Source organism: Streptomyces sp. NPDC048257, assembly GCF_043201855.1.
Lineage (GTDB): Bacteria > Actinomycetota > Actinomycetes > Streptomycetales > Streptomycetaceae > Streptomyces.
The window spans coordinates 1-55,748 of record NZ_JBICZI010000002.1 but is presented as its reverse complement, the minus strand read 5'-3'; the positions used below and the strand labels follow the sequence as shown (position 1 = coordinate 55,748).

General features: G+C 74.4%; 49 protein-coding genes, 1 tRNA gene and 1 pseudogene (1 of these 51 running past the window's edge). 26 read left to right on the top strand and 25 right to left on the bottom strand.

All coding sequences use genetic code 11. The annotated features are described in order from the left end of the window. The 3 genes and pseudogenes from ACGFZK_RS04335 to ACGFZK_RS04325 form a co-directional block, all read right to left on the bottom strand. Nucleotides 1–403, bottom strand: partial view of a 3'-5' exonuclease gene (locus tag ACGFZK_RS04335; protein ID WP_393847320.1) — the 5' portion only. The gene continues 311 nt to the left of window position 1, outside the view; only the first 403 of its 714 coding nucleotides appear in the window; it begins with the start codon at nucleotides 401–403; its stop codon lies beyond the left edge, outside the window. 47 nt (nucleotides 404–450) lie between these two features. Beyond that, nucleotides 451–798, bottom strand: a pseudogene (locus ACGFZK_RS04330) (exonuclease domain-containing protein); the annotation flags it as partial. A 132-nt stretch (nucleotides 799–930) separates the two neighbouring features. Beyond that, entirely contained in the window at nucleotides 931–2,217 is a 1,287-nt protein-coding gene (locus ACGFZK_RS04325; RefSeq protein ID WP_393847319.1) for an SAV2148 family HEPN domain-containing protein, read from the bottom strand. A gap of 285 nt (nucleotides 2,218–2,502) precedes the next feature. On the opposite strand from ACGFZK_RS04325, the gene glgX reads away from it, so the two are divergent. Further along, on the top strand, nucleotides 2,503–4,617 hold the full coding sequence (gene glgX, locus ACGFZK_RS04320; protein ID WP_393847318.1) for a glycogen debranching protein GlgX: 2,115 nt from the start codon (nucleotides 2,503–2,505) through the stop codon (nucleotides 4,615–4,617). Here the strand turns inward: glgX and ACGFZK_RS04315 are convergent. Then, nucleotides 4,602–5,936, bottom strand: coding sequence for an MFS transporter (locus ACGFZK_RS04315; RefSeq protein WP_393847317.1), 1,335 nt, complete (start codon nucleotides 5,934–5,936; stop codon nucleotides 4,602–4,604). The two genes, glgX and ACGFZK_RS04315, sit on opposite strands and share 16 nt — an antisense overlap. A gap of 82 nt (nucleotides 5,937–6,018) precedes the next feature. On the opposite strand from ACGFZK_RS04315, the gene treY reads away from it, so the two are divergent. Continuing rightward, nucleotides 6,019–8,268 (top strand): malto-oligosyltrehalose synthase, encoded by a 2,250-nt coding sequence (treY, locus tag ACGFZK_RS04310; RefSeq protein ID WP_393847316.1) that lies wholly within the window; start codon nucleotides 6,019–6,021, stop codon nucleotides 8,266–8,268. 508 nt (nucleotides 8,269–8,776) lie between these two features. On the opposite strand, the gene ACGFZK_RS04305 is transcribed toward treY, so the two are convergent. Next, on the bottom strand, nucleotides 8,777–9,685 hold the full coding sequence (locus ACGFZK_RS04305; protein ID WP_393847315.1) for a LysR family transcriptional regulator: 909 nt from the start codon (nucleotides 9,683–9,685) through the stop codon (nucleotides 8,777–8,779). An 83-nt stretch (nucleotides 9,686–9,768) separates the two neighbouring features. On the opposite strand from ACGFZK_RS04305, the gene lpdA reads away from it, so the two are divergent. Further along, complete coding sequence (lpdA, locus tag ACGFZK_RS04300; protein ID WP_393847314.1) at nucleotides 9,769–11,181, top strand: dihydrolipoyl dehydrogenase; 1,413 nt, start codon at nucleotides 9,769–9,771, stop codon at nucleotides 11,179–11,181. Between the two features lie 137 nt (nucleotides 11,182–11,318). Continuing rightward, entirely contained in the window at nucleotides 11,319–12,629 is a 1,311-nt protein-coding gene (locus ACGFZK_RS04295; protein WP_393847313.1) for a M14 family zinc carboxypeptidase, read from the top strand. Here ACGFZK_RS04295 and ACGFZK_RS04290 read toward each other — a convergent pair. Next, nucleotides 12,626–13,111 (bottom strand): GNAT family N-acetyltransferase, encoded by a 486-nt coding sequence (locus tag ACGFZK_RS04290; protein WP_393847312.1) that lies wholly within the window; start codon nucleotides 13,109–13,111, stop codon nucleotides 12,626–12,628. The genes ACGFZK_RS04295 and ACGFZK_RS04290 overlap by 4 nt on opposite strands. A 62-nt stretch (nucleotides 13,112–13,173) precedes the next feature. After that, entirely contained in the window at nucleotides 13,174–13,737 is a 564-nt protein-coding gene (locus ACGFZK_RS04285; protein ID WP_393847311.1) for an FHA domain-containing protein, read from the bottom strand. A 110-nt stretch (nucleotides 13,738–13,847) separates the two neighbouring features. On the opposite strand from ACGFZK_RS04285, the gene treZ reads away from it, so the two are divergent. After that, complete coding sequence (gene treZ, locus ACGFZK_RS04280; RefSeq protein ID WP_393847310.1) at nucleotides 13,848–15,593, top strand: malto-oligosyltrehalose trehalohydrolase; 1,746 nt, start codon at nucleotides 13,848–13,850, stop codon at nucleotides 15,591–15,593. 3 nt (nucleotides 15,594–15,596) lie between these two features. Here treZ and ACGFZK_RS04275 read toward each other — a convergent pair whose 3' ends face one another. Next, nucleotides 15,597–16,721 carry a M24 family metallopeptidase gene (locus ACGFZK_RS04275; RefSeq protein WP_393847309.1) on the bottom strand — a complete coding sequence of 375 codons (1,125 nt, stop codon included), beginning with the start codon at nucleotides 16,719–16,721 and terminating at the stop codon, nucleotides 15,597–15,599. Nucleotides 16,722–16,971: 250 nt separating this feature from the next. Between ACGFZK_RS04275 and ACGFZK_RS04270 the strand changes: the two genes are divergently transcribed. After that, a tRNA-His gene (locus tag ACGFZK_RS04270) sits at nucleotides 16,972–17,044 on the top strand. A gap of 70 nt (nucleotides 17,045–17,114) precedes the next feature. On the opposite strand, the gene ACGFZK_RS04265 is transcribed toward ACGFZK_RS04270, so the two are convergent. Both ACGFZK_RS04265 and ACGFZK_RS04260 read right to left on the bottom strand, forming a co-directional pair. Then, a complete protein-coding gene (locus tag ACGFZK_RS04265) occupies nucleotides 17,115–17,870 on the bottom strand; it encodes an alpha/beta fold hydrolase (RefSeq protein WP_393847308.1) in 756 nt (251 codons plus the stop codon). A 127-nt stretch (nucleotides 17,871–17,997) separates the two neighbouring features. Continuing rightward, nucleotides 17,998–20,058, bottom strand: coding sequence for a phosphocholine-specific phospholipase C (locus ACGFZK_RS04260; protein ID WP_393847307.1), 2,061 nt, complete (start codon nucleotides 20,056–20,058; stop codon nucleotides 17,998–18,000). Between the two features lie 148 nt (nucleotides 20,059–20,206). Between ACGFZK_RS04260 and ACGFZK_RS04255 the strand changes: the two genes are divergently transcribed. The 8 genes from ACGFZK_RS04255 to ACGFZK_RS04220 are packed head-to-tail and all read left to right on the top strand — an operon-like array spanning nucleotide 20,207 to nucleotide 31,079. Then, a complete protein-coding gene (locus tag ACGFZK_RS04255) occupies nucleotides 20,207–22,528 on the top strand; it encodes a hypothetical protein (RefSeq protein ID WP_393847306.1) in 2,322 nt (773 codons plus the stop codon). A gap of 1 nt (nucleotide 22,529) precedes the next feature. Then, the gene (locus ACGFZK_RS04250; RefSeq protein ID WP_393847305.1) at nucleotides 22,530–23,804 is read left to right on the top strand and encodes a hypothetical protein; all 1,275 of its coding nucleotides are present in this window, start codon (nucleotides 22,530–22,532) and stop codon (nucleotides 23,802–23,804) included. Beyond that, on the top strand, nucleotides 23,801–26,266 hold the full coding sequence (locus ACGFZK_RS04245) for a GTPase-associated protein 1-related protein (protein WP_393847304.1): 2,466 nt from the start codon (nucleotides 23,801–23,803) through the stop codon (nucleotides 26,264–26,266). The genes ACGFZK_RS04250 and ACGFZK_RS04245 overlap by 4 nt, the downstream gene beginning before the upstream one ends. Beyond that, nucleotides 26,256–27,905, top strand: a complete 1,650-nt coding sequence (locus ACGFZK_RS04240; protein ID WP_393847303.1) for a hypothetical protein — start codon at nucleotides 26,256–26,258, stop codon at nucleotides 27,903–27,905. The genes ACGFZK_RS04245 and ACGFZK_RS04240 overlap by 11 nt, the downstream gene beginning before the upstream one ends. Then, entirely contained in the window at nucleotides 27,902–28,030 is a 129-nt protein-coding gene (locus ACGFZK_RS04235; protein WP_393847302.1) for a hypothetical protein, read from the top strand. Before ACGFZK_RS04240 ends, ACGFZK_RS04235 begins: the two co-directional genes overlap by 4 nt. A gap of 36 nt (nucleotides 28,031–28,066) precedes the next feature. Next, nucleotides 28,067–28,726 (top strand): tellurium resistance protein, encoded by a 660-nt coding sequence (locus ACGFZK_RS04230; RefSeq protein ID WP_393847850.1) that lies wholly within the window; start codon nucleotides 28,067–28,069, stop codon nucleotides 28,724–28,726. Beyond that, nucleotides 28,723–29,751 carry a PP2C family serine/threonine-protein phosphatase gene (locus ACGFZK_RS04225; RefSeq protein ID WP_393847301.1) on the top strand — a complete coding sequence of 343 codons (1,029 nt, stop codon included), beginning with the start codon at nucleotides 28,723–28,725 and terminating at the stop codon, nucleotides 29,749–29,751. The genes ACGFZK_RS04230 and ACGFZK_RS04225 overlap by 4 nt, the downstream gene beginning before the upstream one ends. Beyond that, entirely contained in the window at nucleotides 29,748–31,079 is a 1,332-nt protein-coding gene (locus ACGFZK_RS04220) for a protein kinase (RefSeq protein WP_393847300.1), read from the top strand. The genes ACGFZK_RS04225 and ACGFZK_RS04220 overlap by 4 nt, the downstream gene beginning before the upstream one ends. A gap of 54 nt (nucleotides 31,080–31,133) precedes the next feature. Here the strand turns inward: ACGFZK_RS04220 and ACGFZK_RS04215 are convergent, their stop codons facing one another. Then, nucleotides 31,134–31,460, bottom strand: a complete 327-nt coding sequence (locus tag ACGFZK_RS04215; protein WP_393847299.1) for a hypothetical protein — start codon at nucleotides 31,458–31,460, stop codon at nucleotides 31,134–31,136. 19 nt (nucleotides 31,461–31,479) lie between these two features. Further along, a complete protein-coding gene (locus ACGFZK_RS04210; RefSeq protein ID WP_393847298.1) occupies nucleotides 31,480–32,964 on the bottom strand; it encodes a hypothetical protein in 1,485 nt (494 codons plus the stop codon). Nucleotides 32,965–33,172: 208 nt separating this feature from the next. On the opposite strand from ACGFZK_RS04210, the gene ACGFZK_RS04205 reads away from it, so the two are divergent. The 5 genes from ACGFZK_RS04205 to ACGFZK_RS04185 are packed head-to-tail and all read left to right on the top strand — an operon-like array spanning nucleotide 33,173 to nucleotide 38,460. Then, nucleotides 33,173–34,195 (top strand): 3-oxoacyl-ACP synthase III family protein, encoded by a 1,023-nt coding sequence (locus tag ACGFZK_RS04205; RefSeq protein ID WP_393847297.1) that lies wholly within the window; start codon nucleotides 33,173–33,175, stop codon nucleotides 34,193–34,195. After that, nucleotides 34,192–34,944 (top strand): glycosyltransferase family A protein, encoded by a 753-nt coding sequence (locus tag ACGFZK_RS04200; protein ID WP_393847296.1) that lies wholly within the window; start codon nucleotides 34,192–34,194, stop codon nucleotides 34,942–34,944. The genes ACGFZK_RS04205 and ACGFZK_RS04200 overlap by 4 nt, the downstream gene beginning before the upstream one ends. Further along, a complete protein-coding gene (locus tag ACGFZK_RS04195; RefSeq protein WP_393847295.1) occupies nucleotides 34,944–36,431 on the top strand; it encodes a class I adenylate-forming enzyme family protein in 1,488 nt (495 codons plus the stop codon). The genes ACGFZK_RS04200 and ACGFZK_RS04195 overlap by 1 nt, the downstream gene beginning before the upstream one ends. After that, nucleotides 36,428–37,543 carry a cytochrome P450 gene (locus tag ACGFZK_RS04190; RefSeq protein WP_393847294.1) on the top strand — a complete coding sequence of 372 codons (1,116 nt, stop codon included), beginning with the start codon at nucleotides 36,428–36,430 and terminating at the stop codon, nucleotides 37,541–37,543. Before ACGFZK_RS04195 ends, ACGFZK_RS04190 begins: the two co-directional genes overlap by 4 nt. Further along, nucleotides 37,540–38,460: an NAD-dependent epimerase/dehydratase family protein gene (locus ACGFZK_RS04185; RefSeq protein ID WP_393847293.1), complete on the top strand. Its 921-nt coding sequence runs from the start codon at nucleotides 37,540–37,542 to the stop codon at nucleotides 38,458–38,460. Before ACGFZK_RS04190 ends, ACGFZK_RS04185 begins: the two co-directional genes overlap by 4 nt. Here ACGFZK_RS04185 and ACGFZK_RS04180 read toward each other — a convergent pair. The 4 genes from ACGFZK_RS04180 to ACGFZK_RS04165 are packed head-to-tail and all read right to left on the bottom strand — an operon-like array spanning nucleotide 38,450 to nucleotide 42,213. Beyond that, nucleotides 38,450–39,055 (bottom strand): ATP/GTP-binding protein, encoded by a 606-nt coding sequence (locus ACGFZK_RS04180; protein ID WP_393847292.1) that lies wholly within the window; start codon nucleotides 39,053–39,055, stop codon nucleotides 38,450–38,452. The genes ACGFZK_RS04185 and ACGFZK_RS04180 overlap by 11 nt on opposite strands. Continuing rightward, nucleotides 39,042–39,428, bottom strand: coding sequence for a DUF742 domain-containing protein (locus ACGFZK_RS04175; protein ID WP_393847291.1), 387 nt, complete (start codon nucleotides 39,426–39,428; stop codon nucleotides 39,042–39,044). Before ACGFZK_RS04175 ends, ACGFZK_RS04180 begins: the two co-directional genes overlap by 14 nt. Further along, nucleotides 39,428–39,844 carry a roadblock/LC7 domain-containing protein gene (locus ACGFZK_RS04170; RefSeq protein WP_052872024.1) on the bottom strand — a complete coding sequence of 139 codons (417 nt, stop codon included), beginning with the start codon at nucleotides 39,842–39,844 and terminating at the stop codon, nucleotides 39,428–39,430. The genes ACGFZK_RS04175 and ACGFZK_RS04170 overlap by 1 nt, the downstream gene beginning before the upstream one ends. Next, entirely contained in the window at nucleotides 39,841–42,213 is a 2,373-nt protein-coding gene (locus ACGFZK_RS04165; protein WP_393847290.1) for a nitrate- and nitrite sensing domain-containing protein, read from the bottom strand. Before ACGFZK_RS04165 ends, ACGFZK_RS04170 begins: the two co-directional genes overlap by 4 nt. Before the next feature lie 222 nt (nucleotides 42,214–42,435). On the opposite strand from ACGFZK_RS04165, the gene ACGFZK_RS04160 reads away from it, so the two are divergent. After that, nucleotides 42,436–42,741 (top strand): hypothetical protein, encoded by a 306-nt coding sequence (locus tag ACGFZK_RS04160; RefSeq protein WP_393847289.1) that lies wholly within the window; start codon nucleotides 42,436–42,438, stop codon nucleotides 42,739–42,741. A 90-nt stretch (nucleotides 42,742–42,831) separates the two neighbouring features. On the opposite strand, the gene msrB is transcribed toward ACGFZK_RS04160, so the two are convergent. The 4 genes from msrB to ACGFZK_RS04140 form a co-directional block, all read right to left on the bottom strand. After that, nucleotides 42,832–43,239, bottom strand: a complete 408-nt coding sequence (gene msrB / locus ACGFZK_RS04155) for a peptide-methionine (R)-S-oxide reductase MsrB (protein WP_393847288.1) — start codon at nucleotides 43,237–43,239, stop codon at nucleotides 42,832–42,834. 23 nt (nucleotides 43,240–43,262) lie between these two features. Continuing rightward, nucleotides 43,263–44,660, bottom strand: coding sequence for a UDP-N-acetylmuramate--L-alanine ligase (gene murC / locus ACGFZK_RS04150; RefSeq protein WP_393847287.1), 1,398 nt, complete (start codon nucleotides 44,658–44,660; stop codon nucleotides 43,263–43,265). A 60-nt stretch (nucleotides 44,661–44,720) separates the two neighbouring features. Next, the gene (locus tag ACGFZK_RS04145; protein WP_393847286.1) at nucleotides 44,721–45,188 is read right to left on the bottom strand and encodes an indole-3-glycerol phosphate synthase; all 468 of its coding nucleotides are present in this window, start codon (nucleotides 45,186–45,188) and stop codon (nucleotides 44,721–44,723) included. A gap of 148 nt (nucleotides 45,189–45,336) precedes the next feature. Further along, entirely contained in the window at nucleotides 45,337–46,119 is a 783-nt protein-coding gene (locus ACGFZK_RS04140; RefSeq protein WP_393847285.1) for a pyrimidine reductase family protein, read from the bottom strand. An 84-nt stretch (nucleotides 46,120–46,203) separates the two neighbouring features. Between ACGFZK_RS04140 and zapE the strand changes: the two genes are divergently transcribed. Then, entirely contained in the window at nucleotides 46,204–47,259 is a 1,056-nt protein-coding gene (zapE, locus tag ACGFZK_RS04135) for a cell division protein ZapE (RefSeq protein WP_393847849.1), read from the top strand. A 62-nt stretch (nucleotides 47,260–47,321) separates the two neighbouring features. Beyond that, nucleotides 47,322–47,747 (top strand): OsmC family protein, encoded by a 426-nt coding sequence (locus ACGFZK_RS04130; RefSeq protein ID WP_393847284.1) that lies wholly within the window; start codon nucleotides 47,322–47,324, stop codon nucleotides 47,745–47,747. A gap of 66 nt (nucleotides 47,748–47,813) precedes the next feature. Here ACGFZK_RS04130 and ACGFZK_RS04125 read toward each other — a convergent pair whose 3' ends face one another. Together ACGFZK_RS04125 and ACGFZK_RS04120 are read right to left on the bottom strand one after the other, a co-directional pair. Continuing rightward, nucleotides 47,814–48,926 carry an amidohydrolase family protein gene (locus ACGFZK_RS04125; RefSeq protein WP_393847283.1) on the bottom strand — a complete coding sequence of 371 codons (1,113 nt, stop codon included), beginning with the start codon at nucleotides 48,924–48,926 and terminating at the stop codon, nucleotides 47,814–47,816. Between the two features lie 27 nt (nucleotides 48,927–48,953). After that, on the bottom strand, nucleotides 48,954–50,267 hold the full coding sequence (locus ACGFZK_RS04120) for a cytochrome P450 (protein ID WP_393847282.1): 1,314 nt from the start codon (nucleotides 50,265–50,267) through the stop codon (nucleotides 48,954–48,956). Between the two features lie 237 nt (nucleotides 50,268–50,504). On the opposite strand from ACGFZK_RS04120, the gene ACGFZK_RS04115 reads away from it, so the two are divergent. The 4 genes from ACGFZK_RS04115 (at nucleotide 50,505) to ACGFZK_RS04100 (ending at nucleotide 54,632) form a co-directional block, all read left to right on the top strand. Next, nucleotides 50,505–51,086 (top strand): hypothetical protein, encoded by a 582-nt coding sequence (locus tag ACGFZK_RS04115; RefSeq protein WP_393847281.1) that lies wholly within the window; start codon nucleotides 50,505–50,507, stop codon nucleotides 51,084–51,086. Next, a complete protein-coding gene (locus ACGFZK_RS04110) occupies nucleotides 51,086–52,534 on the top strand; it encodes an alkaline phosphatase PhoX (protein WP_393847280.1) in 1,449 nt (482 codons plus the stop codon). Before ACGFZK_RS04115 ends, ACGFZK_RS04110 begins: the two co-directional genes overlap by 1 nt. 64 nt (nucleotides 52,535–52,598) lie before the next feature. Next, nucleotides 52,599–53,651 (top strand): PPK2 family polyphosphate kinase, encoded by a 1,053-nt coding sequence (locus tag ACGFZK_RS04105; RefSeq protein ID WP_393847279.1) that lies wholly within the window; start codon nucleotides 52,599–52,601, stop codon nucleotides 53,649–53,651. Between the two features lie 60 nt (nucleotides 53,652–53,711). Next, complete coding sequence (locus ACGFZK_RS04100) at nucleotides 53,712–54,632, top strand: polysaccharide deacetylase family protein (protein ID WP_393847278.1); 921 nt, start codon at nucleotides 53,712–53,714, stop codon at nucleotides 54,630–54,632. A gap of 9 nt (nucleotides 54,633–54,641) precedes the next feature. On the opposite strand, the gene ACGFZK_RS04095 is transcribed toward ACGFZK_RS04100, so the two are convergent. Genes ACGFZK_RS04095 through ACGFZK_RS04085 form a run of 3 tightly spaced genes read right to left on the bottom strand, consistent with a single transcriptional unit; the run spans nucleotide 54,642 to nucleotide 55,634 of the window. Next, entirely contained in the window at nucleotides 54,642–54,833 is a 192-nt protein-coding gene (locus tag ACGFZK_RS04095; RefSeq protein ID WP_393847277.1) for a hypothetical protein, read from the bottom strand. Nucleotides 54,834–54,843: 10 nt separating this feature from the next. After that, complete coding sequence (locus ACGFZK_RS04090) at nucleotides 54,844–55,515, bottom strand: ABC transporter (protein WP_393847276.1); 672 nt, start codon at nucleotides 55,513–55,515, stop codon at nucleotides 54,844–54,846. After that, nucleotides 55,512–55,634: a hypothetical protein gene (locus ACGFZK_RS04085; RefSeq protein ID WP_393847275.1), complete on the bottom strand. Its 123-nt coding sequence runs from the start codon at nucleotides 55,632–55,634 to the stop codon at nucleotides 55,512–55,514. Before ACGFZK_RS04085 ends, ACGFZK_RS04090 begins: the two co-directional genes overlap by 4 nt. Between the last annotated feature and the right edge of the window lie 114 nt (nucleotides 55,635–55,748).

Below are 55,748 nucleotides of genomic sequence, written 5' to 3'. Positions count from 1 at the left end.
GCGGATCGATGACGGGCGAAGGCACACTGCCCAGCCGCTCGCTGATCGACTCGATCTCGTAGCGCCGACACTCGCGGTCCAGCAGCGACAGGTCGTAGCGTGCGTTCATCACCACCAAAGGCGTCCCCGAGCGCAGCCCCTCGGCGACGACCTGCGCGATCTCCTCGATGGCTGAAGCAGCCGGTACCCCGTGCTCGCGAGCGTGTTCCGTCGAGATGCCATGGATCGCCGATGCCTGCTCGGGTATGGCCACGCCGGGATTCAGCAGCCAGGTCCGTTCAGCCGAGACGGATCCGTCCGGATCCAGCTGCACGACCGCCGCCGTCACAATGCGGTCGGTCTCGACGTCGGTGCCCGTGGTCTCCAGGTCGAAGGCCACCAATGGCCCACTGATCCAGCTCATCACGCCGCCACCATTCCGGCGTGGGCTGCCGGCCGGCGCCGCGTTTCGCCATGAGACACCTGAGACGCGCCTGGCGTGCGGGGATAAAAGGCCGCGTTGTACGCGACGACCACCGCGCCGGCGCGCCAGTGGCCGACCAGGGCCTGCGCGACCTCGTCCGCGACCTCCCGCACCGGGCGGCCCTCGGCGACCGCGCGCTCCGTACTGATCCCGTGGATCGCCGAGGCCCCCTCCGGGATCGGTATCCCCGGATCCGCGAGCCAGCCGCGCCGCTCGCGCACCGCACCGCCCCGCACCTCGACGAGGGCCGCCGTGACGATCCGCGACTCCCCCGGTTCCGTGCCGGTCGTCTCCAGGTCGAATCCGATCAGCACACCGCCGTGCCAGTCCCCCATGCCGCGCCAGTCCTCCACCCCGTGCCCCTCCCCCGTACACCTTCGGTCAACGGGTTTCAGCCTGCCACGGGGCACTGACAAGCCGGACGACGCCCCCCTCGGGGGGCCGGGCCCCGTCCTGTGGGCCACGTCTCAGGACACCGGCCGGGAGTCCTCCCACATCGACTCGAACTCCTCCCGGTACGTCGTGAACAGCCCGTGCTCCGCGTCCTTCGGCACTCCGCGCCCGCCGCCCCGCAGCACCAGGACGGGGGATTCCATGCCGCGCGCCCGTCGCAGGTACGACTGGACCACCGCGATGCCGGAGGACTGGCCCTCCACCAGGTAGGCGGTGAAGCGCGGGGTCTCGTCGAAGACGTGGATCTCGAAGCGGGAGGGGTCCCGCAGGCCCGCCCGGACCCGGCGCACGTGCAGGATGTTCATCTCCACCGAGCGGCTCAGTTCGCCCTTGCGCAGCCCCAGTTCCCGCTCGCGCCGCTTCACCGCGCTGCTCGCCGGGTTCAGGAACAGCAGCCGCACCCGGCAGCCGGCCTCCGTGAGCCGGACGAGTCTTCGGCCCGAGAAGTTCTGGACCAGCAGGTTGAGCCCTATGCCGATGGCGTCGAGCCGCCGCGCGCCCCCGAAGAGGTCCTCGGCCGGGAGCTGCCGCTGCAGCCGTACCCGGTCCGGGTGGACCGAGATGACGTCCGCGTACCGGTCGCCCACCAGGTCCTCGACGGCGTCGATCGGCAGCCGCTCCGCCGAGGGGCTGCCGGAGACCCCGCCCAGCACCTCCAGCAGCCGCGCCGAGGCCCGTTCCGCCTGCTCCAGCACAGGCCGGGACAGGGCCCGGTTGCGGGAGACGACGTTGCGGGTGACCTCCAGCTCGTCCAGGGCGAGCTCGATCTCGCGCCGGTCGTCGAAGTACGGCTCGAAGCACGGCCAGTGCTGGACCATCAGCTCCCGCAGCTGGGGCAGCGTCAGGAAGCTGAGCACGTTGTCGTCGGCCGAGTCGAGCAGGTAACCCTTGCGCCGGCTGACCTCGCGCACGGCGACGGCCCGCTGGACCCATTCCTGCCCGGCGGGTCCGGCGGCGGCGACGACCCAGTCGTCCGTGCCGTGCACCGGTTCGTAGATCGGCCGGAGCACCGCGCCGACCACGGAACGCAGCCGCTGTTCGATGAGATTCAGCCAGATGTACGCACGGCCGGCCCGCTGCGCCCGGGTGCGGACCTCGGTCCAGGCCTCCGCGCCCCAGTCCAGCTCTACGCCGGCGCTCCCGGCCCCCGCACTCCCGGCCGCCGCCGGACCGCCCTCCAGGGAGACCGCTCCGGCCGGGAGCCCCACCGGTGCCCCGCCGGGGACACCACCTGGGGCGCCCGCCGGGCCACCCTCGTGACTGCTGTCACCAGGGGGCAGCTCCAGACCTCCCGAGCTCACCCGTGCACCGCCTTCTGCGTCTGGACGCCCGTCTCCAGTGATCACGGAAGGGTACTCCGCGCGCGCGGCCCGCTGCAGCCCGACGGTCCTACGCCGGCTGCCCGTTGACCCATTATCCGATGCACACACAGTCCGCTGACCCGCCTATCAGGTCTGCGGGTCACCCAATAGGACCCCTCCCAAGTCCGCGCGTGGGACCCCTCTTTCGGGGAAGATCTGGCAGGGACGTGGTCCATGCCGGGTCGGCCGGGACATCTTCGGACAACAAGGGAAGAGTCGTTATCTATGCAGGTCTGGCCGGGACAGGCGTATCCGCTGGGTGCCACGTACGACGGCGCCGGCACCAACTTCGCGGTCTATTCGGAGGCCGCCCGACGCATCGAGCTGTGTCTCCTCCACGACGACGGGTCGGAGTCCGCGGTCGAGCTGCGGGAGACCGACGCCTTCGTGCGTCACGCGTACCTGCCCGGCATCATGCCGGGCCAGCGCTACGGATTCCGTGTCCACGGGCCGTACGAACCCGAGCGCGGCCGCCGCTGCAATCCGGCGAAGCTGCTGCTGGACCCGTACGCACGGGCCATCAGCGGCCAGGTCAGCTGGAACGAGGCGGTGTACGGCTACCACTTCGGCCGGCCCGATTCGCGCAACGACCTGGACTCCGCCCCGCACACCATGAGCTCGGTGGTGGTGAACCCGTACTTCGACTGGGCCAACGACCGGCCGCCGCGCCACGAGTACCACCACACCGTGCTGTACGAGGCCCACGTCAAGGGTCTGACCATGCATCATCCGGACCTTCCCGAGGAGCTGCGCGGCACCTACGGGGCACTCGCGCACCCGGCGGTCATCGGCCACCTCGCCAAGCTGGGGGTGACGGCGCTGGAGCTGATGCCGGTGCACCAGTTCGTCAACGACCACCGGCTGGTCAACGACGGGCTGAGCAACTACTGGGGCTACAACACCATCGGGTTCTTCGCCCCGCACAACGGCTACGCCTCGGGTGACCGCGGCCAGCAGGTGCTGGAGTTCAAGTCCGCGGTCCGGGCGCTGCACGAGGCGGGCATCGAGGTGATCCTCGACGTGGTCTACAACCACACGGCCGAGGGGAACCACCTGGGTCCGACGCTGTCCTTCCGCGGGCTGGACAACGCCTCGTACTACCGGCTGACGGACGATCAGCGCCACTACATGGACACCACCGGCACCGGAAACTCGCTGCTGATGCGCTCCCCGCACGTGCTCCAGCTGATCATGGACTCGCTGCGCTACTGGGTCACCGAGATGCACGTGGACGGCTTCCGCTTCGACCTGGCGGCGACGCTGGCCCGCCAGTTCCACGAAGTGGACCGGCTGTCCTCGTTCTTCGACCTGGTCCAGCAGGATCCGGTGGTCAGCCAGGTGAAGCTGATCGCGGAGCCCTGGGACCTGGGCGAGGGCGGCTACCAGGTGGGCAACTTCCCCCCGCTGTGGACCGAGTGGAACGGCAAGTACCGGGACACCGTACGGGACCTGTGGCGCGGGCAGCCGCGCACGCTCGCGGAGTTCGCGGGGCGGCTGACCGGATCCTCGGACCTCTACCAGGACGACGGGCGGCGCCCGCTGGCCTCGATCAACTTCACCACCTGCCACGACGGCTTCACCCTGAACGACCTGGTCTCGTACGACGAGAAGCACAACGAGGCCAACCGGGAGGGCAATCGGGACGGAGAGACCCACAACCGCTCCTGGAACTGCGGTGTGGAGGGCCCCACCGAGGATCCGGAGATCCTGGAGCTGCGCGAACGCCAGATGCGCAACTTCACGGCCACCCTGATGCTGTCGCAGGGGGTGCCGATGCTCAGCCACGGCGACGAGTTCGGCCGCACGCAGCAGGGCAACAACAACGCCTACTGCCAGGACAACGAGTTGTCGTGGGTGCGCTGGCCGGAGCCGGGCAAACCGTCCCCGTCCCTGCTGGAGTTCACCCGGCGGATGGTGTGGCTGCGCCGCGATCACCCGGTCTTCCGGCGGCGCCGGTTCTTCCACGGGCGGCCGGTGGAGGGCACGCACGACGAGCTCTCCGACATCGCCTGGTTCACCCCGCACGGGGAGGAGATGCGGGCGCGCGACTGGCAGGCGCAGCACGCTCGGGCACTGACCGTCTTCCTCAACGGGGAGGCGATCTCCGAGCCGGGCACCCGGGGCGAGCGGATCACCGACGACTCGTTCCTGCTGATGTTCAACGCGGGTGCGGAGCCACAGGACTTCACCATTCCGGTGGGGCACGGGGCGGCGTGGCGGCTGGTCGTGGACACGGCGCGGGCGGACGTGCTGCCACCCGGCACCGGGCCGCAGTATGCGGCCGGGGACCGGGTGGCGCTGACGGGGCGGTGCCTGGTGGTGCTTCAGCGTCCGGCGTAGGCGGCGCCGGCCTCCCCGGTCACCGGGGTGGCGCTCTCGCCGGCCACCGGGCAAGCGGGCTCCCCGGCCACCGGCGAGTCCGTCCGCGGGCCCGGAACGCTCACCCCCGCGGTGTGCGTACGGGCCGCGGGCACCCGGGTGACGAGGGCGAGGGCCAGGCAGAGCGCGGCCGCCCCGACGGCCACGGCGAAGGCCCCGGCGGGCCCGTACCCCTCGGCGAGCCGCCCGCAGACGACGAGGGCCGTGGCCTGCCCGGCCACCAGGCAGCTGGCGGCGAAGGCCATCGCGGCGGAGAGCCGGGCCGGTTCCGCGGACCGTTCGGTGAGTGCGAACGCGGTGATCAGGTGGGGTGCGTAGGCGGCGCCGAGCACGGTGACGACGACGTACAACGGCCACAGGCTGTCGGTGACCAGCAGGGGCGCCGAGAGCACCAGGGCCGCGCCGGTCGCCACCCGCCAGCGCAGTCGCAGCCCGAATCGGGCGGGCAGCGCGCCGAGCGAGATGCCGACGACCGCGCTGACGACGCCCATGGCGGAGTAGACGACGGCGGCCTGGTCCGGGACGCCGAGCCGGATGGTGAGCGCGGTGATGCCCGCCTGGCAGGCGCCGAACATCACGCCCTGGAGGGCGAGCGAGCCGCGTACGGCGTAGACGACGCCGGGCGGCCGGACCCGGCTTCCCGTACCCCGGGCCCGCGCCGGGGACCCGGACGTGACGGCGGCGGTCGGGTGCAGGGCGTAGACGGTGCCGAAGACGGCGACGAGGCCGGCCGCGCCGGCGAGGGCGAAGGCCGGGTGCGCGAGGAGCGCGGCGATGCCGACGAGGGCGGGGCCGAAGACGAAGGAGACCTCGTCCAGGGTGCCTTCGAGCGCGTGGACGGCGCCGACGACGCTCTCGTCGGACTTGGCCCGGTGGGCCAGGGCCACCGACCGGGTGCGGGCGAGCGGTCCGATCAGCGGTACGGAGGCCCCGGTGAGGGCCCCGATCGCGGCGAGCGGGACGGTGGCCAGGTGCGTGAGCGCCCCGGCGACCAGGGCGGCGGTGGCCACGGCGTTGACGGCGGCCGCGGCCAGGACGACGGGGCGCTGCCCGTACCGGTCGGCGAGCCGGCCGAGGACGGGTCCGAAGAGGACCTGTCCGACGGAGAGGGCTCCGCCGACCGTACCCGCGGTGGCGAGGGAGCCGCTGGTCTGGGCGACCAGCAGGAAGCTGCCGAACTGGGACATCGCGACGGGCAGTCGGGCGAGGAAAGAGACGAGCGGAAGTAGGGGCCCGGTCAGGGCGATGACTCTTCGATAGGTGTTGACGGTTCCAACCACTTGATCGACACTAACCCGGCGCAGTCACTCGGATGCATTGGGTAATGGCACGGAATCCGGCAGGCTGGGTACGTACGTTCTCATGAGCCAGCCGCACGCGACCCCCGAATCGGAATCTGACGTTCCGACACCTGTCACCCCGACGTCGACCTACCGTCTCCAGCTGCGCCAGGAGTTCCCCTTCGCGGCGGCCGAGGCGGCCGTACCGCACATCGCCTCGCTCGGCGTGTCACACCTGCACCTCTCCCCCGTGCTGGAGGCGGTGCCCGGCTCGACGCACGGCTACGACGTCACCGACCACTCCCGTGTGCGGGCCGAGCTCGGCGGCGAGCCGGGCCTGCGGGCCCTGGCCCGGACCGCCCGGGCGCACGGGCTCGGCCTGGTCCTCGACATCGTGCCCAACCACATGGCGGTGCCGACCCCGCTACGGCTGAACCGGCCGCTGTGGGAGGTCCTGCGGGAGGGCCCCGCCTCGCCGTACGCCCGCTGGTTCGACATCGACTGGGAGGCGGGCGGCGGGCAGGTGCTGCTGCCGGTGCTCGCCGGGCCGGCGGAATCCTGCGAGCTGTACGCCGACGGCGGGGTGCTGCGCTACGGGGACCAGGAGTTCCCGCTGCGGGAAGGGACCGCGGGGCTGGCGCTGCCCGAGCTGCTCGCCGCGCAGTGGTACCGGCCGGCCTGGTGGCGCGAGGCCCGGACCTCACTCAACTACCGGCGGTTCTTCACCATTTCGGATCTGATCGGGGTCCGGGTGGAGGATCCGGAGGTGTTCACGGCCACCCATGCGAAGGTGCTGGAGCTGGTCCGGGACGGGATCGCGGACGGGCTGCGGATCGACCACGTGGACGGCCTGGCGGACCCGGAGGAGTACCTGCGGCGGCTGCGGGCGGCGGCGGGCGACGACTGCTGGGTGGTGGTCGAGAAGATCCTGGCCCGCGAGGAGCGGCTGCCGGCCTCCTGGCCGGTGGCGGGGACCACCGGCTACGACGCCCTGCACCGGGTGGACGGGGTGTTCACCGACCCGGAGGGCGCCGCGGAGCTGGCGCACCGGTACGGGAAGACCACCGGACTGCCGCGCTGGCCGGAGGCGGCCCGGGCGTCCGCACGGGAGGTGCTGACCGGCGACCTGGCCTCGGAGCTGGGCGCGCTGGAACGCCTGGCCGGGCCGGACCTGGCCGCAGCCGTAAGGGAGTTGCTGATCGCCTTTCCGGTCTACCGGCCGTATCCCGGCGAGCCGGACCTGCCGCCACGGGCCCTGGAGCAGGCCGCCGCGGCGGCCGGTCCGGGCCCGGTGGCGGCCGTACGGGAGCTGCTGCTGCGGGATCCGGCCTTCGCCGCCCGCTTCGCCCAGACCTCGGCGGCCCTGCGCGCCAAATCCCTGGAAGACCGGGCCTTCTACCGGTACGCACCGCTGCTGTCGGCCACCGAGGTCGGCGGGGAGCCGGGGCGGCCGGCGGTCTCGGCCGCGGAGTTCCACGCGTACTGCGCCGCCCTGGCCCGGGAGTGGCCCGCAGCCGGGACCGTCCTGTCCACGCACGACACCAAGCGCAGCGCGGACGTCCGGGCCCGGATCTCGGCGCTGTCCCAGGCGCCGGAGCTGATGGGCAGCCCGGCCGGGCCCGACCCCCAGCTGGCCTGGGTGGCCCGGCAGACCGCGCTCGGGCTCGGCCCGGTCCCCGAGGCGGGGCCGCGCCTGACCGGCGCCCTGCTCAAGGCCGTCCGCGAGGCGGCCCTGCACACCAGCTGGACCGAGCAGGACGAGCAGTACGAGGCGAGCGTGGCCGGGTACGTCCGGGACCCCCTCGACCTCCCGGCGGAACTGGCCGGGGCGGCCCGTGCCAACCTCCTCGGCATGACCCTGCTGCACCTGGCGATGCCGGGGGTTCCGGAGGTCTACCAGGGCGCCGAGACGGAGTACCGGGCCCTGGTGGACCCCGACAACCGGCGTCCGGCCCACTTCCCCCGCCGGACCCTGGCCCGGCTGGACGCGGGGGCCGCCCCGCAGGACCCGGCCGAGGAGAAGCTGGGCCTGACGGCGACCCTGCTGCGGCTGCGCCGGAGCCGGCCCGAGCTCTTCCGGGGCTACGCGCCGCTCACGCCGCAGGGCCCGGCCGCCGACCATCTGGTGGCCTTCACCCGGGCGCCCGGACTGCTGGTGGCGGCGACCCGGCTGTCCCACCGGCTGGCCGCGTCGGGAGGCTGGCGGGACACCCGCCTGCACCTGCCGGCCGGCAGCTGGATTCGTCTGAACTCCCGTATTCCGCACAGTGGTTCGGTCGAGGTGGCCACCCTGCTGGACGGCCACCCGGTGGGTGTCTGGCTGCGCCGGTGATCCCCAGCGCGGGGGCTCCCCGGCCGCTGGGCTGCCCCGCCACCCGGGCCGCAGGGCCTGCGCGCGGCCGGAGCACCTCCACCCGTCCGTCGCGCCCCTTCACGGTGGACTCGCTGGCCGTCTTCCAGATGGCCGCGCCCACGGCCGCCTTCGACTCCCCCTTCCGACGGCTGCGCCCGGGTCCGCTCGGGCACACCTCACCGGTCGGCGGGCCGCTGGTGTCCACGCACTCGCGCCACGACCGGGCGACGGGCTTCTGGCACCTGCTGGGCGAGGGCAGGTCCGGCATCGGGCACTCGGGCATGCGCCCGTCCCGGGCCGGCGACGCCCCCCGCGCCCAACGACGCGTGGTCCACCCGGCTGCTGCCCGCCGACACGCCCTATCCGCACCGGTCGCTGGACCACGCCTTCGTCGACATCGACGCGAGCTGGCGATTCCGGAACACCAGGCCCAACCCGGTCGGCGCGCACTCCGGCGTCTACCATCCGGGCTCCGCCCACCTGCTGCTCAGTCTGGCGGAGCACTCTCGTCCGGACACGGTGCAGCCCGGGCGCCGATCAGCTCGGCGAAGGCGGCCGCGGCGCCGGTCAGCGGGACCCGGGAGAAGACCGCCAGGGGCCGGTGCCACGGCGGGTCGAGGGGGAGCAGTACGCAGTCCTCGCCGACGGCCCCGCGGACCATGTGGGCCGGGGCCATGACGATGCCCACCCCGGCGGCCGCCATCCGTACGGCCGTCGAGGTGTGCTCGGTGCGCAGCACCGTGCGCGGGGTGAAACCGAGCGCTCCGCAGGCCCGGTCGAGGACGAGGACGCCGTCGGCCAGCGGCTCCATCGCACAGCGGATCCAGTCGCGGTGGGCGAGTTCGCCGAGGCGGACGGCTCCGCGGCCGGTCAGCGGATCGTCGAAGGGGACGACGATGACCAGTTCCTCCCGGCCGATCGGGAGCAGCGGGCCCTGCCACTGCGCGGGCTCCGGGCCCACCGCGAGGTCGGCGACACCCCGCTCCAGCTGTTCCTCCAGCGCCTCGGTGGAGCCGTACTCCCGCAGCACCAGCGAGACCCCCGGGTGCAGGGCGCGCCAGCGGGCCGCGACGCCCGGGAGCAGGCCGACGGCCAGCGCGTGCACGGTGGCGATGTGCAGTTCGCCCCCGGCCACCCCGGCGGCGGCGCGGGCGGCCCGCTCGGCCTGGTGGGCGCTGCGGACGGCGAGCTGCGCGTGCGGGAGGAAGGCGCGGCCCATGGGGGTGAGCCGGACCCCGCGCGGCATGCGCTCCAGCAACGCGCCGCCCACGGACCGCTCCAGGGCCTTGACCTGGTGGGACAGGGCGGGCTGGGTGACGTGCAGGCTGTCCGCGGCGCGGGTGAAGGAGGACTCCTCCACGACGGCCAGGAAGTACTCCATCTGGCGCAGGCTCATGACCTCGAAGCATAAGGAGCCTGCATGGCAGCCAGAAGATCATTTCCTTGGACGGGGCGGAACGGGCCGTAGAGGCTGGGCACATGACCAACGACAGCACAGTGGATGTGATCGTGATCGGCGGCGGCACGGGCGGCTACAGCACCGCCCTGCGCGCCTCGGCCCTGGGCCTGAGCGTCCTCCTCGTGGAACGCGACAAGGTCGGCGGGACCTGCCTGCACCGTGGCTGCATCCCCAGCAAAGCCATGCTGCACGCGGCGGAACTCGTCGACGGCATAGCCGAGGCGCGGGAGCGCTGGGGCGTCCGGGCGAGCGTGGAGTCGGTCGACTGGTCGGCCCTGACCGCCACCCGGGACGACATCGTCTCCCGCAACCACAAGGGCGTGGAAGGGCACTTGGAGCACGCTGGAGTACGGGTGGTGCGCAGCGGCGCCCGGTTGACCGGGCCCCGGTCCGTCCGGACCGGGGACGGGCGGGAGTTCACTGCCGTCCGGGGCGTCGTGCTGGCCACGGGGTCCCGGCCGCGCACCCTGCCGGGCCTGGAGCCCGACGGCCACACGGTGGTGACCAGCGACGACGCGCTGTTCGCGCCCGGGCTGCCGGCTTCGGTGCTGGTACTGGGCGGCGGGGCGATCGGGGTGGAGTACGCGTCCTTCCACCGCTCGATGGGCGCGGAGGTGACCCTGGTCGAGGCCGCGGACCGGCTGGTCCCGCTGGAGGACGTGGACGTGTCGAGGCATCTGGCACGGGGCCTGAAGAAGCGCGGGATCGACGTGCAGACCGGGGCCCGGCTGGAGGGCGCCGAGCGGCTCGCCTCCGGGGGCGTCCGGGCCACCGTGCGCACCGCGCGCGGGGAGCTGCGGGAGATCGCGGCGGAGCGGCTGCTGGTGGCGGTCGGCCGGGTCCCGGTCACCGACGGGCTGGACCTCGCGGCGGCCGGCCTGGCCACGGACGGGCGGGGGTTCGTGGCGCCGGCCGACTGGTCCCGGCTGGAGACCGCCGTCCCGGGCATCCATGTGGTGGGCGACCTGCTGCCGCCGCCCTCCCTCGGGCTGGCGCACGCCTCCTTCGCGGAGGGTCTGCTGGTCGCCGAGACCCTGGCCGGGGTGGCGAGCCCGCCGGTGGACTACGCGGCGGTGCCGCGGGTGACCTACTCGGCCCCGCAGACCGCGGCCGTCGGGCTGACGGAGGCGCAGGCGCGGGAGGCGGCGTACGACGTGGTGGTGAACACGATGCCGCTGACCGCCGTGGCCAAGGGCATGGTGCACGGGCAGGGCGGCACGGTGAAGGTGGTCGCGGAACGGGACGGGCGGGTGCTCGGCGTGCACCTGGTCGGGCCGCACGTGTCGGAGATGATCGCGGAGAGCCAGCTGATCGTGGGCTGGGACGCGGAGCCAGGCGATGTGGCGCGGCACGTCCACGCCCATCCGACGCTGTCGGAGGCGGTCGGAGAAGCCTTCCTCACCCTGTCGGGCCGCGGCCTGCACCAGCAGTGAACCCCCTGGGGGTGTTCTGCCGGCGTCTGAGGCCCGGGCCCCCGGGTAGGCCTTGGCCAGGGGTTTCCCGGGGATCCGGGGGAACTGCGGGGCCCGCGGAGCAGTAGGGGGCGGGCCCCGCGGGCATGGCACCCTTTGTGACTCTCCTTCGCGACATGCGCTACCCCACACCGCAGGAACTCGGGCTCGCCGCCCGCGCTCTGGCGGACGAACACCCCGGCGAGGTCCGGCTCCGCCAGGCCGGCACCTCCCGGGCCGGGCAGCCCCTCTGGGTGCTGTCCGTCGCCGCGACGGGCGGTGCCCCGAGCGGAGCCCCCGGCGGAGCCGGCCGCAACGTCCTCGTCGTCGCCGGGGCACACGCCAACGAGCCCGTCGGCGGCGCCACCGCCCTCTCGCTCGCCCGGCGCGTGCTGGACGACCCGGCGCCGCGCGCCGGCTGCGGCTGGCACTTCCTGCTCTGCGCGGACCCGGACGGCGCGAACCTCCACCGCACGCCCCGCCCGCACTCGCTCCTGGACTACCACCGCAGCTTCTTCCGGCCGCCCGGCCCCGAACAGCCCGAGTGGGCGCCGTCGTTACTGCCTCCGGACCGGCTGCCGCCCGAGACCCTGGCCCTGACCGCGCTCATCGACGAACTGCGGCCCGTCCTCCAGGTCTCCCTGCACGCCACCGACCTCGGCGGTTCCTGGGTGCAGCTCACCCGGGACATACCCGGACTCGCCGAGCCGTTCGCCAAGTCGGCCGCCGAGCTGCGCATCCCGGTCGAGAACGGGGCCTCCGACGCGGCCGGCTGGCCCTCGCCCGGGCCCGGGATCTTCGTGATCCCGCAGCCGGGCAGCGAGGCCGCGGGAGCCTTCCACCCGGAGGACACCCGGCTCAGCACCTGGTACCACGCCCACCGCTACGCCGGTACGACCGCCATCGTCGAAGTCCCCATGTGGGCCTCCGACCTGGTGGACGATCCGGCCCCGCACCCGGACCCGCGCGGCGCCCTGCGGATGCTGGCCGGGCGGCTCACCGCGGACGCCGCGCTGGTGGCAGCGGTCCGGGACGGGGCCGGCGTACGGGCGGATCCGCCTGCGTACGAGGACCCGCCCGCGGCGCCCCTGCTGCGCGCGGTGGACTGGACGCTCGCGCTGATCCCCCGGATCGCCGCCGAGTGGACGGCCGGGGGTCCCGCCGAGGCCACGGGCGCGTACATCGCCAGCATCGACGCCTTCGGGCGCCGGCTGTCGCTGCGCGCCGCCGCGATGCTGCTCCGGGTGCTGCGCGCCCAGGGGCATCCGGCGGCGCCCGGGCTGGACCGGCTGGTCACCGGGTGGTGCGAGGACTTCGCGGCCCGGTTCGGGGCCCGCTGGGTCCCGGTGGCCACCCAGGTGGAACACCAGTCCCGGACGGTCCTGGCCGCGTACGAACGCCTCGTCGCGGCCGGCCGGTCACCGCACTAGCCCAGGTCGGGGGCGGGGGCGGGGTCCACGGTCAGGGCGTACCGGAGCTTCGGCCGTCCGGTGGCCCCGAGCCGGTCGTAGAAGCGGATCGCGCCCTCGTTCCAGTCGGGGGTCTGCCACTGGACCTGGTCGAGGCCGAGCTCGCGGGCCAGATCCGTCACGCCGTCCATCAGGGCGGCGCCGAGGCCGTGGCCGCGGGCCTCCTCCGCCAGGTAGAGGCAGTCCATGTGCAGGTAGTGCCGGGCGTCCCAGAAGGCGAACTCGGCGGAGCAGGCGGCATATCCGGCGACCGTGCCGTCGGGGGTCTCGGCGAGCAGCACCCACAGCCGGGCGTCCTCGGCGAACAGCTGCGGACCGAGCCGATCGGCGAGGCCGGGCGGGCGCGGCGCGGACTTCTCGTACGCGACGTGCTCGTGGACGAGCTCGGCCAGACGGGGCAGGTCCCCGACGCGGGCGCGGCGGATGACAGAGGTGCGTTCCATGACCGCCATCCTGCGCGGCGGCTCCGGGCGGCGGACCGGCGGGGCGCCCCCGGGAGACCGCCTCAGCTCGCCGAGAGGCGGAAGGTCATGTTCCCGAAGCTGACCTGGTCCCCGTCCCGGACCACCGCGGAGCCGGTCACCCGGCGTCCGTTGACCGTGGTGCCGTTGGTGGAGCCGAGGTCCCTGAGCACCCAGGTCCCGTTGCGCAGGCTGAGCTCCGCGTGCGCCCGGGATACGGTCTCGTGGCTGAGCCGCAGCCCGTTGCCGGGGTCGCGGCCGATCCGCAGGGCGGCCGCGCTCGGATGCGGCAGCAGCAGCTTGGGCAGTTGCTCGGCGGCCCAGGCGCGCCGGACGCCGACGGACACGGCCGAGACGCGGCCGACCCAGCCGAACAGCCGACGGGTCCACGGGCTTTCCGCCGCGTCCCGTGACTGGAGGTCGGCCGTGAGCACGGCGAGGTCCTCGGAGCGGCGGGCGACGAGGGCGAGTTCCATCCGGCGCAGGAAGGTGTCGTGGGACAGCTTGCCGAGGGCGGCACCCTCCCTGAGCTGGCCCAGCGCCCGGTCGCGCTCGGCGTCGGACAGCCGCGGCGCGGGGAAGGCGGGAACCTCAAAACTGGACGTCACAGGGTGATTGTCGGCCCGTCGGGGGCGGAGTGTCCAGAACTCCCCCGCCACGCCCGGAATGATGGGCACGATACGCATGCTGGACACCGCCGCCGACGAGGGGACCGTCCGTGCAGTTCGAGGTGTGGGCACCGCAGACAGGTCGTGTCGCCATGCGGCTCGACGGGGCGACGTACGACATGGCGCGCGATCCGGACCGGGACGGCTGGTGGGCCGTGGAGGCCCCGGCCGCGGACGGCAGCCGCTACGGATTCCTGCTCGACGGCGAGGGGCCCCGGCCCGACCCGCGCGGGCGCCGGCTGCCCGACGGGCCCGACGGGCTGTCGGCGGTCGTCGACTTCGAGGCCCTCACCCCGCGGCCGGCACCACCGCCGCACACCCGGCTCCAGGACGCCGTCCTGTACGAGCTGCACATCGGCACCTTCACCCCCGAGGGCACCTTCGACGCGGCCGCGGCCCGGCTCGGGCACCTGACCGCCCTCGGCGTCACGCACGTGGAGCTGATGCCCGTCTGCTCCTTCGCCGGCCGGCACGGCTGGGGGTACGACGGGGTCGCGCCCTGGGCGGTGCACGAGCCGTACGGCGGCCCGGCCGGCCTGGCCCGTTTCACGGCCGCCGCGCACGAGGCCGGGCTGGGCGTGGTGCTGGACGTGGTCCACAACCACCTCGGCCCGTCCGGCAACCACCTGCCCGCCTTCGGGCCGTACTTCACCGGCACCCACCACACCCCGTGGGGCTCGGCGGTGAACCTGGACGCGCCCGGCTCCGACGAAGTGCGCGCGTACCTGCTCGGCAGCGCGCTGGCCTGGCTGCGCGACTACGGGATCGACGGGCTGCGGCTGGACGCCGTGCACGCGCTGGCCGACGACCGGGCGCTGACCTTCCTGGAGGAACTGACCGCGGCGGTCGACGAACTGGCTGCGGACACCGGCCGCCCGCTGTTCCTGATCGCCGAGTCCGACCGGTGCGACCCGCGCACCACCACCCCGCGGGCCGCCGGGGGCCTGGGCCTGCACGCCCAGTGGAACGACGACTTCCACCACGCCTTGCACTGCGTGCTGACGGGCGAGTCCCAGGCGTACTACGCCGATTTCGCCGCGGCCCCGCTGGCCGCCCTCGCCAAGACCATGACCCGGGCCTTCTTCCACGACGGGACCTGGTCCTCCTTCCGGGGCCGCACCCACGGCCGACCGCTGGACCGCCGCCGGACCCCGGCCCACCGCTTCCTCGGCTACACCCAGACCCACGACCAGATCGGCAACCGGGCGCTGGGCGACCGGCTCTCCGCCTCGCTCTCCCCCGGCCTGCTGGCGTGCGCCGCGACCGTGGCCCTGACCGGGCCGTTCGTGCCGATGCTGTTCATGGGCGAGGAGTGGGGGGCCAGGACGCCCTGGCAGTACTTCACCGACCACCCGGACCCGGAGCTGGCGGAGGCGGTCCGGTCGGGCCGCCGCCGGGAGTTCGCGGCGCACGGCTGGAAGGCCGAGGAGATCCCGGACCCGCAGGACCCGGCCACCCGGGACCGCTCCCGCCTGGACTGGTCGGAGCCCGAACAGGCCGTCCACGCCCGCCTGCTGGACTGGTACCGCACCCTGATCGCGCTCCGGCGCACCCATCACGACCTGCGCGACCCGGACCTGGCGGCGGTCCGGGTCGCCCATGACGAGGAGCGTCGCTGGCTCACCTTCCGGCGGGGCGACGTCCGGGTGGCCGTGAACTTCTCCCCGGACCCGGTGACGATCGCGCTGGGCCGCAACGGGGTGCGGGTGCTGGCCGCCTGGGAGCCCCTCGAGCACCCGGGTCCGGACGGGCGGATCCACGTACCGGGCGAGACGGCGGTCGTCCTGGCCCCCTGAGGCTCACTCCACGACGGCCAGCTCGCGCGGGGCGTTGTTGAGGCGGCGCCCGCCGTCCTCGGTGACCGTCACGATGTCCTCGATACGGACGCCGAACCGGCCCGGCAGGTAGACGCCCGGCTCCACGGAGAAGCACATGCCGGGGACCAGCGGCTGCTCCTCGCCCTCGACCATGTACGGGGGCTCGTGGGTGGTGACGCCGATGCCGTGGCCGGTGCGGTGGATGAAGCGGTCCCCGTAGCCGAACTCGGTGATCACGGCGCGGGCGGCCCGGTCCACCTCCTGGCAGGAGACCCCCGGCCGGACCGCGGCCACGCCGGCCTGCTGGGCCTCGCGGACGATGTCGTGGACCCGCTGCTCCTCGGCGGTGGGCTCGCCGACGTGCACGGTGCGGGAGATGTCGGAGCCGTAGCCGAAGCGCAGTCCGCCGAAGTCGAGGACCACCATGTCGCCGTGGCGGATGACGCGGTCGCCGGCCTCGTGGTGCGGGTTGGCCCCGTTGGGGCCGGAGCCGACGACCGTGAAGTCGACCTGGGAGTGGCCGTGCGCGCGCAGCAGGGCGGCCAGGTCGGCGGCGACGTCGGTCTCCCGGCGGTCGGCGAAGGGGAGGTGGAGGATCTGCGCGTAGGCGGCGTCGGCGGCGGCCCCCGCGGCGGCGAGGCGCTCCAGCTCGCGCTCGTCCTTGACCGCGCGGAGCATGGGCAGGCAGTCGGTGAGCGGGGCGTAGGCGGTGTTCGGCAACTCCCGCTGGAGGCCGAGGAGGTGCAGGGCCCAGGTGTTGTCGCTCACGCCGAAGCGCCCGCGGAAGTCCATCAGCGGGGCGGTCACGGCGTACGGGTTCTTCCCGTCGGTCCAGTCCCGCAGGGTCAGCGCGGTGGCGCCCGGGGCCTTCTCCGCGTCGGGGGCCTCCAGGGCGGGCACGATGAGCACCGGGTCCTGCCCGGCGGCCAGCACCAGCAGGGTCAGCCGCTCGGTCTCGGCGGTGGGCCGGTATCCGGTGAGGTGCGTGAGGTCGGGCCCGGGGGCGATCAGCAGCCCCGCGAGCCCCGCGTCGGCGGCGGTCTGGGCGGCGGCGGCCATCCGGGCGGCGTAGTCGTCGGCCGTGAAGGGTGCGGGTTCACGTGTCATACGGGTGATCCTGCCGCCTGCCACCCGACGGGCGCAGCGCCCGCGCCGATCCGTCTCCCGACGGGAGGAGCCCGTCCGGCCGCGCAGTCCGCGGGGTGTCTCCCCCGCCGCGCGGCCTGGCAGCGGGACCAGCCCGCGCCCGGCCGGTGTGCCGGGGGCCGGTGTGCCGGGGGATATCGCGTCGCGGGAGTACCCCTCTGATCGGCTATGCTGTGCTTGCACATCGAACGGCGGTCCGCCGCCCTTCGTGGTGGGTGTAGCTCAGTTGGTAGAGCACCTGGTTGTGGTCCAGGTGGCCGCGGGTTCAAGTCCCGTCACTCACCCTGTCGATCCCGTGGGGCACGAGGTTTCCTCGTGCCCCACGGGATTTTTCGTGCGCCCCGGCTGGACCCGCTAGACCCGGAGGAAGGCCTCCACCTCGGTGACGAACGCCACGGGCGTCTCGTGCGGCGGGTAGTGCCCGGAGCCCGGGATCGTCACGATCCGGCAGTCCGGATACGAGGCCTGCCATGTGGCCCGCATCACGTCCGGGGTGATCGCGAGGTCGTACTCCCCGACGAGCACGAGCACCGGGACGGTGTTCCCCTTCACGGCGGCTGACAGGTCGAGCGGCTGCCAGCTGGCGAGATAGCCGGCGAAGGCCTCGGGGCGGGAGACGGCCAGGGAGTGGGCGACCATCCCGTCGAGCCAGTGGCGGCTCACCCGGTGGCCGGTGACCAGGTCGAGGATGGCCCGGCGCTTCTCGGGGTCGGTGGCGGCGCCGTGGAAGAGGGCGTGGGTCGCGTCGTCCATCGCGTAGGGCCCGGCCGGGACGGGGGCGAGCCCGATCAGTTTCTCCACCCGTTCGGGGGCCCGGACGAGGACCTGCTGGGCCGCCTTGCCGCCCATGGAGTGGCCGAGCAGGGAGAAGGTGTCCCAGCCGAGCTGGTCGGCGAGTTCCAGGACGTCGTCGGCGATCTCGGCCAGGTTGTGGCGGCCGGACACGTCCCGCCGGTCGCCGTAGCCGCGGTAGTCGAGGAAGACGTACGAGAAGCCCTCGGGGTCCAGGTGGTCCAGGACGGAACCCCAGTTCGCGGAGGTGCCGAACCAGTCGTGCAGCACGATGATGCGGACGGGTCCGGTGCCGATCCTGCGGTGGGCGATGGCCATGCGTTCTCCCTCGGTGAGGTGGCGAAGAAAACCGACGCCGGAGGTTCTTCCCGCGGGCCCCACCGTCACACCGCACGCCGCACGCGTCCTCCTGCTGCGGTCCGCCCGCAGCAGGAGGAGGTCCGGATCAGACGGTCCTGATCGCCGGGTCCGAGACGCCCGGGGCGCCGGTCTCCACGTGGCCGGCGAAGCGCCGCAGGAAGGTGGCGTCGGCGTCGGAGACGACCTTCACGTCGTACCAGCGGCCGGCGGCGGCGAGGTTCACCGTGTGGGAGACCGTGGCGCCCGCGGCGACCCGCAGGGTCTGGGCCGCGCCGCCGTAGGCGTCGGTCACCGTGAGGTTGACGGCCGCCGTCCCGGAGTTGGTCAGGGTCAGGGCCAGGTTCCCGGTGGCCGCCACGTGGCGGGCCGTGGCCTCGGGGCCGGCCTTCTTCGCCGGGCCCTTCCAGGTGCGCAGGAAGCCGTTGGGGCCCCACACCGTGAGGTTGATCTGGTTGCCGGTGGAGCTGCTCGTGGACCAGGTGTCCGAGAGGGTCTTGCCCGCCTCGACCGTGTAGGGCCACGGGCCGTCCGTACGGTTGCCCGAGGTGCTGTGGAAGTGGGCGCCCAGGGCCGGGCCGGAGGAGAAGGTGAGCGTGAACTTGCCGGTGGAGACGGTGCGGGCGCCGTCCACGTAGGGGCTGTAGCCGAGCGCGCGGGTCGGCTTGGAGCCGGCCTCCTGGCGGGGCAGGGTGCCGGTCGCCGGCGGGGTCGGGTGGTAGGACGGGTGGCGGTCCTTGTCCGGGGGGACGTACCCGGCCGTGGACGGGAGCGCGGCGGGCGCGGAGTCGGCCCGGGTGAAGTCGAAGGCCGAGGTCAGGTCGCCGCAGACGGCGCGGCGCCACGGGGAGATGTTGGGCTCCTGCACCCCGAAGCGCTTCTCCATGAAGCGGATCACCGAGGTGTGGTCGAAGGTCTCGGAGCAGACGTAGCCGCCCTTGCTCCAGGGGGAGACCACGATCATCGGGACGCGCGGGCCGAGCCCGTACGGTCCGGCCGCGTAGCCCCCGCCGCCCGCGTAGAGGTCCTTCGACACGTCCGCCGTGCTCAGGCCCCAGGCCGAGGAGGCCGGCGGGTACGGCGGGACCACGTGGTCGAAGAAGCCGTCGTTCTCGTCGTAGGTGATGAAGAGGGCCGTCTTGGCCCAGACCGCCGGGTTCGCGGTCAGCGCGTCCAGTACCTGCGAGATGTACCAGGCGCCGAAGTTCGTCGGCCAGTTCGAGTGCTCGCTGAACGCCTCGGGGGCGGCGATCCAGGAGACCTGGGGCAGGGTGGCGCCCACGACGTCCGCGCGCAGCCGGTCGAAGTAGCCGTCGCCCGCCTTGACGTTCGTGCCGGTGCGCGCCTTCTCGTACAGGGCGCTGCCGGGCTGGGCGTTGCGGTAGGTGTTGAAGTACAGCAGCGAGTTGTCGCCGTAGTTGCCGCGGAAGGCGTCGTTGATCCAGCCCCAGGAACCGGCCGCGTTCAGGCCGTCGCCGATGTCCTGGTAGACCTTCCAGGAGACCCCGGCGGACTCCAGCCGCTCCGGGTAGGTCTTCCAGCCGTAGCCGGCCTCCTGGTTGCCGAGGACCGGGCCGCCGCCCGTTCCGTCGTTGCCCGTGTGGCCCGTCCACATGTAGTAGCGGTTCGGGTCCGTGGCGCCGATGAAGGAGCAGTGGTAGGCGTCGCAGACCGTGAAGGCGTCGGCGAGGGCGTAGTGGAACGGGATGTCGTTCCGGGTCATGTAGGACATGGTCGTGGCCGTCTTCGCCGGGACCCACTTGTCGTACTTGCCGTTGTTGTACGCCTGGTGGCCGCCGGCCCAGTCGTGGTTGAGCCCCTCGAGGAACTGCATCCCGAGGTCCTGGATCTGCGGGTTGAAGGGCAGGATGTCCTTCGTCCCGTTCGACTGGTGGAAGACCGTCTTGCCGTTGTCCTGGAGCACCGGCCGGGGGTCACCGAAGCCCCGGACCCCCTTCATGGCGCCGAAGTAGTGGTCGAAGGACCGGTTCTCCTGCATCAGGACGACGATGTGCTCGATGTCCTGGATCGTTCCGGTGGTGCCCTGCGCCGGGATGGCGGCGGCCCGCGCGATGCTGTCGTTCAGCATCGTGAGGGCGGCGGTGCCACCGGCTATCTGCAGGAACCTGCGACGGTTGAGCTCTGCCATGGGGTGACGACCTCTGCGGGTGAGGGGGGAGTCGAGGGGCGCCCCAAGGACAGCGGTCCCGGGGTACCGGTCGGAGATCACTTCGTGACACTGCGCCGTACACCTGGAGAACGAAAAGAGCTCCCGAACGGCCTGCGGATCTGCTGAAATGACCTCCCACACACTGCACGGGGGGCGCAGAGCGATGGCCGGGACCGAGTTCGGGCATGCCATCGGGCTGTCCCGCGCGCTCTCCGGCCTGCCGCTGTCGCCGTTGGTGGGAGGGTACGGGGAACTCCTCGCCGCACAACAGGCCCTCGGCTTGCGCCACTTGGGTGAAATGCTGGTCCCGCCCGGCGTCCGTTTACGGGTCCTCGACGGGGTCTTCCGCGTCACCGCGCCCGGTCGGCGCCGGCACATCGGCGCCGGCGTGCTGCGGGAACTGCGCCGGGAGCAGCCCGAACCGGCCGCGGCCCGGTTACTGGAGCGGCTGGCCGGGATCCAGGAGGCGGACCCCGCCGCACTGCGCCGGATCCTGCTGTACCAGCTCACCCACCTGCTCCAGGACCATCCCCAGGGGCATCTGCCCGCCACCGCCACCGGCCTCGGGGTCGACCCGGCCGAGGCCGCCGCCCTGGTCCACGCGGCCGCCCGGCGGGCCCGGCTGGACGGCGGGCAGCGGGCCGCCGCCGAGGCCCTGCCGGACGACCTGCTGGAGCACCGGATCCGCTCCGCCACCCGCCGGGCCGCCCTGCTGCCGTCCCCGGCCGGGGACCGGCCGCTGGCGGACCTCCTCGCCGGGCTGGCCGCCCGGGCGGCGGCGGCCGACGCCGAGCTCGCGGTGGCCCGGCGGGCCGAGGAGCAGGGGGATCCGGAGCGGGCCTGCGTCCACTACGAGGAGGCGGCGGCGCTGGCGGGCGACTGCCCGCGCGCGGTGCGCGGGCTGGTGCGCACCTACCGGCCGGATCCCGGGGACCCCGGCCCGCTGGAGTCCCTGCTCGTCCCGGACGGTGTCGAACTGCGCTGGCCGCCCGGCGACTTCGGGGACACGCGCTGGCGGGTGGTCCGGCTCACCCGCGGGGAGCCGGCCGCCGGCCCGCTGCCCGAGGTGACCGGCCGGCCCGGCGGGGGCGTGCTCGTGGACCGCGGCGCCGGGCTCGGCGAGCAGGTCCGCCATGTGGCGCTGCCGCTCCGGGCCGACGGCGCCGTCGACGGGCCGCCGCTGATCGGCACCCCGGTCTCGGTCGCCCCGCCGGTCACGGAGCCGGCCGCCGTCGACGGCAACGGCTGGATCGAGGCCTCGTGGACACCGCCGTCGGGCGCGGCCGGCTGCGAGGTGACGCTGACCGGGCCCGCGGGACGCACCCCGGCGCCCCCGGCGGCACGGACGGGCCTGCGGGAGACCCTGCGCGCCGAGGGGCTGGCGCCCGGGCGGTACGAGCTGGTGGTGCGGGCCCGGTACGCCCCGACGCGCAGCGCCGGCCGCGGGGCGCTGTCCGCGCCCGTGACGGTACGGGTCTCCGTACGCACCTGGCCGGCGCCCGTGCTCGCGCTGACGGCGGCGGCCCGGGAGGCGGGCGGGGTGGAGTTCCGCCGGACCGGCGGGGACGGGGCCGAGGTACGGCTGGTGGAGTGGCCCGGCACGGCCCCCGCCGCGGGGACCGAACTGACCGCGGCGGAGCTGCCGCCCGCGCTGGACTGGGCCGGCCCCGGCTGGACCGGCCCGGTGTCCGTCGGGCGGCCGCCGCCGGGAGCGCTCACCACCGTCTCCGCCGTGTCCGTGCTGGACGGGCGGGCCCTGGCCGGGCCCTCCGTCCTGGTCGAGGCCCCGCTGCCGGTGACCGGGCTCGCGCTGCGGCGGGCCGCGCCCGGGCTGGTCCAGGTCTCCTTCGACTGGCCCGGAGCCGCGGGCACCGTCACCGCCACCGTCACCCAGGACGGACGGCGCACCGACTTCGCCGTGGCCCGCAGCGTGTTCCTGCGCGAGGGCCTCCAACTGCCGGTCAGCCCTGCTGCGTTGTCCGTCGAGGCGCATGCCGCGCCGCGCAGCGCCCGGTCCGTGCTCGCCGCCTGCGGGGGCGACGCGCGGGCCGAGCTGCCCGCCGACGTGGCCATCGCCTACGAGCTGGTGCCCGGTGCCCGGCGCGGACTGCGCCGCGGGCCCGCCGTCCTGCGGGTGACCGTACGGGCGCCGGGCGGCGCACCCGGCCCGGACCTTCCCGGATTCGTCCTCGTGGCCCGGGGCGACGGCGGCCGCAACCCGCAGCGCCCGGCCGGACCGGGCGGCGGAACGGCCGTGTGCCGGGTGACCGGAGCCGAACTCGCGGCCGCGGCCGCGGACACCGGGACGGGCACCGGCACCGTGGAGCGCCCGATCGACACCACGGCCGCGCCCGGCCGCCCGTACGCCCTGCGCGGTTTCCTCCTCGGCGGCGCCGCCGCCTCCGTCCGGCTCGAAGAGCCTCCTCTCCTCTCCCTGGTGGTCCGCTGACATGACCTCCGTCGTCTGCCCCTACTGCTTCGACCGGTCCCCGGCGGCCCGGCTGCCCTACCGCTGCCAGATGTCCGCCACGGGTGTGCGCGGCGCCAGACCCTGCGCGGCCGAACTCGACACCTTGTGGGCGGATTTCATGGGCCCGAGCGTGCCTCCGGCGCTGAAGATGCGCGGCCCGGTCTTCACCGCCCCGCGCGGCCTCGGCCGGCGCCTGGCGCCGAGCGGGGGCGGATCGCGGGCGGACTGCCCCGCCTGTGGGGGGTCCACGCCGGTCCGGGTGTGCCGGCGCTGCCACAGCGACTTCCCCAGCGACTACTGCGACCAGGACACCCGGATCATCGCCCTGCTCGGCCCCAAGGCCTCCGGCAAGAGCACGTACGTCTCGGTCCTGCTCAACGAACTGCGCGGCAGGGTGGGGCGGGCGTACGGGGCCTCGGTGACCGCGATGGGCGGCGAGACCCAGCGCCGGGACCGCGAGCTGGCCGAGGACCTCTACGACCGGCTGCGGCTGCCGCAGGCGACCAGACCTGCGGCCCTGGGCTTCAACGACCCGCTGCTGTACCGGCTCAGCCTGCCGCTGCGGCGCCGGCTGCGCGGGGACGGCAGCCGGCACACCGCGCTGGTCTTCTTCGACGCGGCGGGCGAGGACCTCGCCAGCGCGGAGGCGATGGACCGCTACACGCACTACCTGGCCGCCGCGGACGGGATCATCCTGCTCGTGGATCCGCTGCAGATGCGGGCGGTACGCGACCGGCTGCCCACGGACGACGGGCCGCCGCTGCCGGTCATCGAGACCCCGCCGCAGCAGATCGCCGCCGATCTCGCGGCGCAGCTGCGGGCCCACGGCCGGGGCGCCTCGCGCGGCCGGGTCACGACCCCGGTGGCAGTGGCCGTGACCAAGACGGACTCGCTCGCGGCCCTGCTGGGGCCGCATTCGCCGCTGCTGCGCAATGCCGACCACTCCGCGGGCGCGCTGGACGAGGAGGACCGGCAGGCGGTGCACGAGGAGATGCGCGCGCTGCTCGACGGCTGGGACTCGGGGGCGCTGCTGCGGCAGTTGGAGCGGGACTTCGCTCAGCTGTCGCTGTTCGGGCTCTCGGCGCTCGGTTCGCCGCCGCCCGCGAACGCACCGGCCGACGCCCCGAAGTCGGGTCCGCGGCCGCTGCGCGTGGAGGATCCGCTGCTGTGGCTGCTGGGGCTGGGCGGGCTGCTGCCGCGCACCGGTGGCGCCGCCGGCCCGGGCAGCCGTACCGGCTCGGAGGGGAACTCGTGAATCTCGCCCAACTGCACTACACCTCGGCGCCGCCCGGCCCCGACGGCTCCGGATTCCGCTTCACGGCCGTCAGCCCCGGGGTGCCGGCCGCGCTGCTGCGCGAGGCGGAGCAGCTGATCGGCTACGAGCCGCCCCGGGACGCGCCGTCGCGTCCGGAGCCGCAGGAGCTGGCCGGCTTCCCGCAGGCGCTCAGTCTGAACGTGCTGGCCGACGGCAGCCGGCTGCTGGCGCGTTCGGTGTACACGGGCGCCGACTACAGCGGCCGCTGGGGCAACTTCCACGCCCACGCGGTGCACCTGCCGCAGCCCGCCGGTTCCGGACCGGCCGTGGGCGAACTGCCGATCACCGCCTGGGGATCGCCGCAGTGGGCCGCCGCCACCCCGGCGGACGGCGCGCCCGCACTGGCCGCGGTGCCCGCGCCGGGCCGGCTGGACCGGGCCGCGCTGGCCGCCTTCGTCGCCGCCCGCGGGCCCTGGCTGGCCGCCTTCTTCGCCGATGTGCGCCGGCTCGGCGAGGACCCGGACGCCCCGCAGATCGTGCTCGTGGAGGCGGACAGCGAGGCCGTGGCCCGCTGGATCATGCTCGCGTGCAGTGTGCTGCCGCACCAGCGGGGCCAGTGGCTCACCTTCACCACCTACACCCGGCGGCCGCAGCTCGCCCGGCAGCAGATCATCGGCGTGATGGCCGAGGACGGGCTCGGCCTCGCCGGGCAGGAACACCGTTACCGGGTGTACGACGCCACGCGCGCCGCCGCCCCCGCAGCCCCCGGGGTGACGGACGTGTGGGCCGACACCGCCGCGCGGATCTGGCAGGCGCAGCGCCAGGACCTGGTCGCCGTGGTCCGGCGCCTGGCCGCCGGACCGTACGACGCGGGGCCGCTGGCCGCGCTCGCCCTGGCCGAGGGCGTCTGCCTGCCCTCCGCCGGCCGGGCGGCGGCCGCCGGCTGGGCCGCCGGGCACCGGGACGCGCTGGACGACGGGCGCATGCACGCGCTGGCCCTGGCGCTGGGCCGGCCGGCCGGGGACCGGGACCCGGCGGAGGTCGCCGCGGCCGGGCGGCTGCTCGCGGCCCTGGACGGCTGGGCTCCGCCCGCGGTGTGCGAGCCGCTGGTGGCCCTGACCCTGACCGAGGCGGTACGGACCGGCGCGCCGCCCCCGGCCCTGCCCACCGCGGGCGCTCTCGGCGCGGCCGTGCGGAGCCGGCTCGCGGCGGAGCTGGAGCCGGGCCTGCGGGCGGCGCTCACCCGCCCCGCGGCCGAACCGGACCACTGTGCCGGGCTGTTACGGGTGGCCTCCGTGCTCGGGACGGACGTCGGCGATCTGCTGCCCGGTGTGGCACGGCAGTTGGCGCTCGCGCTGCTCACCGATCCGGAGCGGGCGTACGGGGCGGGGGTGCGGGCCGCGCTGGCAGAACTGCCCGGGCTGCGCGCCCTCGTACTCGACCGGCTGGACTCACTCGCGGCGGGCGACCCGGCCGCGGCCCGGCGGCTGTTCGCCGGGACCGCGCTGCGGCTGACGGCGGCCGACGCCCGGCCGCACCTGCGGATGTGCGCCGAGGCCCCGGCGGTGGCCGCGGCCGCCCCGGACCGGGTCGGCGCGCTGAACGCCCTGCTGTCCCTCTCGGGCGTCTCGCTGTACGCGGAGCCGCTGCTGCTGCGGACGGCGATGCGGCTGGTGTGGGACGGGGAGCCGCCGGGGGCGGGCGAGGCCGGAATGGTGCTCGGCGCGACCGGGCCGCAGGTCCACCGGGAGGCCGGGACCTGGGAGTTGCTCGTCCAGGCGGCGGTACGGGCCCCGGCCGGGGACCGCGAGGCCGCGGAGCTGGCGCCGGAGGTCCTCGGGCAGTTCCAGCAGGAGATCCCTGCCCGGCTGCGGCCGTCGCTGCTGCTGCTGGAGCTGGCCCGGAACCTGCGGTCGGGCTCGGCGGGCGGGGGCTGGGTCCGCCAGGCGCTGGACCTGCGGTCGCTGGATCCCGAGCCGGGCCCGCGCGACCACGCGTACGCGGTGATCTGTGCGCGGCTGCTGGCCGAGGGCCGGCCGGACGGCGAGCTGCGGGCGATGATCGAGAGCAACGACGCGGAGCTGCTGGCCGCCTACCGGCTGGCGGCGCGCGAACCGGCGGTCCGCGACCGGCTGCGGCTGGATCCGGGCTATGTCGCGGACTGCTTCACGGTGTGGTCCTCCCAGCCGCAGGCCGGGGCGGTCTGGCAGGAGGCGCGCACGGACCTGCTCGACGGAGTGCTGCGGCCGGCCGTACGGGGCCTCGCGGCGGCCGACCTGTCCGAGGTGGAGCAGTCGCTGGCCCGGCTGGGCGGCCGCTGGGCGGACGAGTTCCGCAGCTGGCAGCGGCCGGGCGCCTTCGGCCGCCTGCGCGAACGCTGGGGCGGGCGCCGGTCCGGCGACGGGCAGCGGCCGGGCGGGCACGGCTCGGGCGGGCAGGGGGCCGGCGGACATGGGGGCTGATTTCGTGGATCCGGAGCTGATCGCGCGGATACTCGGCACCCTCACCGGGGTGATCGCGGTCGCCGTGTGCCTCGGGTACGGGCTGTGGCGGTTCCTGGCGCTGGCCCTGTCGGCGGCCTGGGCGGCCTTCCGGACGGTCCCGGCGGGCGGTGGGGACCGGGGGATCGTCCCGTACACCGGTCCGGAACCGGTCCGCCCCGCGTACTGGGCCGGACAGATGTGGCTGGACGCCCTGTTCGCCGGGCAGGCCGCCGCCCTGACCGTCTGGTTCCTGCTGACCCGGCACTGGCTGGGCCAGGTGGTGCGCCACCGGCTGCTGCGCGGGCGCAACGGGCAGACCGGCGAGCTCGCCGACCACGGCTTCGGCCGGCTGCTGCTGCGCCTGCTGGCTCCCGGCACGGCGCTGGCCGCGGTGCTGTCCGCGCTGATCGCCTCGGTCCTGCTGACCGGCGTCGCGCTGTTCTTCGCCGTCCAGCTGGCCCTGGTCGCGCTCGCCGCCCTGGCCGCCGTCCTGGCCGGGCGGTCCGCGGAGCAGCTGTGGAAGCTGGCCCGGGGCATCCGGATGAAGTGCCCGTACCCGGGCTGCTACCGGCCCTTCCCGCTGGCCGTGCACCTCTGCCCGGGCTGCGGAGCCGCCCACCGCGAGCTGCGGCCCGGCGGGTTCGGCGCCTGGCGGCACGTCTGCCGCTGCGGCCGGGGCCTGCCGAGCACCCTGATGACCGGGCGCCGCCGGCTCGCCGCCCGGTGCCCGCACTGCGACCGCAGCCTGCCCCCGGCCGTGGGCACCACCCGGGTCGTGCACCTGCCGCTGATCGGGGGCACCTCCGCCGGCAAGACCATGCTGCTCGCGGCCATGCTCGACGGGCTGCGGTCCTGGTCGCACCAGTCCCGGCTGACGGTCGAGTACGCCTCCCCCGACGACCTCGGCGAGGCCAACACCCTGGGCCGGCAGCTGAACCGGACCGGATGGGCCCTCAAGACCCAGGGCGGGCAGCCGCGCGCCCTGATGCTGCTGGTCGGATACGGCCGCCGGCGCCGGCTGCTCTACCTGTACGACCCGATGGGCGAGTCCCTCCGGGACGCGGACACGACCCGCGGCCAGGGTTACCTCGCGCACGCCGACGGGGTCCTGCTGGTCACCGACGTGCTCGCCGCACCCGTCGTACGCCGCGCCCTGCACGCGGGCGACACCGAACGGGCCGAGGCCGCCCGGCCGGCCGAGCTCGGCCCGGTGGAGACGTACGCCGGGTTCACCGGCGAGCTGCAGGGGCTCGGCGGCCGCCGCGCGCGGCTCCCCGTGGCCACGGTGGTGACCAAGCGGGACGCGCTGGACCAGCTGGACTCGCTGCCCCGGCCCACGGAGCCGGTCGGGGCGTGGCTGACCGAGATCGGGCTGGACGAGCTGGTCCGCGCCCTCGGCCATGACTTCGCGGCGGCCCGGTACTGGGTGGTCAGCGCGCGCGCCGCGACCGGCGCGGGCGCCCTGGACACCGAGCAGCGGCGGGCGGCGGAGCCGGTGCTGTGGCTGCTGTCCCGGACCGGGCTGCGCGTCGGGCGGCTCGGCGAGAGCCGGCAGGACCTTCCGGGCCGGGCGGATCCACAGCTCTCGCACACGGAGGAAAGGAGCAACACCCCATGATGACACCGCAGATCGCGCGGGGCCGGAGGATGATGGCGGCCCTGTTCGTGTCGGCGGTCGTGATGACGGCGGCCGCCGCGGTGGCGGCGCTGGCGCGGTACATCCCGCAATGGACCGGAAGTTGAAGGAGATACGCGGTGAGTGACATCCCCGGCGGGCCGATGGCGAACCGGCCCGTCCATTTCATCTGGCTGATCGACTGCTCGTACTCGATGCAGGGCGAGAAGATCGGACAGCTCAACTACGCGATCAGAGAAGCCGTTCCGGAGATGCTCTCCGTCGCGCACGACAACCCGGCGGCCCAGCTGCTGCTGCGCACGCTGACGTTCTCCACGACGGCCCGCTGGCACCACAAGGATCCGGTGCCGGTCGAGCAGTTCACCTGGCAGGACGTGCAGGTGGACGGCATGACCAATCTCGGTGAGGCCCTCCAGCTCGCGGCCCGCGAACTGGACACCCCGCCGATGCCGCAGCGGGCCCTGAAACCGGTGCTGGCCCTGGTCTCCGACGGGGTGCCGACGGACGACTGGAAGGCGGGGCTGCGGGCGGTGGACGCGACCCCGTGGGGCCGCAAGGCGGTCCGGGTGGCCATCGCGATCGGCGCGGACGCCGACCGCACCGTGCTCCAGGAGTTCCTGGGCAATCCCGAGCTCCAGCCGCTGGACGCGAACAGCCCCAAGCAGCTGGCGGCGGCGATCCGCTGGGCCTCCACGGCGGCGGTGAAGGCGGCCTCCCAGCCGGTGGCGGGCTTCGCGGACGCGACCGTGAAGCAGCCGCCGTACGCCCCGCCGGCGCTCGACGACGATGACGACGTGTGGTGAGCGGGCTCGTGCGGACCCACGGACCGCTGCCGCTCTGGGACACCCTCCAGGGCAGCGTCCAGGGCGTGAACAAGACGCGCAACCAGGACCACTACGACGCGGAGGGGCTCGGCACCGCCGGACAGCCGCTGATCATGGCGGTGGCCGACGGCCACGGATCGGCGGCGCACGCGCGCAGCCATCTGGGGTCCCGGTTCGCCGTGGACCTGTTCGTCCAGCAGGCCCGGCTGTTCGCCGCGCTCGCCGAGCCCCGGGGCGAGGCACGGGCGCCGAGCCTGGCCTGGCTGATGAACTACGCCCAGTACACGCTGCCGCGCCAACTGGTCAGCGCCTGGCAGGAGAAGGCGCTCGGACACTGGGAGCGGACCCGTGCGCACGGGGAGCCCGGGCTGGCGCCGGTGGACAAGCTGGTGCTGTACGGGAGCACGCTCGTCGGCGCCGTGCTGACCCCCCGGGTCTTCGCGGCCTGGCAGCTCGGCGACGGCGAGCTGACGGTGGTGACCGACGACGGGCAGGTGACCGTACCGCTCGCGCCGGACGAGGCCGATCTGGGCGACGAGACGGAGTCCCTGTGCTCCCCGCAGGCCTGGCTGCGGGTGCGCACGCACTGGGCTCCGGTGACGGCTCCCGCGCGGGCGCCCCGGCTGGTCTCGGTCTCCACCGACGGGCTGTCCAAGAGCTTCGCCTCGGACACGGGCTTCCGGCAGTTCATGGCCGGACTGGACGACCGGCTGTCGGCGGAGGGCGCGGAGTGCGTCCGGGCGGTCCTGCCGGAGTGGCTGGCCAAGGCCTCGCAGCACTCGGGGGACGACACCACCCTGGTGGCGGCCTGGCACACCGCGACGGCTCTGTCCGAACCGGCTCCGGCCCCGGCCGCCGACCCGCCGGACCCGCCGGCTCCGGGTCACCCGGCGGAGCCGGCCGGGATGCCGGAACCGGCCGCCGCCGACCCGGCCACTCCCACCGACCCGCCCCACGCCGCCGACCCGGCCGATATGACAGACCCGTACAGGAGCGACGAATGAGCGGCATGCTCGACAGCGGTACCCGGCTGACGGCCGACAGCGGCCTGGGCGTGGAGGTCTTCGACCTGCTCGGCGCCGGCGGCCAGGGGGAGGTCTACCGGGTGCGCACCCCGGCCGGTGACCAGGCCCTCAAGTGGTACTACCCGGCGTGCGCGACGCGGGAGCAGGAGGACATCGTCCGACAGCTGGTGGACCGTGGCTTCGACGACGACCGCTTCCTGTGGCCGCGGGACTTCGTGGCCGACGGGCGCGGCGGCTTCGGCTACCTGATGGACATCCGCCCGGACCGGTTCAAGGGCCTGCCGCTGCTGTTCCGCCGCAAGCTGCGGACCACGATCCGCGCACTGCTCACCGCCTGCCTCTACACGGTCGAGGCGTACCAGGCGCTCCACTCGCGCGGGATCGCGTACCGGGACATCTCCTGGGGCAACCTGCTCTTCGACCCGGCCACCGGCGAGGTGCTGGTCTGCGACAACGACAACGCGGTGGTCGAGGGAGACAGCACGGGCATCTCCGGGACCATGGCGTTCATGGCGCCCGAGCTGGTGCGCGGCGAGCCCGGGGTCTCCCCCGGCACCCAGAGCGACCTGCACTCCCTGTCCGTGCTGCTGTTCATGCTGCTGATGAACCACCACCCGCTCATGGGCAAGCGGGAGCTGGACATCCACTGCTTCGACGAGGCCGCCGAGCGCCGGCTGTACGGGAAGGACCCGCTCTTCCTCTTCGACCCGCAGGACCGGTCCAACGCCCCCGACCCGGTCGAGCACGCGACGGTGCTGGCCACCTGGGACGTGGCACCCGCCTCCCTGCGCGACCTGTTCACCCGGAACTTCACGCGGGGCCTGCACGACCCCACCGCCCGGGTGCGGGAGTCGCAGTGGCGGGACGCCCTGCGGGCGGTCCTCGACGCGGTGGTGGACTGCGCCCACTGCGGGAAGCAGAACATGACCCAGCCGCGGGCGACGACTGCGGGCACCTGCTGGAGCTGCGGGAACACACTGGTGCTGCCGCCCCGGCTGGTGCTGACCACGCCCCCGCCGCGCACCGAGCACCACATCCTGCTGCACCGGTCCTCGCGGGTGCAGGCGCACCACCTGGCGCCGGAGCCGGCCCGGCACGACTACGGCGACGGCACACTGGTGGCACAGCTCACCGAACATCCGCAGCGGCCGGGGAAGTTCGGGCTGGCCAACCGCTCCGGGTCCGCATGGACGGGCACCCGGGCGGACGGCAGTACGCAGGAGATCGCCCCGGGGCAGACCGTGCCGCTGCGTTCGGGGCTGGAGCTGGACTTCGGCGGCGCGCGGGCCGTCGTACGGGCGGGATGAGACGGCCCCGGCCCGGCGCGCGCGAGGCCGGCCGGGCCGGCAGGGCTAGCCGGGTCAGCCCAGGAGCCGGCTGATCTCCTGGGCGAGGGCGAGGCCGGTGCTGCCCGCGCCCAGACCGAGGGTGATGGTCTCCAGCGACCGCCGGATCAGACCCGGTTCGGCGGCCCTCCCCTCCTGTCCGGCCCGGTCCAGCTCCCCCCGCAGGGTCTGCGCCGCGTCGAGCCGCTCCTGCCCGGCGCCCTCCGCCCGGAGCCACTGGGCGAGTTCGGCGGCGAGACGCAGGACCTGCGCGGCGGTGTCCTGCTGCCCGATGTTGATGGTGCCGTGGTCCCCGATGTTGTTGGGGCCCAAGACGTTCCCGTGGAAGTTGTACGTGCTCACGCGGACTCCTCGTCCTCGCTCAGGGCTGCCCGACGGGCTTCCCCGACGCCTGTGCCTGACCGGCCTGGTTGACGGTGCCGTGGGCGCCGATGTTGCTGGAGTGGATGTCGCCCTGGAAGGTGTAGGTGTGGGTGTTGATGACCTGCTGCGCCTGGTCGTAGGAGCTGGTGTCGACGTTGTGGTCCTTCAGGAACCGCTCGGTCGCGATCAGCACGCCCTGCTGGAGCCGCTGGAGGAAGTCCTGGGAGTCCGTCCGCTCGGAGAAGCCCAGCTGATCCCAGTCGGCGACCCGCTCGCGCAGGCTGTCGACGGCTCCGTAGTCGAACCGCAGGTGCCGCCGGTCGATCTCGCGGCGCCACTTCTCCAGCCCGCGGACCCGCGCGCGCCGGTCCGCGGCCCGCCGGGAGAGCCGCCCGGGGGCGCCGAGCAGCGCCGGCCCCGTGGTGGCGGTGGCGAAGCGGAAGAGGCTCCACCACCGTTCCCAGCCGTCCAGCGGGAGCTGGTGCACCCGGTAGAAGCGCGACTGGAGGGGCGGGATCCCGTACGCCGCCACCTCCCAGGTGAGGCTGGGGTGCTGGAGCCTGGCCCGCAGGTGCATGGAGACGATGACCCGGCCGCCCTCGCCCGCCCGCTCCAGGCTGAGGTAGGTGCGCATACCGGCGCCGGACTGCACCACCCCGGCCTGCACCAGCTGCTTGGGGATCTGGGCGCGCGGGCGGCGCAGCGGGTCGGGGAGCAGGTCGGACCCGACGTAGGAGACGTGATCGCCTATCACGTAGAGCCGGTTGCGGGCCCGCAGGCCCTTCAGCCCGGCGATGTGCTCCATCTCGCGGGCGATGAAGCTGTGCAGGTCGACGGCGTCGAAGGGCTTGATGGTCAGTTTCTTGCCGCCGCCCGCCGGATCGTCGGCGGGCCGGCTGACGTCGATGGGCTGCCAGACCATTTCCTTGATCTTCGAGCCGCTGCCGACGAAGGGGTTGGTGCGCTCGGCGCTCGCCGTGTACGGAACCACGTTGGCCCGCCTCTGCTCCAGCAGCCGGTCCTCCACGTCCGCCCCGACCGCCGGGGCGAGGTCCCTCGGCCGCCCGGCGCCCTGCTCGACGCCGAGCGCCGCCGCGCGGGCCGCGTCCTCGGCCCGGCGGACCAGCTCCCAGGCGGTCGCGTACGCGAGGACGAGGGCGGCGGCGGCTCCGAGGGCGAGCCAGGACAGGCCCGCCACCAGCCCGTACAGCGCGACCGGTACCGCCGCCCACACGCCGGCCGCGCAGAGCCCGGCGAGGCGCCGGTCCCGCAGGTCGATCCGCCGGACGGAGGCCCGCGCGTGCCGGGCCAGGGCCACCAGGTCGATGCCGAGCGAGAGGCCGGCGGCGCGCAGCCGGTCCTCGGTGAGCTCCACGTCCACCTCGCGGGCGAAGCCCTCCTGCAGGTGCGCCCCCGCGCACAGCAGACGGGTCACCGCGTCGTCCCGGTACTGCGCCAGTACCGGTAATCGGCGTGCTGCCATCTCTCGTCCTCCCCCGTGGCCCCGAGGGCCCGTCGCCTCAGCCTATGTAAACGCGCCCTGCCTGTCCCGGCGTTGGGTGGTACGGGTTGCGCCGACCGTGCCTCCGGCCGCGCCCGGGCCGTGTACTCAGGGCGCCTGTGCGGCGGGCCGCGCCGAACTGAGCATCCGTACTCAGGCTCCGGAGCACCCGGCTTGTCATCGTGTGGACATGTTCATTCAGCCGTGTGATCCGTTGCCGCGCGCCGGGATAACCGCCGTCGGCAGCCTGTTGCCCGAGGAGGCGCTGTCCTCGGACGCCCTTCAGCGGGAGGTGGCGCGCCGCAGTGGCCTGACGCTGCCGCCGAGGCTGCTGACACAGGCCACCGGGATCGTCTCCCGCCGGGTCGCGGGCGAGGGCGTGTACGCCTCCACCCTCGCGGTGGGCGCCGCCCGCCGGGCCCTGGCGGCCGCCGGACTCGGCCCGCTCGACGTGGACCTGCTGCTGTTCGCGTCCGCCTCCCGCGACCTGGTCGAGCCGGCCACCGCGCACATCGTGCAGGCGGAGCTTGGCTCGCGGGCCCACGCCCTGGACGTCACCAACGCCTGCAACAGCTTCGTCAACGGGATCGACCTCGCCCGCTCCATGATCCTCGCCGGGCGGGCGCGGCGGGCCCTGGTGGTCACCGGTGAGACACCGAGCCGGGCGGTGCGCCGGGACCCGGCCGACCTCGCGGAGCTCCGCGACGGCTTCGCCGGCTACACCTTCGGTGACGCGGGGGCGGCCGTCGTCGTGGAGGCCGTCGAGCGCGGCGGGATCATCGACGTGGACACCGAGACCCACTCGGAGCACTGGGAGGTCGGAGGCATCCCGGGCGGCGGGTCACGGCACCCGCGCGGGGACGCGTACACGTACTTCCGCGGCGACGGGCACGAACTGCGGGGCGTCTTCGAGAAGGTGGGCACCGCCGTCATCGACCGGACGCTGCACCGCACGGGGATGGACTGGGACGGTTTCGCCAAGGTGCTGGTGCACCAGGTGACGGTGCCGTACCTGGAGCGGTTCGCGGAACTGACCGGGGTGCCCGCCGGGAAGCTGGTGGTGACGGTGCCCGAGCTCGGCAATGTGGCGAGCGCGAGCATCGGGATCCAGCTGGACCGGGTCTTCGGGGACCTGGCTCCGGGGGAAAGGGTGTTGTTCGTGGGTCTCGGCGGGGGCATCAGCATCATGACGATGGTCTGGGAGAAGTCGTGACGGCCGCGGACGCCCCGATGTGGGTGGTCGTGCCCGCGCACGAGGAGGAGGCCCGGCTGGCGGACACCCTGCGGGCGCTCGCCGCGCAGCGGGACCGGGACTTCACCCTGCTGGTCGTCGACAACGCCTCGACCGACGCGACGGGTTCCGTCGCCCGCCGGTTCGCGGCCGGCGCGCCCTTCCTGGTGGAGGTGATCGAGGAGCCGGAGAAGGGGGTCGGCTCCGCAGTGGACACCGGCTTCCGGTACGCGATCGGCCGGGGCGCGGGCCTGCTCGCGCGTACGGACGCCGACTGCCTGCCCCGGCCCGGCTGGACCGGCGCCGCCCGCAGCGCGCTCATCCGCCGTCCCGGGCTGGTGTGCGGGCGGATCGTGGCCCGCCGCGACGAACACGGCCCGCTGGGCCGGGCCGGGTTCGGCGCACTGGTGACCCTGGCCGCGCTGTTCGGCCGGCTGCGGCCCGAGCACCGGCGCAGCGGTTACCGGGCGCCGTACCGCATGCACGCCGGGAACAACATGGCCATCACCGCCGAGCTGTATCTGGCCGTCGGCGGGATGCCCCGGCGCCCCTCGCCGACCGACCGGCTCTTCCTCAACGCGGTACGCCGGCACACCGACCGGATCACGCACTGCCGGGACATGGTCGTGGAGAACTCGACGCGGCGCCTGCGGGCCTACGGGCTCGCCGGCACCGCCCGCTGGTACCTCGACCAGGGCAGCGGCACGCACGGAACGGACGACCCCCGCTGATGCTGGACCGCCTCGACCACGCGCTGCGCAGCCGGCCCGAGCGGCCCGCCGTGCTCACCGCCACCCGTACCGGGGCGCCCCGGGTACGCGCCACCCGCGGCGAACTCGCCGACCTGTCCGACGCGTTCGCCGCGGCCCTGCACGCGCGGGGACTGCGCGCCGGCGACACCGTCGGTGTCGCCGTACGCCCCGGGCCGCGCGCCCTCGCGGTGCTGCTCGCGCTGTGGCGGCTCGGCCTGCGCGGGGCCGTACTGGACCCGGGCGCCGGGCCCGACGTGCTGCGCGCCCGCCTCGCGCTGGCCCGGCCCTCGCTGGTGCTGGCCGACGCGGCCGCGCAGGCGGTGGCGGGCTGGGCCCGGCCGCTGGCCCGCCGGGCCCGGCTCGAGCTGCCGGACCTGGCCGAGCTGGGGCCGGTGGCCACGGTCGGGCGCCGGCTGCCGGGCTGCGCGCCCGCGCTGGACGCGGGAGCTGCGCGCCGTGGGGTGCCCGCGCCCGGCGGGGACCGGGACGGGGACGCCGACGCGGTGATCGTCTTCACCTCCGGGACCACCTCCCGGCCGCGGGCCGTCGTACACACCCGGGCGAGCCTGGCCGCCGGCATGGCCACGGTCTCCACCCTCTTCGACGCGCACGGGGACCGGCCCGTGCTCGGCGGCACCTTCTTCGTCCTCGTGCCCTCGCTGACGCGCGGCGCCCCCGTCGCCCTCCCGGCGGGCAACGCCCGGGTGCTGGCACGGCAGCTGCACCGGCTGCGGCCGCAGGACACCTATCTGACCCCGCCCCGGCTGCGGGACGCGCTGGGCGCGGACGCCCGCTTCCACGGCCGGGTGTGGACGGGCTCGGCCCCGGCCGGCGCCGGGCTGCTGGAGCGGGTCCGCGCGGCGGGCGCGGCCGAGGCCTGGGGCGTGTACGCGCTCACCGAGCTCTTCCCGGCCGCCGCGGTCGAGGCGCGGGAGAAGTCCGCCTTCGACGAGGCCGGGGACCTGGTCGGGGCGCCGCTGCCCGGCGTGGTCGCCGAGCCGGACGAGAACGGGCAGCTGCTGCTGTCCGGCCCCGCGGCCCGCCACCGCTACCTCGGGGAGGAGCCCGATCCATGGGTGCGCACGGGCGACCGGGCGCGGCTGGACGGCAAGGGCCGCATCGTCCTCGAGGGCCGGGGCAAGGACATGGTGCTGCGCCGGGCGGAGAACATCTACCCGGGGCTGTACGAGCCCGCCCTGCACGTGCCGGGGGTGGAGCTGGCCGTGCTCGTCGGGGTTCCGGCGGGCGACGGCGACGAGCGGCTCGTCGCCGTCGTCCAGCCGCAGCGCGGCGCCGACGAGCAGGCCGTGCGCGCCGCCCTGTCGGAGCCGGTCCGGCGGATGGGCACGGCCCGGCCGGACGCGCTGATCCTCGCCCGGATCCCGCTGTCGGGACGCTCACGCAAACCGGACCGGGCGGCGACGGCCGCGCTGGCGGCGCGCCGGCTGGGGGTGTCCGGCCGATGACCACCGTGTCCCACGCCCGGGCCCGTCGCCGGGACCGCCGGGTGTATCTGTACAGCCATCCCCTGCTGTTCGGGCTGCTCGCCGCCACCCGCGGGCGTCCCGTGCGCCGGCTCGGCGGGACCCTGCTGGTGCACGGCGCGCAGGCCTACCGGGAGGCACTGACCCGGCTGCCGCTCGACCGGACGGCGGCGGGGACGACGGGCGCGGCCGCGCGCTCCGCGCTGCGCGAGGGCGGAGGTGTGCTGTTCGACCAGGAGGGCGGCGGGCACCGGGCCGACCGGCGGAGCCTGGCGGGCGCGCTGGGCACGGCCGGGGTCGAGGAACTCCGCGCGGGCTGGCAGCCCTTGCTCGTACGCCGTCTCGCGCCGCTGGAGCGGGGCGGGGAGGTGGACCTGGTCGACCTCGCGCGGGAGCCCTCCGGGTCGGTGGTGTGCGCCCTGCTGGGCTCCGGCGCCGATCCGCGGGAGGTGGCGGAGGCCGCCGGCGAGGCCGCGGCCGCCTCCGTACGGAGCCACCTGCCGGGGCCGCGCCGCCCGCGCGCCGAGGCCACCGCGGCCCGCGCCACCGACCGGCTCCGGCTGCTCCTGGGCCCCGCCGGCGGGGCCCGGGCGGCGATGGTGGCGGTGGCCGCCGTCAACACCACCGTCGCCGCGCTGCCCCGGGCGGTGGCCTGGTGCGCCGACGCGCGGCTGTGGGAGCACGCCGCGGACGGGGCCCTGCGGCCCGCGCTGGCCGACGAACTGCTGCGGGTCACCGCGGCCTCGCCGCTGCTGCCCCGGGCGGCCGCGGCGGACGGGACCGTCGGCGGCTGCCCGGTGCGGGGCGGTGACCGGCTGCTGCTGGTCGCCCGGCACGCGGCCGCGGCGCACCGGCGCGACCCGGACGCCGTGCGGCCCGCCGACCCGGCGGTGGCCCGGCTGGTGTTCGGCGCCGGACCGCACTCGTGTCCTGGGGCCCGGCTGGCCCGGGTCCAGCTGGCCGATGTCCTGGGCGCGCTGGCCCCGTACCGGCCGGTGGTGACGCGGGCCCGGGTGGACCGGGGGGCGGCGCTGCCCGGCTGGCGCGCGCTGACCGTACGGGCGCGGCACGGGCACGCCGGGGCCGGATCGTGATCGCGGTCACGGGTGCCGGCGGCTTCTGCGGCGGGCACGTCGCACGCGCCGCCGCTGCGGCCGGGGCCGAGGTGGTGTGCCTGGGCCGCAGGCCCGGCCCGGTGGGCACGCACCGCTTCTGGGAGGCCACCGGGGAACCGCCCGACCTGGCGGGCGTGGACCTGGTGGTGCACTGCGCGGCGGCGGTCGGCGATCCGGCCCCCGGCTCGCGGGCCGCGGCGCTGATGCGCGCGGTCAACGTGGACGGCACGGAGCGGCTGCTCCGGGCGGCGGCCGGGCGGCCCGTGGTGTGGGTGAGCAGCGCCAGCGTCTACGACCCGAGGCAGGGCCGCGGCCTGGTCGGCGAGGAGCACCCGCGCGCCGGGCAGTTGAACGCCTACGGGCGGACGAAGGCGGAGGGCGAGGCCCTCGCGCTGGCCGCCGGGGCGGTGGTGCTGCGTCCGCGGGCCGTCTACGGGCCGGGCGACACCACGCTGCTGCCCCGGCTGCTCTCCCGGGTCCGGGCGGGCACCCTGCTGCTGCCCGGCCCGGACGTACGGCTCAGCCTCACGGCGGTGGAGAACCTGGCACGGGCCTGCCTGGCGGCGCCGGCCTGGACGCCGGGCGCGTACAACATCGCCGACGCGCAGCCGTACGGCCGCGACGCGGCGGTCCGGGCGGTCCTGCGCGCCCACGGCGTCCGGGCCCGGATCCGGCACCTCCCGCTTCCGGTGGCCGCTGCGGCGGCCCGGATCTCGGAGGCCGTGGCGGCGGTCGGCGCCGCCGAGCCGGCCCTCAGCCGTTACGCGGTGGACCAGCTGGCGCACCCGGTGGTCCTGGACCTCACCCGGGCCCGGGCCCAGGGCTGGACCCCGCACCGGAACCTGGCGGACCACCTGGACTCGGTGGCCGCGGCCCGGCCGGGTGTCAGCCGCTGACGGTCACCGGGGCCTGCGCCCTGGCGATGAGCAGGTCGAGCAGCGAGAGCAGGGACGCGCGGACGTCCGTACGGGAGCGCGCGTCGAGCATGAGGACGGGCGTGTTCGGGTCGCGCAGGTGCAGCGCCGCCCCGATCTCCTCGGCGGTGTAGGGCTGTTCGCCGTGGAAGCAGTTGGCGCCGACGACGAAGGGCAGTCCGCGGCTCTCGAAGAAGTCCACGGCCGGGAAGCTGCGGTCCAGGCGCCGGGTGTCGACCAGCACGATCGCGCCGAGCGCCCCGTTCAGCAGGTCGTCCCACATGAACCAGAAGCGTTCCTGGCCGGGGGTGCCGAACAGGTAGAGGACGACTCCGGCGTCGGTGAGGGTGATCCGGCCGAAGTCCATCGCCACGGTGGTGACCGCCTTGGACTCGATGCCGTCGAGGTCGTCGATGCCGACGCCGGCGGCCGTCAGCCGTTCCTCGGTGCGCAGCGGCTCGATCTCGGAGATCGTCTCCACCAGGGTGGTCTTCCCGACCCCGAACCCACCGGCGACGAGGATCTTGACCGGGGCCGTTTCCTGTTCCTGCGGGGCGGTCGTGTCATATCCGGGCAAGGCTGTCCCTGATTCTCTGGAGCAGGTGGACGTCGGTGGTCTCGGCGGCCGCCAGGGGCGGCCGGTGGTGGATCAGCCCGCGGTCGGCGAGTTCGCCGAGGAGCAGCGTCATCGGGGTGAGGCGGATGTGCATCCGCGCCGCTATCTCGGCGACCGCCCGGCCGCCCGGCGGCGCGCACATGGCGAGGATCTCCTGCCACTCGGTGGGCAGGCTGCCGTCCGCGTCGGCGCCGGCCGCCGCCGTGATGGTGGTGTCCATGGTGAGGACGGTGTGGGGAGCGGCTGTACGGCCATCGGTCAGGGCGTACAGCCGCGTCCGGCGGCGGCCTGCGGGCTGGGGCTGGGGCGGTGGCTGTGGCTCGTCCTGCGGCATTACGCGGACGGCTGGCCGCGTTCGGGCGTGCCCAGCCACTCGCCGAGCGCCTGGGCGGTCCGGACGGCCTCGCCGCCCAGCTCGCCGAGCCGCGCCTTGCGGGAGGTCACCACGATGAGCGTGCTGCCCTCGCCGCATCCGACGATGCACAGGTACCGGTCGTCCATCTCGACCAGCTGGCGGATGACGCGACCGCCGTCGACGTCCCGGGATATCGCCTTCATCGTGGACGCGATGCCGGAGGCCGCGGCCGCCATGCGCTCGGCCTGGGGCTCGTCCAGCAGGTAGGCGCTGAGTTTGATGCCGTCGTTGGACAGGAGCACGGCTCCCTGGATGCCGGCGATCCTGCTCAGGTTGTTGTCGAGGACGCTGTAGATCGCGTCGTTGGCTGCCGCAGTGTTCGGTGAGGTGGTCATGGCTGATCCCGTCGGAGCTCTTCTTCCACTGTCTGGGTCCCCTGTTCGTAGTCCGCCCAGGCATCGGCCACCTCTTCGGGTGTCGCGGTGTCGGGCCGGACGGCTGTTTCCGGCGCGCGGGGCTCGCGCAGCTGTTCGGCGATGTGGGTCTGCGGGACGCGCTCCGGGAGGGCGGGGCGGCCCGCACGTGCGGGTAGGGGTACGAGTGCGGGCGGGGCCGCGGGTACGGGCGCGAGGGCGAGTGCCTTCGTACGGCGGCTCGGCAGCCCGGCGCTCGTGCGGACGACGACCGGCTCGGGGGCGGGCTGGGGTACGGGCTCGGGCTCGCGTGCCTCGGGCGGGCCCGTCACGGGGGCGGCCGGGGCCGGGAGCAGCTCCGGGGCCGGGGTCGGGGCCCGCAACGCGCGCTCGGGCTCGGGCTCGGCGGTGCGCGGGGCCTGGGGGTCGGTCGCCACCAGCAGCTGCTCGGGCAGGATCACCACGGCCGAGGTGCCTCCGTAGACCGAGCGGCGCAGGGTGACCGTCGCCCGGAGCTGGTCGGCGAGGTGCCCGACCACGAAGAGGCCGAGCCGGTGGGCGTTCTGCGCCAGGACGGAGTACGGCGGGGCCTCGTGCAGGCGCCCGTTCATCTCCTCGTAGCGCTCCGGGCTGACCCGCGGCCCGCGGTCCTCGATCTCCACCGACAGCCCGTCCGCCACCAGTTCGGCGCGGATGACCACCTTCGACCGCGGCGGGGAGAACCGGGTGGCGTTGTCGAGGAGCTCGGCGAGCAGGTGGCTGATCTGGCTGATCGCGCTCGGTTCCACGCTGGTCTCGTCCAGGGACTGCCGCTCGATGCGCCGGAAGTCCTCGACCTCCGCGGCCGCTTCGCGCAGCAGGTCGGCGACCCGCATGGGCTCGGTGTGCGGGTCGGGGACCTCGCCGCCCGCCAGGATGAGCAGGTTCTCGATCTGCCGGCGCATGCCGACCGTCAGCTGGTCGGCCCGCATCAGCTCGGCGAGCAGCGCCTCGTCGTGGCCGAAGGTGTCCTGGAGGTCCTCGGTGAGGCTCAGCTGGCGGCTGACCAGGTTTCCGGTCCGCGAGGCGATGCCCGAGGCGAACAGACCGAATCCGTGGCGCTCGGCAGCGAGCCGGCGGTGTCCGTCGACGGACACGGCGACGGCCCGGGCGAAGGCGTCGCTGACGAGGCCGACCTCGTCCCGGTCCCCGCTCACGGCCGGCAGGGTTCCGGGGTCCACGGACTGTCCGCGCTGGAGGCGGGCGACGACGTCGGGGAGGGTCTTGTCGGCCACGGTCACCGTGCGCTCGTGCAGGTCGCGCAGACGGCGCAGCACCGATCGGGTGGTGAACACGACCACGATCACCACGGCCAGCAGTCCTGCGCCGCTGCCCCCGATGAGCCAGGCCACCTCGGTCTGCAGTTCCGCGGCCTTGGCCTCGCCGCGGGTGAGCACCGAGCGCGCCAGGTCGATGTTGAGCGTGGTCATCTGCACCGAGAAGTGGGCGTGCGCCGACTGCCAGCCGCCGACCTCGGCGGGGAGCCTGATGCCCGAGACGATGTCCTTGTGGCCGGAGAGGACCGCGCTCTCGATGCGCGTCTTCGACTGCCAGTCCGCGGAGGCGACGACCCGCTCGTAGAACCGCTGGTCCCCCGCCGCCAGGTGCGGCACGATGAGCGCCTCGTGCAGGTACCGCTGGGCGCCCAGGGCGCTGACGAACTGGTCGTAGCCGGCGAAGGTCAGGTCCCCGGAGGGCCCGGCCAGGGCCAGGACGGTGTCCTCGCGCGCCACCATCTCGGTGGCCTGGAGCATCGCCACCACGGGCCGGCTCGCCTGGGCGAGCTCGGCGTCCTCCGCGTGGCTGAACTCCTGCTGGTAGACCTGGATGACCTTGCCGATCACCCCGGAGTAGTAGGCCAGCGTGCTGTCGGCGGTGCCGCTGCGGGCGTCCGCCCGCCGGCGGTACTCGGCCAGACTGTCGAGCGGCCGGGTCACTTCCCCGAAGGACCGCGAGGGATCGTCCGCCAGCCGGCGGAACTCGGCCGCGGCCAGGTCCGTGGCCTCCCGCCGGGCGCGCAGTTCGCCGTCGGCCCCGCCGGTGCCCGCCCACTGGGCGGCGGTCGCCGTCCGCTCGGCCTGCATGTCGACCATGAGCGTGTAGAGCGGGGCGCCGATCTGCTCGGCGGCCGCCACGTCGGCTCGCAGCTGCTCCGACTGGGCCAGCAACCGCTGTGCGGTCAAGGTCACTTGGGTGCCCATCGCGACGGTGGGGACCACCGCCAGCCAGATGAGCAGGGTGCGCAGGCGCACGGTACGCCGCCGACGGGTCGTCGACTGCCGTCGTATGCCTTCGGGTTCTATGGGAGACATCGGTCCTCGCGAGCGGGGGACGGCGGGAGGGTGCCGATCATAACCAGACATGGCGCAGAATCGGATAGGTGTCTTCAGTGTCCGAAGCGTGCTAGTTGCCGCGAATCATCGCAGGCCAGAGATCGGATCGGAATCGAACTGCGATGTACTCGACACCATGGCCGCCCCGTTGGGATCCGGCCGCCGGACATCCGGCGGAGGTCACGGGTCCCCGATGGCAGGGTGAGCCGCACGCCGTCGCACCATGCCGACCGGCTGGTACGCGAGTTGCACGCCTCGCCGGGACCCCGCAGGCGCCCCGGGGACACTGCCCGGCTGAACCGGACCGAGTGCGCCGAGGCCGGCATCGGCGAGCTGTCCGAGCGTCAGTACCACAGGCGCTTCCGGCTCCTGCGGCGGATGGAGGCCGACGCGGCCTCCTGGCACCGCAGGCCGGAGCTGGTGCAGGGCGTGGCCGTCGCCGACCCGCTGATGGCGAGCGCGCTGCGGTCGGGGGGGTTCCGGGCCGCGACAAGCCGGCGGGCCTGAGGCGTGCCCGGAGAAACCACAGGACGGCCGCTACCCGGTTCGGTAGCAGCCGTCCTGTCGTACGTGCCCGGGCTCCGCGGCCTCGCGCCGTCAGCCCTCCGCCGGGGTCAGGCGCAGGGAGATGCTGTTGATGCAGTAGCGCTGGTCCGTCGGCGTCGGGTAGCCCTCGCCCTCGAAGACGTGGCCCAGGTGGGAGCCGCACTTCGCGCAGCGGACCTCCGTACGGACCATGCCGTGCGTGGTGTCCGCGATCAGCTCGACCGCGTCGGTGTCCTTCGGGTCGAAGAAGGACGGCCAGCCGCAGTGCGACTCGAACTTCTCCGACGAGCGGAACAGCTCGGACCCGCAGCCGCGGCAGGAGTAGACGCCCTCCGTCTTGGTGTCCGTGTACTCACCGCGGAAGGCCGGCTCGGTGCCCGCCAGGCGCAGGACCTGGTACTCGGACGGGGTCAGCTCCGCCTGCCACTGCTCGTCCGTCTTCTCGACCTCGTACGACATGACTCTCCCGCTCCCTCGTACCTTCAGCTCGACAGCCGGGCGAGGATGGCCGGACCGAGGTCCGTGACGTCACCCGCGCCCATGGTGAGAACGAGATCGCCGGGCTTGGCCATTCCCGCGATGGCGTCGGCGACGGCCGCCTTGTCGTGCTCGGCGGTGACGTCGGCGCCCGCCGCCCGGGCGGCCGCGATGATCAGCTCGCTGGTGACGCCGGGGATCGGGTCCTCGCGGGCCGGGTAGATGTCCAGGACCAGCGAGGCGTCGGCGAGGGCCAGCGACCGGCCCATCTCCTTGCCCAGCTCCTGGGTGCGGGAGAAGAGGTGCGGCTGGAAGACGACCAGGATCCGGGAGTCCCCGGCGGCTCCGCGGATGGCCTCCAGGTCGGCGGTCATCTCGGTGGGGTGGTGCGCGTAGGAGTCGATGACCTGGACCCCCGCGGCCTCGCCCTTGAGCTGGAGGCGGCGCTTGACGCCGGTGTACTTGCCGAGCGCGCTCGCCAGGTTGTGCGCCGGAATGCCCAGGGCCACGCCCGCGGCGAGGGCCGCGACGGCGTTGTGCGCGTAGTGGCGGCCGGGGACCGAGACGGTGAAGGTGAGCATCCGGCCGGCCAGGACCACGGTGACCTCGCTGGTCAGACCGCGCGGGGTGATCTTGGTGATCCGGACGTCGGCGCCCTCCTCCTCGCCGTACGTGACGACGTCGAGGCCCTCCTTGCCCGCGACGCGGCGGGCGATCTCGGCGGCGCCCTCCTGGCCGTGGGCGACGACCAGGGTGCCGCCGGGCACGACCTTGCCGACGAAGGTCTCGAAGGACTCGTAGATCTCCTCGATGGAGGCGTAGTTCGCGTGGTGGTCGAGCTCCGCGTTGAGGATGATCGCGACCTGCGGGGTGTACTTGTGGAAGGTGCGGTCGCTCTCGTCCGCCTCGGCCACGAAGATGTCGCCCTCGCCGTGGTGGGCGTTGGAGCCGGGGGCGTCCAGGTCGCCGCCGATGGCGTACGAGGGGTCCAGGCCCAGGGCCGAGAGGGACACCGCCAGCATCGAGGTGGTGGTGGTCTTGCCGTGCGTGCCGGCGACGGCGATCGGGCGCAGCCCGTCCATCAGGGCGGCGAGGGCGTCGGAGCGGTGCACGACGGGGATGCCGAGCTCGGCGGCGCGGGCCAGCTCGGGGTTGTCGGCGCGGATGGCGCTGGAGACGACCACGCAGGTGGAGTCGGCGGCGAGGTTGCCGGCCGCGTGTCCGCCGTGGACCGTGGCGCCGTGGGCGCGCAGCGCCTCGGCGGTCTCGGAGTCACCGCGGCTGTCGCTGCCGGCGACCCGCGCTCCGCGCTGGGCCAGGATCTTCGCGATGCCGGACATGCCGGCGCCGCCGATGCCGATGAAGTGGGGCCGTTCCATGGCGGTCGGCAGGCCGGGCTTCATTCAGGTCGCTCCAGGATCGAGTGCTTGCGGGGGCGCGTGGGGCTCTGACTGGCCCCAAGCCTATTCGTTGTGGGCGAAGAGCTTGAGCACGGGAACGCCGACCTTGTGGCGGGCGCGGGAGGCCCAGTCCCGGTGGAAGAACTCCTCGACGAAGTGCGGGGCCGTCAGGACGATCACCTCGTCGGCCCCGTGCTCGTCCACGACGGACTTCAGTTTGTCGAGCGGGTGGTCCTCGATGATCTGCCCGATGGCCTTGGCACCCTTGGCGCGCAGCGCGTTCAGGGAGTGCGCGAGGGCGTGTGCGGCGGGGCCGAGGGCGTCCTGGCCCTCGGGTTCGTCGCCCTCGCGGATGGCCTCGGGGAGCTCGCCGAGCGCCACGTCGTCGATGGCGCGCAGCAGTCGGTCCTGGTCGCCCCGGGGTTGCATGAGGACGATGAAGGAGACGGCGTCTTCCCCGTGCAGGGTGGTGACGAAGTCCACGTCCACCGTGGTCAGGGGCTGCTCGATCATCAATACGCTCGTGAACACGGACGCCCTCTCCTTCATGGGCCGAGGCCGGCCGGCCGGCCCCTGCGGAAACCATCCTGCCCCGCTGTCGCACGGGGCCCTGCGCAGACATACCTGCCCAGTTATGTGCCCAGCGGAAGCAAAGCGGAACGACAAATTCCGCGCCTTGTCAGATCCGACGGTAGCTCGTGAAGAGGAACCCGGCCTCTTCCAGTACGCAGGCGGGCGCGAGCCGGTGCGGAACCGTGACGGAGGGGCCTCCGGCGATCCGCTGGGCGCCCCCGGCCGCGAGCATCGGGGAGATCGTCAGGCACAGCTCGTCCAGCGCGTCGGCGGCCACGAACTGGCCCAGCAGCCGCGGCCCGCCCTCGGTGAGCTGGCGGCGCAGCCCCCGGTCGGCGAGCTCCCGTACCGCTCGGGCGACGTCCACGGCCGCACCCTCACCGGCCACCACGACCTCGGCACCGGCCCGGACGGCCTCGGCCACCCGGTCGGCGGGCGCGGCGGCTCCGGTGACCACCAGGGTCGGCACCAGCGGGGACGTGAACAGGGGCAGCGAGAAGTCCAGGTCCAGGCTCGCGGTGACCACGGCGACGGCCGGGGCAGGGCCCTGTCCTGCGGCGGCGCGGCGGGCGGCGAAGGCCTCCCGGGCGCGGGCCGGTCGGTAGCCCTCCTGGCGAACCGTTTCCGCGCCGACGACCACCACATCGGCCAGCGCCCGCAGGGTGCCGAAGATCCGCATGTCGGTCTCGCCGGAGATGGGCTGCGAGCGGCCGTCGTGCTGGGCGGCCCCGTCCAGGGTGGAGACCATGTTCGCCCGGAGCCAGTGGCCGTCCGCCTCCAGCGCGGGGTACGCGTAGGCCTCGGCCAGTTCGTCGAGCGACCACTCCCGGTCGGCCCGGTCCAGGGGCGAGGCTGATGTCTGATCGGTCACAGGGAACAGGCGTCGCATCGGTGCAGTGTGCCACGCCCCGTAGAGTTAAGGGCTGTGTCAACATCTCTCTCCCCCTCCGGTCACACCTCGGGCCGGCCCCCGATAGCCGACGCGGGCCCCCAGGCCCTGTGCGCGCGCGAGCCGCGGGTACCCGCCGAGCGGCTGGTGGCCGAGATGGTGCCGCCGCCGCGGTTCGACTCGGTGCGCTTCGACACGTACAACCCGGACCCGACCCAGCCGAGCCAGTCCGAGGCCGTCACCGTGCTGAGCGGATTCGCCGCCGGTCTGGGCGGGTCGCACGCCAGCGGCGCCGGCAAGAAGCGGTGGTTCTCGAAGAAGCCCGCCGCCCCCGCCGGCCCGCGCGGGGTCTACCTCGACGGCGGCTACGGCGTCGGCAAGACCCACCTGCTCGCCTCCCTCTGGCACGCCACCCCGGCCGAGCCCGCGCTCAAGGCCTTCGGCACCTTCGTGGAGCTGACCAACCTGGTCGGCGCGCTCGGCTTCCAGCAGACCGTGCAGACCCTGGGCGGACACCGGCTGCTGTGCATCGACGAGTTCGAGCTGGACGACCCGGGCGACACCGTACTGGTGTCCTCGCTGCTCAGCCGTCTGGTCGAGCAGGGCGTGGCGCTCGCCGCCACCTCCAACACGCTGCCCGGCAAGCTCGGCGAGGGCCGTTTCGCCGCCGCCGACTTCCTGCGCGAGATCCAGGGGCTCTCGGCGCACTTCCGGCCGCTGCGGATCGACGGCCAGGACTACCGCCACCGCGGTCTGCCGGAGGCCCCCGCTCCGTTCTCCGACGAGCAGGTCACCAAGGCCGCGTACGCGGCCGAGGGCGCGAGCCTGGACGACTTCCCCGGCCTCCTCGAACACCTGGCCCGGGTGCACCCGAGCCGCTACGGCGCACTGACCGACGGCATCACGGCGGTCTGCCTGACCGATGTCGGCCCGGTGCCGGACCAGTCGACGGCGCTGCGGCTGGTGGTACTGGCCGACCGGCTGTACGACCGCGAGATCCCGGTCCTGGCCTCCGGGGTCCCCTTCGACCGGCTGTTCAGTGAGGAAATGCTGAACGGCGGCTATCGGAAGAAGTACTTCCGCGCCATATCGCGGCTCACCGCGCTGGCGCGCGACGCGAAACCCCTGGTGTCCCAGTAGGTTTGGGAAGGCCGGGTCCCTTCGGGGAACCGGCCGTTTCCCACATCTTCGAAGGGATCACCATGGCCACCACGCGTCACGCGCACACCGTCTGGGAAGGCGACCTGCTCAAGGGCAAGGGTGTCGTCACCCTCGACTCCTCGGGCCTCGGCTCGTACGACGTCTCCTGGCCCGCCCGTACCGAGGCCGCGAACGGCAAGACCAGCCCGGAAGAGCTGATCGCCGCCGCCCACTCCAGCTGCTTCTCGATGGCGCTGTCCCACGGCCTCGCCGGCGCGGGCACCCCGCCCACCCGCCTGGAGACCAAGGCCGACGTCACCTTCCAGCCCGGTGAGGGCATCACCGGCATCCACCTCACGGTGGAGGGCGAGGTTCCGGGCCTGGACGACGACGGCTTCGTCGCCGCCGCCGAGGACGCCAAGAAGAACTGCCCGGTCAGCCAGGCTCTGACCGGTACGACGATCACCCTGAGCGCCAAGCTCGCCTGATCGCCCGAGCCCCGACTCCCGCTCCGGCGGTGGGGCGCGGGCCGCACGACCCGGCCCGCGCCCCCGTCAGGCCGTCGCCAGCTGCGGGATCAGGCGCATCGCGTTGTCGTGGTAGATCCCCTGCAACTGCTCCGGGGTGAAGGCCGGGTCCGCTTCGAGGGCGGGGAGCGCCAGGTCCGTGACCGTGTCGGCCGGGGCGGCGGGCCAGTCGGTGCCGAAGAGGACGTGGTCGGCCGGCACGTGCTCCAGCAGGGTCGCGGCGGGCGCCATGGGGCCCGCCGTGTCGTAGTAGAAGCGGCTCAGGTGGTCGCGGACGGCGGCCGGTTCGACGCGCGGTTCGCAGAACCGCCCGAGGGCCTGCAGCCGCGTCGCGATGTACGGCAGGAAGCCTCCGGCGTGCGGCAGTACGACGGAGATGTCCGGGAAGCGGTCCAGCGTCCTCCTGCTGATCATGTTCACGGCGGCCCGCGTGGTGTCCAGCAGGAAGTCGCACATGAAGTTCGGGATGCCCGGCACCGTCGACGCACCGGGCGCGCCGGGCCCGCCGGGCGGCCCGTCCGGAAGGTTGTGCGGGTGGGTGTCCACCACGGCGGCGTGTTCGTTCAGCTCGTGGAACAGCCGGTCGTATGCGGGGTCTCCGAGGTAGACGCCCCCGTAGTTGGCCGTCACGTTCACGCCGACCGCGCCCAGCTGCCCGAGCCCGCGGCGTACGGCCCAGGACGAGGCCTCGGGGTCGTCCAGGAAGAGCGGCACGTAGTACGAGAACCGTCCCGGATGCGACTGCGCCACCTCGATCATCGACTGCAGCGTGATGTTGATGGCCTCGCGCAGCTGCGCCGATGACCGGTAGCGCGCCGGGAGCATCGGCTTGAGGACCGCGGTCGTGATGCCCGTGTCGTCCATGAAGCGGATCGCCGCGTCCGTGTCGAGCCGGGTCCACGGGGGCAGCCGTTCCGGCTTGACCAGTCCGTGGTGCACGGCCCAGTCGCGCCATTGCGGCGCGCAGAAGTGATGATGCATGTCGATCTTCGCGTGGACCGCGCGAGCCTCGTCCGTGCCCGGTACGGAGGAACCCCGCGCGACCCGGATGACTTCGCTGGTGCCCACCGCGGCGATGCGCAGTTCGTCCGCCGGCGTTCCCAGCAGGCGCAGTGCGGGGGTACTCGCGGAATCCGTCATGCCAATCCACCGCCCATCGGGTCTGGGTTACTTTCCGGAGGCCACGGAGGCCAGGGACGCCTCGCCCGGGTCCCCGTCGGGGCGCCGCGGCTCCAGGACGAGCCGCAGGTGCTCGAGACCCCGGAACGCCGGCATCGGTCCCTTGAGCCACGCCCGCCCGGTCTCCGCCGCGTCGGCCAGCTCCATGTCCGGGAACTCCCGCAGGAGGGAGGCGAGCGCGATCTCGAGTTCGAGCCGCGCCAGCGGCGCCCCCAGGCAGTAGTGGGTCCCGTGCCCGAAGCCCAGGTGCGTCCCCTGGAGGCCCTCGCGCGTCACGTCCAGCTCGTCGGGGAGGTCGAACCTCTCGGGGTCCCGGTTGGCCGAGGTGATCGCGATCTGCACCAGGGAGCCCCGGGGGATCAGCGTGCCCCGGATCTCGGCGTCCTGCGCCGCGTACCGGAAGGTCGACGTCTCCACCGACCCCTCGAAGCGCAGCATCTCCTCGACCGCCCCCGGAATGAGCGCGGGGTCCTCGCGGAGCTTCGCCGCCTGATCGGGGCGGAGCAGCAGGTTGAGGACCGAATTTCCGATCTGGTAGGCGGTGGTCTTGTGACCGGCGAAGAACAGCACCCACAGCGACGCGACCAGTTCGGGGTCCTCCAGCGGTTCCTCCGCCCGGATGAGGTCGCTGAGGAAGGAGTCCGACGGGTGGGCGCGCGTGTCCGCGATGAGCCGTTCCAAGCGGTGCTGCAGCCGCTCCTCGGCCGCCTTCAGCTCGGCCTTCCTGCCGGGATCGAACCGGGAGCGGGTCACCACCGAGAACTGCTCCAGGATCTCCGGGCGGTCCTCCTGCGGGATGCCCATCAGTTCGCACAGGACCGCGATGGGCAGCGGGAACGCGAACGCGGCCATCAGGTCGACCGTGCCCGCCTTCCGGCACTCGCCGAGGATGGTCTCGGCGATCTCGGTGATCCTCGGGCGCATCTGCTCCACCCGGCGCGGGGTGAAGGCGCTCCGCAGGATGCGGCGCAGCCGGGTGTGCCGGGGCGGGTCCGAGAAGAGCACGTTGTCGTCGAGCGCGTCGAAGAAGCTGCCGTACACGGCGTGGTAGGTGTCGATGGCGCCGTGCATGTTCTTGCTGAACCGGGGGTCCGACAGCGCGTCGCGGGCGTCGTCGTGACGGGTGATGAGGAAGGTGTCGATCCCGTGGGGCGGGGTCAGCCGGCACACCGGGTCCTGCTCGCGCAGGGCTGCGTACAGGGGATGGGGGCACTGCCGGTACTCCGGCGCGCCCCGGGACACGGCCGACACGATCTCGTGCAGCTGTCCGCCGCCGTCCGGTGCCGCATCCTGCTGCGCCATGGTCCGTACCCTCCGTCGCGCTCGCCTTCTGGGGACAACACCGGTTCCCCGCGCGGGTGCGCCCTGAAACGGCGCGCGTCCCGTTCGAGTGAGCGGGCGGCGCCGGCCGCGCGTGCGGGCCCGGTCGGCGGTCAGCCGATCGGCGGTCGCCCGTCCGGGCCGACTGTGTGGCGGGGGCGGCGGCCCGGGGAAGAGCTGCAGGTGCCCCCCAGCCAGCCCGTCACAAGGAGCCCGCGCATGGCCCGCAGTCTCGCCCTGGCCCTCACGGCAGCCGCCTCGCTCGCCCTCGCGGCCGTCACCGCTCCCCCCGCCCCGCCCGCCGCCGCCGCCGCGGACCCGGGCTCGGGACCCCGCCGGGCTCTGAGCGACCGGGCCCTCGCGTACGCGGCGACCGCCAGGTTCCAGGTGCACGCCAACGCGGTGGCGGCGGGCTACAAGCCCGACCAGTACTGCGTCACGGACAAGGCGGGACCGGGCGCGCTCGGTTACCCGCACTTCAATCACACGTACGACAACTCCGTCGACCCGGAGAAGCCCGCCGCACTGTTCTACGAGGACGACGGGCGCGGCGGCAAGCGACTCGTCGCGGCCCAGTGGCTGGTCTACGACCGCGACCAGAAGCTGACCACCGACGACGACCGCCCCAGCATGTTCGGCGTCGCCTTCAAGGGCCCCAAGCCCGGCAACTTCCCCGGTCAGCCGGTGCACTACGCCCTGCACCTGTGGCTCTGGAAGAAGAATCCCGACGGCCTCTTCGAGACCTTCAACCGGGCGGTGACCTGCCTTCCGGGCACCACCCGCCCCAAGCCTGCCGCCTGATGCCGTCCGTGCGGCCGCCGGTGCCGGAGTCGGCGGCGGCGGTGCCGGGGTCGGGGGCGGCGGTGCCGGGGTCGGGGGCGGCGGTGTCGGTCAGCCGGCGCAGCCTGCTCGCCGCGGGCGGGGTCGTCTTCAGCGGGGCGCTCGGCGCGCTGTTCGCCGGGGGTGACTCCCGGGCCGCCGGGCCCACCCGGGTTTCCGGGCCCGCGCGCGGGTACGGACCGCTGGTGGCCGATCCGCGCGGACTGCTCGACCTGCCCGCGGGATTCACGTACCGGGTGCTCTCACGGGCGGGCGCTCCGTTGCGCTCCGGCGAGGGCGCCGTGCCCGCCAACTGCGACGGCATGGCCGCCTTCGACGCCGGCGGCGGCCGCGTGCGGCTGGTCCGCAACCACGAGAACCGCACCACCGCCACCCTGCGCGTTCCCGCCGTCCCGGGACTGACCTACGACCCCCAGGCCCTCGGCGGCTGCACCGCCCTGGAGCTGGACGCGGCCGGGCGGGCCACCGGCGAGCGGGTCGCCCTCGCCGGCACCGCCGTCAACTGCGCGGGCGGCCGGACCCCCTGGAACACCTGGCTGAGCTGCGAGGAGACCGAGGACCGCGCGGGCACCTCCGGCTACGCCCGGGACCACGGCTACGTGTTCGAGGTGGACCCCGCCGATCCGCAGCGCTCGGGCGCGGTCCCGCTCACGGCGATGGGCCGCTTCGCGCACGAGGCCGTCGCCGTGGACCCCTACCGCGGGGTCGTCTACGAGACCGAGGACGCCTTCATCCGGCCCTTCGGGCTGTTCTACCGCTTCCTGCCCGAGCGGCCGCTCGGCGGACTCGGCTCGCTGCGGGCCGGCGGCCGCCTGGAGGCCCTGCGGGTACCGGGGCTCGCGGACCTGGCCGTGGTGGACGAGCCCGGGGCCCGGTTCCCGGTGGAGTGGGTGCCCGTACCGGACCCCTCGGCGGCCGGAACGCCGATCCGGCTCCAGGACTTCGGGCCGGGCGGGATCACCCACGCGCAGAAACTGGAGGGCTGCTACTGGGGCGACGGCGGGGTGCACTTCGTGTCCAGCTTCGCCCGCAGCAGCGAGGGCGCGGCCGCCGACCACCACGGGCAGGTGTGGTTCTACGACCCGCGGCGCGCCGAGCTGCGACTGGACGTGGTCTTCGGCCCGGCCGCCGACATCGCCCTGCCCGGGGACTCCCCCGACAACATCTGCCTGGCCCCGGACGGCGGACTGATGGTGTGCGAGGACGGCGGCGGGGCGCAGTACGTCTTCGGCGTGACACGGGGCGGCGAGGTCTACCCGATGGCCCGCAACGCCGAGGACGTCGGGCGGCCGGGGGCCCCGGAGTGGGGGGAGTTCGCCGGGGTCACCTTCTCCCCCGACGGGCGGACCATGTACGTGAACGCCTACGCGCCGGGGACCACCTTCGCGGTGACGGGTCCCTGGCACTGACCTCGCGCTCCCGTTCCGTCTGCTGGAAGATCGTACGGAACCGACGGGATTGGGGTGGTCAGCGATGGCCGGGAAGCAGAACGAGAAGCGGAAACCTGCGAAGCCCGAGAAGCAGAAGAGGGCCGCCGAGCAGGAAGAGGCTTCGAAGCCGGAGAAGCGGGAGAAGCAGGAGAAGCAGGAGAAGCACAAGAAGAAGCCTGCGAAGTCCGGGAAGCCCGCCAAGCCCGCCAAGCCCGGGAAGCGGTCCAAGGGCGCCGGCGGCGACGGCGCCGCGACGGCCCGGCCGCTGCGGGAGCTGCTGCGCGTGACCCCGGGCGACCGGCCGGACCTGAGCCGCCTCGACTCCTCCGCGACCCCCGGCGGCCCCCGGGGGAAGGCGGCCGGGCTGGCGGCCGCCGCCCTGTTGGCGCAGCCGCTCGCCGACCTCCAGGAACGGCTCTACGCGGCGAGCACCACCGGCGACCGCCGTCGCCTGCTGCTCGTCCTGCAGGGCATGGACACCAGCGGCAAGGGCGGCACCCTCAAGCACGTGATCGGCATGTTCAATCCCTCCGGCTGCCGGATCAAGGCCTTCAAGGCGCCCACCGCGGAGGAACTGGCCAACCCCTTCCTCTGGCGCATCAAGAAGGAGCTCCCCCACCCGGGCGAGATCGGCATCTTCGACCGGTCCCACTACGAGGACGTGCTCATCGCCCGCGTCCGCGAGCTGGTCCCGCGCAACCGGGTGCGCAACCGGTACGCCCAGATCAACCGGTTCGAGAAGGCCCTCTCGGACGACGGGGTGACCGTGGTGAAGGTCTTCCTCCACATCGGCTACGAGGAGCAGCGCGAGCGGCTCCTGGCACGGCTGGACAACCCCGCCAAGCACTGGAAGTTCAACGAGGGCGACCTCGAGGAGCGCAGCGTGTGGCCCGCGTACCAGGAAGCGTACGAGCTGGCGCTGGAGCACTGCTCCACGGACGTGGCCCCCTGGTACATCGTGCCCGCGGACCGCAAGTGGTACCGCAACTGGGCGGTCAGCACCCTGCTGCTGGAGCACCTGGAGGAGATCGATCCGCAGTATCCGAAGGGGGACTTCGACGTCGAGGAGTGCCGCAGGCGGCTGCTGGCGGGGTGAGGTTCCGCTCGACCGCCTGTCGTTCATTCTTCTCATCAGTTAGTCATATAGTTTGCGTACGTGACCAATTCCGTACGAAAAGTAGCTGCCGCAGCTGCCACGGCGCTGCTCGGCGCCGCCCTCGCGGGATGCGGGGGCGGCGCCGGCGCGCCGGACGCCGGCCGCGAGGCCGCCCGTATGGGCACCCCCGCCGCCCCGGGCTCCGCCTCGGTCTCCCCCGCCCCCTCGGCCTCGGCTTCCGGATCGCCCGCCGCGGCCCCGCAGGCCGGCGCGCCCGCCAAGCCCCCGACCATGGCGCCCGGTCCGAACGGCCTGACCCCCGTCTTCGAACGGACGAGGCAGCAGACGGACAAGACCGTGGCGCTGACCTTCGACGCCGACATGACCTCCGACCAGGGTCCGCGCGCCGAGGGCGGAGAGCGCTTCGACAACCCCTCGCTGATCTCGACCCTGCGCACCCTGAAGGTGCCCTCGACGGTCTTCATGACGGGCCGCTGGGCCGAGGAGTACCCGGACCAGGCGAAGGCGATCGGCACCGACCCGAACTTCGAGATCGCCAACCACTCGTACAGTCACCACGCCTTCAAGTCCCCCTGCTACGGGCTGCCCGCGCTCGACGCCGCGGCCGCCCGGGCCGACGTGGACCGGGCCTTCGCCGCCTTCCGGCAGGCGGGCGCGGTCAACACCGTCCCGTACTTCCGTTTCCCCGGCGGCTGCTACGACGACCAGGCACTGCGGGTGCTGTCCACGGCCAAGGTCACGGCCGTCCAGTGGGACGTGGTCAGCGGGGACGCCTTCGCGAAGGACCCCGACGCCGTGGCCGAGCAGGTGCTCGCCGGGGTGAAGCCCGGCTCGGTGGTGGTCATGCACTGCACGCGCAGCGCCGCCCCGGTCACCGAGGAGGCCGTCCAGCGGATCGTCCCGGAGCTGCGCAAGCGCGGCTACCGGTTCGTGAAGGTCTCGGAGCTGATCGGAAAGTAGCGCGGGCCCTCAGCCGGAGCAGGCGGTGCGCTGAGCGTCCTGCCACTCGCACACCGCGCAGAGCACCACGCCCGGTGTCGCGACCCCGTACTCGGTGGGCTTCCCGCACTCCACGCAGTCCGCGTACGGCGGCCCCGGTACCCGCCCGGCCGGCGCGGCAGGGGCGGGGCAGTACGACGGGGTCTCATCCGGCCGGTCCATACGTACGAGCCTACCGGCCGGGGCCGGACCAGCTTCTCCGTACGGCGACCAGGCAGGCCGCCGCGCCCGCGCCGGCGGCCAGCAACAGCGCGCCCCCCAGGGGCAGGAGCGGCAGCGGGACCGTGCCCGAGCGGGCCGCCGTGACCAGGGCGGACACCGCGCTGCGGGCCGGAGAGGGGGCGAGGACCCAGGCCAGCAGCGAGCCGAGGGCCCCGGCCAGGATTCCGTAGCCGCGGCCCCGCACCAGCGGCCTGCTGCACAGGGCGCCCACGGCCGCGCCGGTCAGCGCGCACGCGGCCACCGCCGTCGCCCCGGCGAGGGCGGTCGCGGCGGGGTCGGCGGCCCGGGCCGGGTCGCCGATCAGCACGGCCACGGCGGCCGCCGCCCCTCCGGCGAGCAGCGCCCCGGTGAGGGCGGTGAGCAGGGCCGCCGCATGCACCCGTACGGGACCGGTGGCGGCGGTCGTGCAGTCGCGGGCCGCGTCGGGCTCGTTGGTGACGCAGATCCGGACGAGCCAGACGGTGGCCGGGACCAGGCCGGCGGCCACGTAGCCGAGGGAGTCCAGCACCGGGTCGCCCGGCCGGATCCCGACGGCCACGAAGGCGGCGTACACGGTCAGCGGGGCGAGCCACCGCTGGGAGCGCAGCAGCAGCGCCGCCTGGTAACGCAGCAGGGCGGTCACGGCAGTTCCTCCACGGCGCGGATGTGCCAGGGCGGCCGGGCGGTGAGCAGGTCGCGCAGGAGCCCGTCGGAGCCGGCGGCGTCCACGGTCAGCAGGACTCCGCCGTCGGGGGCGGGCACCGCGGGGGGGGGGGCCCGCCCCCGGGGGGGGGGGGGGGGGCGGCGGGGGGGGGGGGGCGGGGGCCGCGCCCCCCCCCGGCGGGGGGGCGCCCCCCCCCCCCCGCCCCCCCGGGG

Bases quoted from the DNA above. Each gene is read 5' to 3' on its own strand.
- ACGFZK_RS04260 (WP_393847307.1), bottom strand. From the start codon at position 20,058: ATGGCAGAGCTCAACCGTCGCAGGTTCCTGCAGATAGCCGGTGGCACC.
- treY (WP_393847316.1), top strand. From the start codon at position 6,019: ATGAGCCAGCCGCACGCGACCCCCGAATCGGAATCTGACGTTCCGACA.
- ACGFZK_RS04125 (WP_393847283.1), bottom strand. From the start codon at position 48,926: ATGACGGATTCCGCGAGTACCCCCGCACTGCGCCTGCTGGGAACGCCG.
- msrB (WP_393847288.1), bottom strand. From the start codon at position 43,239: ATGTCGTACGAGGTCGAGAAGACGGACGAGCAGTGGCAGGCGGAGCTG.
- ACGFZK_RS04250 (WP_393847305.1), top strand. From the start codon at position 22,530: ATGACCTCCGTCGTCTGCCCCTACTGCTTCGACCGGTCCCCGGCGGCC.
- ACGFZK_RS04115 (WP_393847281.1), top strand. From the start codon at position 50,505: ATGGCCCGCAGTCTCGCCCTGGCCCTCACGGCAGCCGCCTCGCTCGCC.
- glgX (WP_393847318.1), top strand. From the start codon at position 2,503: ATGCAGGTCTGGCCGGGACAGGCGTATCCGCTGGGTGCCACGTACGAC.
- ACGFZK_RS04190 (WP_393847294.1), top strand. From the start codon at position 36,428: ATGACCACCGTGTCCCACGCCCGGGCCCGTCGCCGGGACCGCCGGGTG.
- ACGFZK_RS04165 (WP_393847290.1), bottom strand. From the start codon at position 42,213: ATGTCTCCCATAGAACCCGAAGGCATACGACGGCAGTCGACGACCCGT.
- murC (WP_393847287.1), bottom strand. From the start codon at position 44,660: ATGAAGCCCGGCCTGCCGACCGCCATGGAACGGCCCCACTTCATCGGC.
- ACGFZK_RS04140 (WP_393847285.1), bottom strand. From the start codon at position 46,119: ATGCGACGCCTGTTCCCTGTGACCGATCAGACATCAGCCTCGCCCCTG.
- lpdA (WP_393847314.1), top strand. From the start codon at position 9,769: ATGACCAACGACAGCACAGTGGATGTGATCGTGATCGGCGGCGGCACG.
- ACGFZK_RS04220 (WP_393847300.1), top strand. From the start codon at position 29,748: ATGAGCGGCATGCTCGACAGCGGTACCCGGCTGACGGCCGACAGCGGC.
- ACGFZK_RS04255 (WP_393847306.1), top strand. From the start codon at position 20,207: ATGACCTCCCACACACTGCACGGGGGGCGCAGAGCGATGGCCGGGACC.
- ACGFZK_RS04290 (WP_393847312.1), bottom strand. From the start codon at position 13,111: ATGGAACGCACCTCTGTCATCCGCCGCGCCCGCGTCGGGGACCTGCCC.
- ACGFZK_RS04095 (WP_393847277.1), bottom strand. From the start codon at position 54,833: ATGGACCGGCCGGATGAGACCCCGTCGTACTGCCCCGCCCCTGCCGCG.
- ACGFZK_RS04110 (WP_393847280.1), top strand. From the start codon at position 51,086: ATGCCGTCCGTGCGGCCGCCGGTGCCGGAGTCGGCGGCGGCGGTGCCG.
- ACGFZK_RS04305 (WP_393847315.1), bottom strand. From the start codon at position 9,685: ATGAGCCTGCGCCAGATGGAGTACTTCCTGGCCGTCGTGGAGGAGTCC.
- ACGFZK_RS04120 (WP_393847282.1), bottom strand. From the start codon at position 50,267: ATGGCGCAGCAGGATGCGGCACCGGACGGCGGCGGACAGCTGCACGAG.
- ACGFZK_RS04275 (WP_393847309.1), bottom strand. From the start codon at position 16,721: ATGACACGTGAACCCGCACCCTTCACGGCCGACGACTACGCCGCCCGG.
- ACGFZK_RS04195 (WP_393847295.1), top strand. From the start codon at position 34,944: ATGCTGGACCGCCTCGACCACGCGCTGCGCAGCCGGCCCGAGCGGCCC.
- ACGFZK_RS04210 (WP_393847298.1), bottom strand. From the start codon at position 32,964: ATGGCAGCACGCCGATTACCGGTACTGGCGCAGTACCGGGACGACGCG.
- ACGFZK_RS04265 (WP_393847308.1), bottom strand. From the start codon at position 17,870: ATGGCCATCGCCCACCGCAGGATCGGCACCGGACCCGTCCGCATCATC.
- ACGFZK_RS04230 (WP_393847850.1), top strand. From the start codon at position 28,067: ATGGCGAACCGGCCCGTCCATTTCATCTGGCTGATCGACTGCTCGTAC.
- ACGFZK_RS04170 (WP_052872024.1), bottom strand. From the start codon at position 39,844: ATGACCACCTCACCGAACACTGCGGCAGCCAACGACGCGATCTACAGC.
- ACGFZK_RS04205 (WP_393847297.1), top strand. From the start codon at position 33,173: ATGTTCATTCAGCCGTGTGATCCGTTGCCGCGCGCCGGGATAACCGCC.
- ACGFZK_RS04240 (WP_393847303.1), top strand. From the start codon at position 26,256: ATGGGGGCTGATTTCGTGGATCCGGAGCTGATCGCGCGGATACTCGGC.
- ACGFZK_RS04105 (WP_393847279.1), top strand. From the start codon at position 52,599: ATGGCCGGGAAGCAGAACGAGAAGCGGAAACCTGCGAAGCCCGAGAAG.
- ACGFZK_RS04175 (WP_393847291.1), bottom strand. From the start codon at position 39,428: ATGCCGCAGGACGAGCCACAGCCACCGCCCCAGCCCCAGCCCGCAGGC.
- ACGFZK_RS04235 (WP_393847302.1), top strand. From the start codon at position 27,902: ATGATGACACCGCAGATCGCGCGGGGCCGGAGGATGATGGCGGCCCTG.
- ACGFZK_RS04130 (WP_393847284.1), top strand. From the start codon at position 47,322: ATGGCCACCACGCGTCACGCGCACACCGTCTGGGAAGGCGACCTGCTC.